The organism is Campylobacter sp. FU_520 (assembly GCF_025772385.1).
Classification (GTDB): Bacteria; Campylobacterota; Campylobacteria; order Campylobacterales; family Campylobacteraceae; genus Campylobacter_D; species Campylobacter_D lari_C.
The window spans coordinates 1-57,671 of sequence record NZ_JAKMRZ010000009.1 but is presented as its reverse complement, the minus strand read 5'-3'; the positions used below and the strand labels follow the sequence as shown (position 1 = coordinate 57,671).

Here is a 57,671-nt window from a genome sequence, read left to right as displayed (position 1 = left end):
CCGTATCTAAATTTTCAAGGAAAATTACCAAATTAGAAGAATCATAATCATTTATAACAAGATCATCAAAATTGTTTATTTGAGTTGTCATATTATCACTACTTACTTCATTATATGGAATTTCTAATTTAATTTTATCATCCAAAAATTTCAAAAACGGAGTAAGCCAGTGATGATGATTATTAGACATACCACTTCTTGCTACGCGTAGATAATTTTGCACCATAGCAAGATCAGACATTTCATTAGATTTTTCACTAATTGTATATGCTTTATCTTCCTTAGATAATCTTCTAATCTTATAAGAATTTTCCATATCATCTTGACTTTTAATAACAAAATAATCAAATAAAATTCTATATTTTAAAAGATTTTCTATGAATTTTTTAGCTTTTTCTCTACTTTCTTTTTCTTCTATTTTTATAATATCTAAAAGCTTATTTTTATCTATAGCGATATCTTGTTCATTACAAATTTTATAAACATGCAATAAAAAAGTAGGAAAATCTACTATGGATTTAAATTTACCTTGGTTTGTCTTGTCTTGATTTGGTTTGTCAAATGATTTTTTAGGTTGTATGATATTATTTATATAATTATCTCTACTACTTTCATTTGACTTAGAAATCACTCTATCGCTAGCTTTTTGAAAGATATAATTATCCATTTGTGAGCAAATATCCCATATATGAGCATAAAAAGCTCTTTCGTTTTCATTAATATTTGAAAGCAGTCTTGCTTTTAAAATTTCATGTTTTTCTAATTGTTTGCCGCGGTTATTCATACGGATAAAAAAGCGATTTAAGTCAGTATTTTGGGCTAATTCTACAAAAACAAATTTTACATTGCTATAAATAAAATTAGAAAATTCATCGGAAAATTCATTAGTATTTTCTTTGATATTCTCTTCAAACCAATTTACTATAATTTCTAAAGCTTGCGGTATGTTTTGGCATATATCCTGTGGAAATTTTTTAATTTCTTGTAAAAAAATATCATTTTTTCTCTCATTATCTTTATTATCTTTATTGCAAAATTTAGCAAATTCTTTTAGAACTTCTTCTTCTTTTTCTCTTATAGGCATAGAAATTCTAAGTTTATCACTTTGCATTATAAATTTTTTCCACTTTAGCTGATCGCTTGGTTTTTTATAAGTTGGATTTTTATAAGAAAGAAAAAATCCTATCAAAAACAAAGTTGTTAAGCGTTGTTGGCCGTCTATGAGTAGATATTTATCATCTTTTTTACTTACCACTACATTACCGATAAAGTATTCATTCTTATTTTCATCTTTCTTATCTTCATCAAATTTAGTTTTTATATCATTAAGTAAAGTTTGTATTTGCTCTTTATTCCACTCATATAGTCTTTGATAAGGTGGAATTTCAAAAAAGATATCTTTTACTTCACTAATATTTTTAATATTTGCTTTATTACTCATTGTTTATACCTTTATTTTTTATTTTTTTACATAATGTGATGGGATGTTTTTATATAGAGCATCTTCACCTTGATAGTATTTTTTAACAATTTCTATATAATCACCTCTTCCACCATCTAATTCTTGTGTTGATTTTCTTTCTTCTTCATTTTTTATAGCTATAAAATCAAGTAAATTTTGCTCTAATTCCTCTTCAAAAGATACAAAATACACTTTTTCTAAAAATTCCAAAGCATAATCTCTTTGAGTAGCCCTATAAATACTTGGTCTATAAACTCTTAAGCTAAAAGCAGCTCTTGCAAGCAAGGCTAAGAAATAATCACTATTACCATTTGGAAATTTAGAAAAATAAATCATCACAGCAATGGCATAAATGTATTTGTTATAAATAAATCCTGTGTAATATATCTTATCTAACTCTTGATATAAAGCATTATTTGATAATTTATCAAAAAACTCATTGTATTTAAACAAATACTCAAAAAAATCTACCCCATTAGCAAAACTACTTAAAATTCCTAAATCTTCCTTGCTATAAAGGAATTTATCGCTAAAAAATTCTTTACAAAACTCTTCGTATGCTTTAATATCATTAGCATTAATGCTTTTGTGCTTTAACCATGCTCTAGCAGGTGCTAAAAGCTCATCAAATAAAATAGTGATTTTCCTTTCATCTTTTGCAAGATTTTCAAATTTCCTTGCATAATAACCTAGCATACTACCTTGATTTTTCTCTAAAGAATGCAAATGAAAAGCCTTTATAAGATCGTATGATTTTAAGCCTTTACCTTTTGAATTTGCACTATCAAAAAACAAAAACGCATCATCTTCACTTGGAGCTAAAACGCAGACAAATTCTATATTTTTTAAAAGAAGATTTAAAAACTCGCATTTTTTATCATTTTTATAACTTTCAAAATAAGCTTTTATATACTCGTAATTTTCTTTGATATGGTATTTTGACTCATTATGAGAGTATTTAACTTTGCCTAAAAAATTACCTATTTTACATTCTTTGCATTTTTCTTGATTATTTTCGCATATTTTACATTCTTTGCATTTTTCTTGATTATTTTCGCATAAAACTCTTAAAATTAAAGCCAAGGTAGTAAGGCGTTGTTGGCCATCTACTATATTAAACTTTTTTTCTGTATTTTCTGTATGCAATATCAAACTTCCTAAAAGATATTTTTGTTTTTCAACATCTTGTTTATTTTGGTTTTTATCTATTTGTTCGCTTATATCTTTTAAAAGAGTTTTAACTTGCTCTATACCCCAAGAATAAGGGCGTTGATAATCAGGTATGTTTAAAGAAAAAGCTTTATCAAAAATATTACTACCATTAATTATATCTCCACGCACCAACTCTTTCAAACTCACAACACAAGATTTTACTTCTGTATTTTTACCACTCATTTATAGCCTTTCTAAATTTTAAGCTTATTATATCAAGCTATCTATCATTTCCAAAGCTTCCAAAGCTTTCATCTTAAGTCCTATGCCATTTCTAAAAAACTTTGGAAAATCACACTCATTTGGATTGATCCTTAAAAGTGTTCTAGCTTTGCTTTTTTTACAAAAATCCTCGCCAAACATACGCATACTAGGCACAGCTTTACCAGCTCCAAGCTCTACAAGCAAGATGTTTTTATCCTCTAAGGGTTTAAGCCAGTTTTTATAACTTTGCTTTTGTAAAAAATAACGACTATCATTAAAACTACCATCATTAAACATCAAGATATTTGGCCTTGCCAAGCCTTGACATCTAGGACATTTTGGCAAAGATAAAGCTTTGAAATTTTCCATATTTATATCTAATTCCTCTTGCATTTGCCAGATCAAATCACCGCATGCATAATTAAAACATTGTAAATAATTTATATTTCCATGAAATTCATAAATTTTATTCTCATCAAAACCAGCTTTTTTAAAATGCCCATCTACATTAGTCGTAACGACATAATAATCTTGTTTGCTTTTTGCAAGTTTTAAAAGTATTTCATAACCTTTATGTGGCATAGTATCTTTGTATAATTTAAATCTATGTCCATAAAAAGCCCAAGCAAGCTGTGCGTTTGTATAAAAATTTGTAGGATTAGCCATGCGTTCAAAGTCTATGTCTAGTTTTTGCAAATGCGGATAAGCTCTCCAAAAACCTTCTTTTCCTCTAAAATCAGGCAAACCACTATCTACTCCCATGCCAGCTCCAGCTGTGATGATGATTACCTCTGCTTTGTCTAAAGCTTCTTTTATATAAGTTTGTATTTGCATTTTTTACCTTTAAAAATTTTCATAATCAAATTTCCTAGCCTCATGTAGCTCTTTGGCTACTTCAAGGCTCATTTCCCAAAAAACTGCATTCATGGATTTTGGCATGCAATTTTCATCTTCGTATTTTTTATTTATAGCCTTATAAACTTCATCATTTTCATCACAATCAACAGCAAGACTACCCAAATAAGGATACGACAAATACCCCACCGGAGCCGTATCAAATACCATAGTTAGTTTTGTTTTTGGAAAATTTTCTTTCATAAAAGCTAAAAATTCATCTCTAGCTTTATAATCTGTCTTGTCTTTATCAAACAAATCACTATGTTTTGTTTTATTGACATGAAAATCATTGTTTGGAGTGTTAAAACACATCCAAAAAGATTTTTTACCTTTTTGGATGGTATAATCTTGAATAGTTTCAACCGCTAAAGCCATTTTTTATCCTTTTTATATTGTATTGATATAATTATACTATATAAAATGGACTTTTAATGTCTATATTTTAACCTTTACATTTTTGAGCTATCACATCCATAGCTTCTTGCGAGAGAACAAAATTTGTATGATAAAGCAAGCAACTACCCATATCAAGCACTTTTAGCACAAGCTTTTTGTTATTAGTATCTTTTGGATTGTGCCTTGTATTAGCTAGATCATAAATTTCATACACCATATCTTTGCTAAGCTTGTTAATATCAAGTTCTATGATATTTTCTTCAAATTTCATAGGCTCTTGGGTAAATTCTTCTTTGTTTTCTTTTTTTGCAAAGCTTTTTTTCTTACTAAAAGATTTTAACTCATTTTCCTTTGCTTCTTCTAGGGTGTAAATTTCATTTAGACTAAAGCTTAAGTCATTGTCATTGTTTTTATATCTTAGTAAAAAGGCAAAGGCTTCATCTTTACTTTCTTTAAAAAGTGCCTCAACTTTTTCTACTTGAGCTTCAAAAATAATCATATCAAAAGAAGAATAAAAGTCTAAAACCACAGCCTTAGCATATCTTTTACCGCTTTTACTCATCATTGATTTAAAATCTTCAATCTTCCCTACCACCAAAAGCTCACCCTCGCCTTTAAGTGTTTCAAAGTCCATACTTTTAAAATACTCTATGCCTTCTATTTGACTTGCAAATTTATCTAAAGGGTGGCCTGATACATAAATTCCTAAGATTTCTTTTTCATAGCCTAGTTTTTCCATTAGTTCAAATTCGATTTTACTATCATGAAGCCCTACTTTGATATCTGCGGCTATTTCTTCTTCTCCAAAAAGTGAAGCAGTAGAGTTTCTTTTAACTTCAGCGATTTTCCTACTTGTTTCTGAAATAAGCTCAAGATTATCCACTAAACATTTTCTAGTATAGCCAAACTCATCAAAAGCGCCTGATTTGGCTAAATTTTCTATGGTTTTTTTATTAATCTTAGTTGGATCAATCGAACTTATAAAATCATCAAAATCACTAAAGCCCTCTTCCTTACGAATTGCCATGATATTTTCTATCGCAGGAATTCCCACACTTTTAATCGCTCCAAGCCCATAAATAATAGCTTCAGAACCATCTTCAAGCTTAGTTGCACTAAATTCTCTTTGGGCTTTGTTAATACTTGGTGGCAAAAGCTTGATATTCATTCTTTTCATCTCTTCAATGTATTTTGCGACCTTGTCTACATTACTTTCTTCACTTGTTAAAAGTGCAGCCATAAACTCACTTGGATAATAAGTTTTTAAATACGCTGTTTGAAAGGTTATAAGTGCATAGGCAGCCGAGTGAGATTTGTTAAAACCATACTCAGCAAATTTCAAAATAAGTTCAAATAAATCATCAGCCTTTTTCTCATCATAACCTTGCTTTTTAGCTCCTTCTAAATACTCTGCTTTAAGATTATCCAAAATTTCTCTTTTTTTCTTACCCATAGCACGACGCACATTATCAGCCCCACCCAAAGAAAAACCACCGATTTTTTGCACTATTTGCATAACCTGCTCTTGATAAACTATAACCCCATAAGTATTTTCAAGTATAGGTTTTAAATCTTCAAATGCATAAGTAGCAGCCTTTCTACCATGCTTAATATCGATAAAATCATCCACCATCCCACTATCAAGTGGGCCTGGTCTATATAAAGCTAAAACCGCGATTAAATCTTCAAATCTTTCAGGCTTTAACCTAGCATTCAAACTTTGCATACCGCCTGATTCTATTTGGAAAATGCCCAAGGTATTACCACTTTGTATGGTTTTATAAACCTTAGGATCATTCATATCAATCTTTTCCCAAATTACATCTTTGCCATAGCGCTTTTTCACTAGCTTAATCGCATTATCAATTACTGTAAGAGTTTTTAAACCCAAAAAGTCAAATTTGATTAAATCTACATCTTCAAGATATTCTTTAGAATACTGCGTAACCAAATGACGCTCATCATTTTTGCTTTGTCTAAAAAGCGGAGCTTTATTCCACAAAGCTTCATTAGATATCACAACTCCGGCTGCGTGCATACCTGCATTTCTATTTAAACCCTCTAATGCCTTGGCAAAATCCCAAACTTGACGCCCTTTTGGATGAGAATTTACAAATTCAGCGATTTTTGGCTCTTGCTCATAAGCTTTTTCTAAAGTGATTTTAAGCTCTTCAGGAACTAATTTTGCCAAAGCATCCGCATCAGGTATACTCATATCACAAACCCTAGCCACATCACGGATTACTCCCTTTGCTAAAAGCTTACCAAAGGTAATAACTTGCGCAACCTTTTCAGCTCCGTATTTATCAATAACATAATCAATCACTTCCCCTCTTCTATCTTGACAAAAATCCACGTCAATATCGGGCATTGATACACGCTCAGGATTTAAAAATCTCTCAAAAAGAAGATTATAAGGTATAGGATCTAAATCTGTAATTTTCAAACAATACGAAACCAAACTCCCCGCTGCACTCCCACGCCCTGGGCCAACTGGTATATCTTTTTCCTTAGCTGCAGCGATAAAATCATGAACAATTAGCATATAACCTGAAAATTTCATATTTTTAATAATACTAATTTCTAAATCAAGTCTATCTTTATACTCTTGATGTTTACTTGCATCGATAAATTGAAGTCTTTCTTCTAAACCCTTTTTACAAAGATACTCAAAAACTATATCATCATTATCAAAGCTAAATTCTTGATCTTCTTGACTTAAGCTTAAGCCATATTTTTTTGCATATTCACGGGTAAATTTAAAATTTGGTGGTGTTGGATCGCCTAGTTTTAATTCTAGATTGCATTTATTAGCTATTTCTTGAGTATTTTCAATAGCTTCAGGAATATCAGCAAAAAGCTCACTCATTTGCTCTGATGTTTTTACATAAAACTCATGCACTTCATGTCTTAAACGCCCTGGATCATCAAGCTTAACCCCCATAGCTATACACATAAATACTTCATGTGCAGCTGCTCTTTCTTTAAAAGTATAATGCGTATCATTAGTTGCGATGATTTTTATATCAAGCTCTTTAGCAAGTTTGATGATAGAATCATCGATAAATTTTTGATCATCAATACCATGACGCATAATCTCAAGGTAAAAATCATCTCCAAAAACCTTTTTATACCAAAGCGCAGCTTCTTTTGCGCCTTCATAACCTTTTGCACCAAATTTTAAATTTCTTTCATTTTTGGTATTTAAATGCCAATTAACCTCACCTTGCAAACACGCAGAAGAGCAAATCAAACCCTCACTATGTGCTTCTAAAAGCTTTTTGTTAATCCTTGGGTAATAATATAAACCATGTATATAACTTTGCGAGCTTAAATACATCAAATTTTTATAGCCAATTTCATTTTTAGCAAACAAACAAATATGAAAGCGTTGTCTTGAGCTTTTATCGCTTAAATCATCATGATTATGCAAATACGCTTCAAGCCCTATGATAGGTTTAATCCCCTCAGCCCTCATCGTTTTATAAAAATCAATAGCCCCAAACATATTTCCATGATCAGTCATAGCAACACTTGTTGCACCTTGTGCTTTTAGCGTTTTGGCAAGCTCTTTGAGTTTATTTGCTCCATCAAGTAAAGAATATTCTGTGTGTAAATGTAAATGTGTAAATTGGCTCATCTTTTCCCTTAAGTTTTTTATTATTATAAAAAAAAACCTTAAATTTAAAACTTACAAGCATAAAAAATGTATAATAGCTTACTTTCAAAAAAGGAGTAAAAAATGGAAGTAAAAATTTATTATTGTAATCTTTGAAATTACAAACCACAAGCTGCAAGGGTTGCAGAAGAAATACAAAGCGAATTCAAAGATGCGCAAATTTCTACCATAGAAAAAGGTGGTGGTCATTTTATAGTAGAAGTAGATGGCAAAATCATTTACTCTAAAAAAGACTTGTTTAACTGCGAAGTAGATAGATTTCCTCATGAGGGTGAAATCACTAAGCTTATGAAACAAATATAAGCTAAACCCTCATTAGCGAGGGTTTATTTTGTCAAAGGAACAAGCATACCTTCATAAAGTTTTTGATAAATTTCTTCTGAGCATAAATGTTTAGCAAGCTCTAAACCAAACAAAATAGCCGTAGTAGGCCCAGCTGCTGTGATGACATTTTCATTTACCACAACCGCTTTATTTACTCTTACACCTTCAATACCTACTTCACAACCAGGATAGCAAGAAAACTCCCCATTTATCACCCCTGCTTTAGCTAACACCATAGGTGAAGCACAAATAGCTGCTACGATTTTTTTCTTAGCATGTAAATCTTGTATGATTTTTATGATAGCTTGATTGTTTTTTAAATTCATCATACCTTCAAATCCACCTGCTAAAGCAATTGCGTCTAAATTTTCTTGATCAACACTAGATAAACTCACATCAGCCCTTATGCAAATTCCATTAGCACCTTGTACCAAAAGCTCATCATCAAGCGAAGCAATAATTACTTCTAAATTCCCACTAGCCTCCCCTGCTCTTTTTAAAACATCAGCTATACCTATAAATTCAGCTTCTTCAAAACCTTTTGCCAAAGGCACTAAAACTTTTTTCATTTTTCCTCCTTTTAGTCAATAAATCTTTTATTTAATTCATGAAAATACTCTATGCGTCTATCGCGTAAAAACGGCCACCATCTACGCACATTTTCACATCTTTGCATATCAATTTCAACGATTTTACAAAGCTCTTGTTTATCATCAGCTCTAAAAAGCTCTTCACCTTGAGCCCCAAAAACAAAAGAATTTCCCCAAAATCTTATGCCATCTTCCACACCGCTTTCATCTTTTTCAAAACCCACTCTATTGATAGCTACTACAGGTAAGCCATTAGCTATAGCATGGCCTCTTTGCACACCTATCCAAGCTTCAAGTTGTCTTTGTTTTTCTTCTTTTGCATCCTTATCAAACCAACCTATAGCAGTAGGATAAATTAAAATTTGTGCTCCTTTTAAAGCCATTAATCTAGCAGCTTCAGGATACCATTGATCCCAACATATTAAAACTCCAAGTTTTCCAACGCTTGTTTGTATAGGTTCAAAGCCCAAATCACCTGGAGTAAAATAGAATTTTTCATAAAAACAAGGATCATCAGGAATATGCATTTTGCGGTATTTACCTGCTATGGAGCCATCTTTTTCAAATACCACACTAGTATTATGATAAAGTCCTGCACTTCTTTTTTCAAATAAAGAAGTTACCAAAACAACTTTATTTTCCCTAGCCACATTAGACCAAAATTTAACATCTTCTTCATAGTCATTTGCCAAATCAAAAAAGTTTGTATTTTCACTTTGACAAAAATACTGCGTTTGATGAAGCTCTTGCAAGCATACAAGCTCAGCCTTTTCTTTTGCTGCTTGTTTGATAAGTTCGCATGTTTTTTCTATAGTTTTTTCTTTATTTTGTTTAAATTCTTGCTGTATGAGTGCTAATTTCATTTTTACTCCTTTCTTCTTCTGAATCATCATAAGGGTCTAAGTGTATATGGATATTCCAAAAATCATCTTTAAAATGCTCCCTTACACTATCTTCAATCTCATCACCGATTTTATGAGCTTTTAAAAGTGATATTGTAGGTTCAAAAACTAAATGCACACTAACATAAAGTATATCAGGACTTTTTCTAGTTTTTAAATGATGAAAGCTTTTAACTTCTTTATTTGCACTTATAATTTGCTTAATCACTTCAACTTGTTCTTTATCAATTGCCACATCTAATAAAATTTTAGAACTTTCTTTGATGATTTTAAAAGCTGAAAAAATCGTATATAAACTTATAGCTATACCAAATAATCCATCAATAAAATGATAATTTGTAAAAGCTATAATCACAAGTGCTAAAAGCGTTAGAGCATTAGTTAAAAAGTCTATTTTATAGTGCAAGCTATCAGCTTTTATAATCAAGCTTTTTGTTTTTTTGGCAACATAATTTAAAAAAACCACCAAACACAAAGTTACAGCCATAGCAAAAGCCATGACAAAAATTCCAAGATCAAGTTTTTCTACACTTTCTTGATTGTGAATTTTTAAAACACTCTCATAAAAAATATAAACCCCAATCCCACTAATAACAAGACCTTCAAAAAGTCCCATTAATGCTTCAATTTTACTAAGGCCAAAATTATATTCTTTACTAGATCCTTGAGAGCTTTTTTTCAAAGCTAAAAAATTTAAACCCGAAATCACACAATCAAGTAAAGAATCGATCGCACTAGAAAGCACCGCAACAGAACCCGAAGCTAAACCTACTATAAATTTAACAATAGCTAAAAAAACAGCACATACACTTGCGATGATGGTTGCGCTTTTTTGCAAATTCATCTTTGACCTTCATAGCGGTTTTGACAAGAACAATGCAAAGAACCATTTTGTCTTAAAAACACTCTTGCATCAACCCCTACTACTTTTCTATCTTTACATGCTTTTTGTAAATTTTCTAATACCAAAGCATCATTTTCATCATTATAAGTTGGCACTATCAAGCCACCATTAACAAAAACAAAATTTGCATAAGTAGCACCAAGTCTTTTACCTTCAAAATACAAAGGCTTAGGTAAAGGAAGCTCTAATAAATCAAATCCTGTTTTTTTAAGCTCCTCCTCCATAGCCTTTAAAGGTGCATAATGCTCATCATTTTCATCTTTACATACACAATAAGCAATGGTTTTTTCATTGATAAATCTTGCTAGAGTATCTATATGATGATCAGTATCATCGCCTTTTATATAACCATGATTTAACCATATAATTTGTTTTAAGCCAAAAATTTCTTTTAACTTAGCTTCAATTTGCTCTTTATTTAAATGTGAATTTCTATTTTCATTTAACAAACAAGCACTCGTTGTAAGCATTACTCCTTGCCCATTAAAATCAATACTCCCACCTTCTAAGATAAGATCAATTTTTTCTAATTTTCCAGATAATTTTTGTGCAAAAAGTTTTGAATTTACCGCATTATCTAAAGTGCTTTGAAATTTATCACCCCAAGCATTAAAAATAAAATCAAGCCCTATGAATTTATCATCTTCACACACATCAATTGCACCAAAATCTCTAATCCAAGTATCATTAGTATCGCACTTAAAAAAATCAACGTTTTTTATATGCTTAAATCTTTGAAAGTCTTTTTCACTTGGTGCTATAAGTAAAACTTTTTGAAAATTTGCCACAGCTTTAACAAATTCTTCATAGCTTTGCAAAATCTCTTCTAAATAAGGCTTCCAATCGCTATTTTCATGAGGCAAGGAAAGTAAAAGTAGCTCTTGTTTTTGCCATTCTGCTATGCTTTTTCTCATTTTGATACCCTTTTTGATAATTAAAAAAGTATTTTAACATTTTTAATGATAGTTTTTTACTCTTTTTTTAAAACCCAAGCAAAATACCATATCGCAAAAGATAAAAGCAATATGATAAAAAGTTTTTTATCATACACTCCAAATCCTATATAAAGCACAGAATACATAAAACCAAAACTTCCCGCATAAATACAAATTCTACTCATTAAACCATTTTCCACCGCTCTAAAACATGGGCATTTGTGAAAAAATTTCTTTTTTGCTTCTTTGGGTTTAAAAAAACTCAAAATCGCACTTAAAATCAGCAAAAAACTTAAAAAATATAAAACCTTATCCATTAGTGAAAATACCTTAACCAAGCAGGAATTGCACTTTGCTCTTCTTTTAAAGTGCTTTCTTCTCCATGCCCTGGAAGCAATCTAAAATCTTTTTCATAAGCTAAAACTTTTAATAAACTCTCTTTCATCTTAGCTGCATCTGAGTAAGGAAAGTCCCATCTACCAATACTACGGTAAAATAAAAAATCTCCACTAAAAAGCACATCTTCACCCACAAGTTCTATCATACAACACCCTGGAGTATGCCCTGGGAAATGATGAAATTTAAACTTAAACTCATCTATACTAAATTCATTTTCATTTTCTATTAACATATCAGCATTTGAATACTCAAAACCATAATTAAAAGGATCTTTTAACATAAAAGCATCATCTTTATGGATAAAAAGTGGAATTTCATAAACCTTTTTAACTTTAGCATTATCATAAACATGATCATAATGACCATGAGTATTTAAAATAGCCAAAGGTTTGCTTGCGTTTTCTTTGATAAACTCATAAGCATTTTCACCTGGATCAATGATGATTTGCTTATTATTATGATCTATAATATAACAATTTGTTTCATACATTCCGCATGGTTGTTTTAAAATACGCATATAAACTTCCTTTTAACTAAATCAAATATAATTTTAAAAAATTAATATTTAAAGATTTTTTATGAATTATACAAAATTACAAGAATTATTGATCAATTTTATAAAAGAACAAGCAAGAGATAAAAATCTCATCTTAGGTTTAAGCGGTGGGATAGATTCAGCTTTAGTAGCTCATCTTTGCAAAAAAGCAGTAGGTGAAAAACTTTTTGTGCTTTTAATGCCTACAAAACATTCTAAAAAAGAAAATTTAGATGATGCATTAATGCTTTGTAAAGATTTGCAAATTCATCACAAGATTGTTTATATTGATGAAGTACTTTGTGCTTATGAAAAAATTTGTCAAGACTTGAACCCTTTACGCTTTGGGAATTTAGCTGCAAGAGTGCGCATGAGCTTGCTTTATGATTATTCGGCTTTACATAATGCTTTAGTGGTAGGTACTTCTAATAAAAGCGAGCTTATGCTTGGTTATGGGACTATTTATGGGGATTTAGCTTGTGCTTTTAATCCTTTGGCTACACTTTATAAAAGTCAAGTTTTTGAGCTTGCTAATTTTATGGGTGTGCATGAAAATTTCATACAAAAAGCCCCTAGTGCTGATCTTTGGCCAAATCAAAGCGATGAAAAAGATCTTGGCTATAAATATGAAGTTTTAGATGAAGTTTTAAAAGCTTTAGAAAATAATCAAAGTTTGGAAAAATTTGATGAGAATTTAAAAAATTTAGTCTTAGAGCGTGTGCAAAATAATGCCTTTAAAAGAAAACTTCCAACAATATTAAAGAATACATATGACTTGGCTTGATCGCTATTTTTTTAAACCTAATTTTTTGCAAAAAACTCTAGCCTTTTTACTTTTACCTTTTAGCTTTTTATATATGATCATAGCGATTTTAAATACTAAATTTAAAAAAGAACTTGATTTTAATTTACCCATTATAAGCATAGGTAATCTAACCCTAGGAGGCAATGGAAAAACTCCCATTTGCAAAGCCATAGCAGCTGAGTTTGAAAATTGTTTTATTATCTTAAGAGGCTATAAAAGACAAAGTAAAGGCTTAATCATCGTTAAGCATAAAGATGAAATTTTATGCGATATTAAAGAAAGTGGCGATGAAGCTATGGAATATGCACTTACAAAACACATTAATGGAGTGATAGTAAGCGAAGATAGGGTTAAAGGTATACAAAAAGCTATCGAACTTGGAGCAAAAATCATACTTTTAGATGATGCTTTTTCTAAATTTCATATTAAAAAACTTAATATTTTATTGCAAAGTAAAGATGAGCCATTTTTTGATTTTACTCTACCTAGCGGGGCTTATCGTTTGCCAAAATCTTTTGCTAAAAGGGCTGATTTTATAGCTAAAGAAAATGAAGACTTTGTGCGTTATTCTCATGTAAAAGAAAATCAAAAAGCAGTTTTAATAAGCTCTATTGCAAAACCTTTTAGATTATATGAGCATTTTATCAAAGCTAGGGCTTGTTATTTTTTTGCCGATCATTATACTTTCAAAAAAGAAGAATTAGAAAAACTTTTAAAAAAACACAATTGTGATACCTTGATGCTAACCTTTAAAGACTATGTGAAAATAAAAGATTTTGGCTTTAAAACTGAACTTATTCATCTTGATATTGTTTTAAAAGATAACTTTAAGCAAGTTTTGCAAGATTATATTGATAAATTTAACAAAAAGGAAGAAAATGTTGCTACACTCAACCCAAGATAAAAACCATCAAGTAAGCTTTTCAAAAGCCTTACTTAGCCCTAGTGCACCTAATAATGCTTTATATGCGCCACTTAATCTACCAAAGCTTGATAATGAAGCTTTAAAAAATTTAAGCTACAAAGAATTAGCTTTAAAAATCATCGCGGCTTTTAATTTTGATTTAGAGCTTGAAGTTTTTGAAAAAGCTTTGAAAACTTATGAGAGTTTTGATGATAAAACTTGCCCTATTAATTTGAAAAAAATCAATGATAAACTTTATATTAATGAATTATTCCATGGACCAACAAGAGCTTTTAAAGATATGGCTTTACAACCTTTTGGCGTACTTTTAGAACACTTAAAAAAAGATGATGATTTTTTAATCATGTGCGCTACAAGTGGTGATACAGGGCCTGCAACATTAAAAAGCTTTGAAAATAAAAAAGGCATAAAAGTAGTTTGTATTTACCCAAATGAAGGCACAAGTAAAACTCAAGCTTTACAAATGACACATTCAAATGCAAGCAATTTAAAATCCATAGCCATTGAAGGTAATTTTGATGATGCACAAAATGCTCTAAAAGCGCTTTTAAATGATGAGGATTTTAAAAATACTTTAAAAGAAGAAAAGTTAAGTCTAAGTGCTGCAAATTCAGTTAATTTTGGAAGAATACTTTTTCAAATCATCTATCATTACTATGCTAGTTTAAAAATCGATAAAACAATAGACATTATTGTTCCAAGTGGAAATTTTGGCGATGCTTTGGGAGCTTATTATGCTAAAAAAATGGGAGCAAATATAGGTAAAATTAAAATTGCTTCCAATTCAAACAATATCTTAAGTGAGTTTTTTAATACAGGCAAATATGATTTAAGAAATAAAAGCTTGCAAAAGACTATTTCTCCTGCTATGGATATACTTATATCATCAAATATAGAACGCTTACTTTTTGATAAATTTAAAGATAAACGCACCAAAGAGTTAATGCAGGCTTTAAAGAATGAAAAATATTATGAGCTTAGCCAAAAAGAACTAGAGCTTTTACAAGAAGACTTTGAAGCTGATTTTTGCAATGATGATGAGTGTATGCAATATATCAAACAATACAGCCACTTAGGACTTTTAGATCCTCACACTTGCACTTGCTTTAAAATGCTTGATTCTAACACTACTACGCTTATCACTTCCACAGCACAATGGAGTAAATTTACCCCAAGTATGTATCAAGCAATTTATAACAAAGAATGCCAAGATGAACAAGCTTGTATGCAAGAACTTGCAAAAGAATTTAAGCAAGAAATTCATCCAAATATTGCAAGCTTATTTACAAGCACTCAAAAACAAAATCAAGTTTGCAAACTCAAAAATCTAAAACAAACTATTATAGAATGGATAAAACAATGATAATCATACCAGCAAGATTAAAATCAAGTCGTTTTGAAAATAAAATTTTATGCAAGATTGATAATTTACCTATGTTTATTTATACGGCTAAAAAAATGCAAGAAGTTGATGAAGTGTGTGTGGCGCTTGATGATGAAGAGGTTTTAAAAATAGCACAAAAACACAATATAAAAGCAGTTTTAACAAGTAAAAATCACGAAAGTGGCACTGATAGGATCAATGAAGCTTGTCAAATTTTAAAACTAAATGAAAATGAGCTAATCATTAATGTCCAAGCTGATGAGCCTTTTATAGAAACACAAAATATTAAAGATTTTAAGGAATTTAGCCAAAAAACTTTTGAAAATGAGCTTTGTTTTATGAGTAGTTGTTATAAAGAAATAGATGCAAAAGCTTGTGATGATCCAAATTTGGTTAAAGTAGTTACTGATAGTAATGATTATGCTTTGTATTTTTCAAGATCTAAAATTCCTTATGAAAGGGCAAATTATAAACAAAGTTTTAAAGCTCATCTTGGAATTTATGCATATAGGGTTAAAAATTTACAAGAATTTTGCACTTTGAAAAACTCAGCTTTAGAAGAATGCGAAAAATTAGAACAATTAAGAGTCTTAGAAAATGGCAAAAAAATCAAAATGTTAAAAATACAAAGCCAAAGCATAGGTATAGACACAAAAGAAGATTATGAAAGGGCTTTAGCTAAATTTGGATCATTTTAAAATTTACCAAGCAAACATTAATGATTTAGAAGATGTATTAATATTAGCAAGTTTATTGTTTAATAAACCCATTGTAAAATTAAAGCATGAATTTGAAAATATATTAAAAGATCAAAAATATGCTGTATTTTTACTTAAAACACAGCAATTGTGCATAGGCTTAGCATATGTTAGTATAAGGTATGATTATGTAGAAGGTAGCTCTAGCACTCCAGTAGGATATCTAGAAGGAATTTACATTAGAGAAAATTTCAGAAAAAAATATTATGCAAAAAAAACTACTAACATATTGCGAACAATGGATTTTAAATCAAAAAATTAGTGAATTTGCTAGTGATTGCGAATTACAAAATATTGATAGTTTTAATTTCCATATGCAATGTGGCTTCAAAGAAGTTAATAAAATTATTTGTTTTATAAAAAAACTAAATTAAGGAAAAAACATGAAAAAAATTATTTTACTACTTGCATTGTTTTTTACACTCAATGCAAAAGAATTAATTGTAGGTATGGAATTAGCTTATCCTCCTTTTGAAATGAGTGATACTAAAGGTAATCCAAGTGGTATTAGTGTAGAGTTTTTACAAGCCTTTGCCAAAGAAAAAAACTATGATTTAAAAATCCAAAACATAGCTTGGGATGGACTTATACCTGCTTTAAGAACTCAAAAAATAGATCTCATCATGTCTTCTATGAGTATAAGTGAACAAAGAAAAAAAGTAATAGATTTTACCTTGCCTTATGCTAAGGCAAATTTAGCGATACTAAGCGCTAAAAAATCAAATATTAATTCCATAGAAGATTTAAATCAAAAAGGGAAAATACTTGCTTTAAAAAGAGGTTCAAGTGCACATTTATATGCTCAAAAAAATCTTAAAAATGCAAAAATCTTAGTATTTGATAAAGAAAATGCGGCTATTTTAGAAGTCATTCAAGCAAAAGCTGATGCTTTTATTTATGATCAAATGAGCATTTATAAAGCATGGAAAAAACATCCTGAACAAACAAAAGCTATTTTTACTCCTTTTGAAAAAACACCTGAGCAATGGGCCATAGCTTTAAATAAAAACAATACCAAATTAAAAGAAGAACTCAATGAGTTTATTTTAAAATCTAAAGAAAATGGTCTTTTTGATAAGCTAAGTCAAAAATACCTCAAAGATATGCAAGAAGTTTTCAAAGAACAAAAGCTTGAGTTTTTCTTTTAAGAAAAACTCTTTTCAAGCTTTCTTGAAAACATAGAAATAGGCAAAGTTAAAACCAAATAGCAAAGTGCTAAAGGAATGTAAATTTCTAAAGTTGAAAAAGTAAAAGCATTGATTTCTTGAGCATTTTGTGTTAATTCTGAAATAGCTATAACACTTAAAAGAGAGCTATCTTTGATCAAATTACTAAGTTGTCCACTTAGTGGTGCTAAGATATTTTTTAAAGCTTGGGGAAAAATAACACTTTTATAAATTTCAAACTCACTCAAACCCAGAGCCTTAGCACTTTCATATTGCATTTTATCAACACTTAAAATCCCTGCTCTAAATATCTCACAAATATAAGCACTAGCAAATAAAGCTAAAATCAAAACTCCACAAACATAGCGATTATCAAGCCCCAAATTATCTGCAAAAATGTAATAAATTAATAAAATTTGCACTAGCAAAGGCGTACCCCTGATAAGTTCTATAAAAACCCTTGCGAACATATTAAAAAGCACGATTTTACAAAGACTCATATAGCATAAAATCAAAGCAAAAATCACACCTACAATCAAAGATAAAACACTAATAAAAAAACTTGTGAAAAAACCTTGTATCATTTTATCTTTATATTCATAAATTGCCCCAAAATCAAAATTATAACTATCGCTTAAAAAAGACAAATAAAAAAATAAAAACAATAAAAAAACCAACAAAAAAGCATTGAATAAAAATACTTTTAGATTAATTTTTTTATGTTCATTAAATTTACTACGTACTATAAAAAGATAACTCAATTCTATCCCTTATTTTTTATCAAATTTTTTAAGTTTTTCATCATTTAAACTAAGCTCCATTTTGCGAATTTCCTCCTCACCACTACGCACTAATTTTTTATCGTATTTAAAATACTTATCTTTAATTTTATTTGGATATTCTAAAACACTAAGTAAATACTTAAACAAATTGATTCTTGCTTTCTTTTTACTATCTGAATTAATAATCACCCAAGGACATTTTGGTGTATTAGAAGCTAAAAGCATAGAATATTTTGCTAGGGTATATTTGTCCCACAATTCTTGGGATTTTTCATCGACTGGAGATAGTTTGTATTGTTTTAGCGGATCTGTTCTTCTTTGTTCAAAACGTCTTTTTTGCTCTTGCTTAGAAACTGAAAAATAAAATTTAAAAAATAAAATTCCACTATCAAGCAACATCTCTTCAAAAGAAGACACCTCGCGCAAAAATTTTTTATGCTCATTTGGAGTACAAAAGCCCATCACAGGTTCAACACCTGCTCTATTATACCATGATCGATCAAAAATCACTATTTCTCCTGCTGCAGGTAAATGTGTTACATAACGTTGAAAATACCACTGAGTTTTCTCTACATCACTTGGTTTTTCAAGCGCTACCACACGACAACCTCTAGGGTTTAAATGCTCAATTAATCTTTTAATAGCACCACCCTTTCCTGCCGCATCGCGTCCTTCGATTAAAATCAAAACCTTTAAACCCTTATCTTTAACATGATTTTGAAATTTCAAAAGCTCAATTTGCAATCTTTTAAGCTCGCTTTCATACTCAAGCGTTGATTTTTTTACCTTAATGAGAGTAAATTTGTCCTTGTCCATAACAGGCTCCTTAATTTAGGATAATTATTAACTTAAATTTACCACAAATAAGTAAAATAAAACAAATTTAATTTTCAATTTCAAGGAGAAAAATGCGTTTTTTAGCGGTATTTTTTATTTTTTTCAATTTAGCTTTTGCTAATAATGGAGTATTATCACTCAATGAAGCTTTTAAACTCAATACCCATAGCAACAATCAAGGAATTTTTTTAAAAATCAATCTCGCAGATAGAATTTATCTTTACAAAGATCAAATCAAAGTAGAATTAGACTCTAATGATATTACTTCTTTATTAAATTTCCCACAAACTCAAACGAGAGAAAACAAAGAAGTAATCTTCAACCAACTTGAACTTTTTATACCTCAATTATTATTAGATGATTTTATTAAAAATAACAAAGCAAAACTTTCCCTAGCTTATCAGGGTTGCTCAGATGAAGGTTTATGCTATCGTCCTGTATATGTAAATTATGAACTCGATAGACAAAATGGAATTTATACTATAAAATCAACCAAAGATCAATTTAAAAAGCAAAATGAAGATGAGCAAATTGCCAATGATTTAAGCACACAAAATATATTTATCACACTTTTAACTTTTTTTGGTTATGGCTTATTATTAGCACTTACTCCTTGTATTTTACCAATGATACCTATTCTTTCTTCATTAATTGCAATGAAACTCAAAGACAAACCATCTAAAAAACATAGCTTTTATTTATCTTTTATCTATGTCTTTTTTATGTCTTTAGCTTATGCTATAGCAGGTGCTTTAGTAGGCCTTGCAGGTGCTAATGTACAAGGTTTATTACAACAACCTTGGATTATCATTACTTTTGCGGGTATTTTTGTATTGCTCTCACTTTCTATGTTTGGCCTTTATGAATTACAACTGCCACTTAAATTTCAAAATTTTATCAATAAAAAAATAGAAGGCAAAAACGGAGTTTTTGGTATAGCTATTATGGGCTTTTTATCAGCTCTTATTGTAGGACCTTGCGTAGCTGCACCTTTAGCAGGGGCTTTGCTTTATATTACTAATAGTGGCGATGTATTTTTAGGAGGGCTTTCTTTATTTGTGATGAGTTTTGGTATGGGTATGCCTTTACTTTTAATAGGACTTGGAGGAAGTTTTTTAAAAAGCGGAGCTTGGATGCTTAAGATAAAGATTTTCTTTGGCTTTATCATGCTCATCATGGCAGTTTGGATGCTAGAAAGAATACTTAGTGCAAACATCATTTTAATGCTTTATGGGGTTATAGGGGTATTTTTTACTAGCTTTATGGGGTTATTTGATGAAGCAAAAACTAATTTTGATAAATTTAAAAAAGCAAGTATGATTTTAATTTTAGCTTATAGTTTAAGTCTGATTTTAGGCGGCTCAATGGGCTCAAAAAGCTTGCTAAAACCTCTTGAGTTTAACCTTGCTTCAAAAGAAAATAGCTCTAGTTTAAGTTTTAAAACCATCAAAAATTTAAAAGAGCTTGAGCAAGAATTACAAAATTCTACCAAACCAGTCATGCTTGAATTTACAGCTACTTGGTGTGAAAACTGCAAACTCTTAGAAGAATATACTTTTACAGATACAAAAGTACAAAATTTGCTTGCTAATTACACGCTTTTAAAAGCAGATGTAACACATAATAGCCAAGAAGATTTAGCTCTTATGAAAGAATTTGGAGTTTTTGGGCCTCCTGTAATGATATTTTTCAACAAAGGCGAGGAAAAAGGACGCATTATAGGCTATGTAGATGCAAATGAGTTTTTAAGTAAAGTTCCTTGATGAGTTCTATTAAATCTTTGCAAATTGGCAAAATCAAAAACTATAATAAATTTCACTCAGCATTTATCAAGGATATTTATTTAAATTCTTTGCAAATTTATACAGATTATATTCTTGATAATGAAATAGCTGATAAAATTCATCATGGAAATTTAGAAAAAGTTGTTTTTGCAAATAGTGTGCAAAACTATACTTTATGGAATAATTATTTAAATAAATACTTAAATTTTGGAGAAATGGGAGAGAATTTAAGTATTGATGGTTTAAACGAATATAATGTTTGTTGTGGAGATATACATGAGATAGGTACTTGTATTTTGCAAGTAAGTCAACCGCGCAAGCCTTGTTTTAAAATTTCTAGCATACACAATCACTTAAATTTCACTCAAGAAATTTTCAAAAGTGGAAGAACTGGATGGTATTATAGAGTCTTAAAAGAAGGTGTAATGAACAAAAATGACAAAATCAAAATCTTACAAAAAGATGAAACTAATTTAAGCATTATGGAGTTAAATCAATTATTTTTTAATCCTTTTAAAAATTCAAATTCTTTAGAAAAATTAGAAAAAATTTCCACCCTAGCAAAAGGATGGAAAGAGAGTATTCAGGCTAGATTAAATCATACTTATGATGATTCTTATATGTTTATTTAAAAAATCCTTTTATCCCTATAAGCTGATACTGCCATAGTTTTTCTATAAAAATTTTAAGTTTTATTGCCAAAAAACCACTAATTGGCTTATGTAAAACCGTTCCAACTGCATAATCCTTTCCGATAGAACAAACGGTATTTCCACTCACAAAAGAAAATTCTTGTTTAAAATCTTTCTCATCAATCATAGCCATTAAAGCTTTGGCTACATAAGCTCCTTCTCTTAATGCAAGCTGGGCTGTTGGAGGATAAGGGGTATTGGTTTTAGGATTTTTAAATAAACTATTGTCACCTATAAAAAAGTATCTTGATGCATTTTCAACATTTAAAGGATGCATAAAAGCATCTACTTCTATACGCGATCTTGCACTTGGAAAATCTGAGCTATTTTCTATAACACTATTACCCCTAACCCCTGCAGTCCAAATGATAGTATTAGCTTTAACAAATTCTCCCCCATCAAGTCTTATACCATTTTTTTCACATTCTATGATTTTAGATTTTTCATAGACTTTCACACCAAGTGTCTCTAACCTTTGTCTTGCTTTTAAAGCCAAACTTTTATCAAACATAGGTAAAATTTGATCCATAGCTTCAATAATAGAAAGTTCTAATTTCTCATAAGCAATTTGCTCTTTTTGGCAAAAGATTTTAAGCTCTTTAGCTAAAGAAGCTACAAACTCAACCCCGCTTAAACCCCCACCACAAACTGTGATTTTTAAATCATCTTCATTTTGGGCGGTTTTATAATTTTTTATTTTCTCATATATAATTTCATTAATTTTTAAAGCATTTTCATAATTATCTATACTCAAAGCATATTCTTGCATACCTTTAATGCCAAAAGTTTCTTTAGCAAAACCAAGCCCACATACTAAAATATCAAAGTCAAATTCATTATTTTTAGTAAAAACTTTATCTTTAGAAATTTTTAAAACTTCATCTTGGATAAAGTTGATTTTTGGATTTAATAAAGGCAAAAGATCATATTTTGAACTATAAATATCTTCATTTGAAGCTACTTTGTGTAGTAAAATAGTATGATAATGATAAGAATTGTTATTAATCAAACTCACTTGTGCTTTTTCAAAAAACTCATCAGGTAAGGCTTTTATAGCCGATAAAGTAGCATATCCTGCACCTAAAAATAAAATTTTCTTTTTTTGCATGGATTTTCCTTTAATTTGATAAAAAAATAAATAAAAATTTGGCATAATGGTATTATTTTTTATCTTAAAATATTTTTTATTTAAATTTAGCAAGGAAAAAGCATGCAAAGACAAACTTGGAGCAATACGCTAACTTATATCCTTACAGTAGCAGGAGCGACTATTGGTTTTGGAGCCACTTGGCGTTTTCCATACTTAGTAGGTGAAAATGGGGGCGGTGCTTATGTTTTAGCCTTTTGTATAGCTATGATTTTTATAGGAATTCCTGTGATTTTGGTTGAAAATGTTATAGGAAGACGCAGAATGCTAAATTCAGTTGATGCTTTTGGCGGAAAAACAAGTGATGGAATTAAAATATCTAATTCTTGGCAAGGTGTTGGCTACATGGGACTTTTAGGTAGTTTTGGAATCATGGCTTATTATATGGTAATAGGCGGATGGGTTTTAGCTTATATTTTTAAAATCATCATAGGCGATTTTAATCTTTCAAGTCCCATTAATGCTCAATATACAAGCGAATTTTATAGCTCTACTATAGAAAACAATCCTTTATTAATAGGAATTTTTACTACTATATTTGTGATAATTAATTGGATTATCTTAAAAAAAGGTGTAATTGATGGCATAGAAAAATCAGTAAAATACCTTATGCCATTTTTATTTATCTGTCTTTTGGTCGTTGTTGCACGCAATTTAACTCTTGAAGGAGCAAGCGAGGGTGTGAAATTTTACCTTACTCCTGATCTTTCTAAAATCACTCCTAAATTGTTTATAGATGTTTTAGGACAAGTATTTTTTGCCTTATCTTTGGGTTTTGGCGTAATGATAACCTTATCATCTCACCTTAAGAAAAATGAGAATTTAATCAAAACTTCTGTTTATACAGGAATTTTAAATACCCTCATAGCAGTACTTGCTGGATTTATGATTTTCCCTGCTTTATTTAGTGTAGGTTTAACCCCTGATAGTGGGCCATCTTTGGTTTTTAAAACCTTACCTGTTGCGTTTTCACATATACCTTTTGGAAGTATAATTTGCGTGTTTTTCTTTTTACTTTTAATCATCGCTGCACTTACCACAAGCTTGCCAATTTATCAAGTAATCATCAGTGTTTTGGAAGAAAAATTTAAACTAGCTAAAAATACTGCTATCAATCTAACACTTGGAAGCATTTTTGTGCTAGGAAATTTACCATGCATACTTACTTATGGTCCTTTAAGAGATATTACCGTCATCAAAGGAAAAAATATTTTTGATAGCTTTGATTTTATTAGTGGAAATATATTCTTTGTTTTAACCGCATTTTTTTGTTGTATTTATGTAGGTTGGGTGCTTAAAAAAGATGCTATTTATGAACTTTCCAATCAAAATACCCTAAAAGGAAGTATTTTTAAATTATGGTATTATTATGTTAAATTTATTATACCTTTGATTATCTTAGTGATTTTTTATTTTGGAATTTTTTAATTTATACTCATAACGCTTTAACATGCTTATATTTCCTTCAAGGCCTCCTTGATGGATATATAAGATTTTTCCACCAAATTGCTCTTTATGAGCTAATAAAGTTTTAAAACCCACCATATCATAAAGCAAATCAAATTCCACTCCACATTCTTTTTTTAAATCTTGATAAAGATCATAAAATTTCAAATAAGGCTTAGCAAAATGATATTTTTTAGGTGGATTTAGTATGGTTAAATTATTAAAATCATAATTTGGCTCTAAGCTTAAAATTTGCTCTTTTAAATATGCACTATCGCCCACACAAGCACATGTAAAAACTTTAAATTTACTATGTTTAGCCAAAAAAGCTGCAGAAGTTCCTGTGCCTGAAGGTAAAAAAATACTTACTTTTTCATTTAACTGCTCACTAAGCTCTAAGGCTAGTTGTTGGTATCCAAATTCAGCTTCTTTTATAGCCACACCCTCTTCTATAAAAATATCATCATCTTTTTTCAAGGCTAAAGCTTGCAGTCTTCTTGTGGGATAATTTATATTTTCTATCAACTCCACATTGTGTTTTAATGCAAATTCTAAATTTCCATGGGGATTTTCTTTTAAAAAAGAACTCATTTTTTCACAAACAAAAATAAGCAAAAAATCATTTTCGTAACAAAACTTAGCTAAAGCAACTAAAGCATTACTTTGAGAGGAGCCAAAAGAAATAAATCTTTGTCCTTTTTTAAATAAATGTTTATTTTTTTCAAAAAAGGCTAGTTTTCTAGCCTTATTTCCATTAATATAACCTAGTAAATCATCTCTTTTGAGTAAAAATTCAAAATCATTGTATTTTAAAACATCAATTCTACTTGCTATCAAGGTATTTTTCAACCTTTTCCAAAGCATTATTTGTATTGATATTAAACTTAATCTCTATTCTACGGCTTGCTTCTTTATCTTCTTTACCATCTTTCATAATTACATCAGAATAAGACCTACCACTTGCCATTAAAAGCTTTTGCAATCTTGGATCTTTGTAAAATGAGTGTATAAAACTCATCACAGCATAAGCTCTTTTTTGCGATAAATCAAGATTATATATATAAGAACCTGCACTATCTGTATGACCTTCTATGACTATATTTTCTATGCTATTTAAGATATTTTCATCTTTTAAAATATTGTCAAAATACTGCGTTAAAATCGCTTTCAAATTTTCTTTTGCATGTGCTTTTAGTGTAAAAGAATTTGTATCAAAAAGCACTTCAGAAGGTAAAACTATCGCCCCTGTATTAGAATCTAGGGTAATATTAGTATCAAATTTTGCTTGAAGATTTTTAATGGTATTTTCTTTGATTAAACCTAATTCTTTGATTTTACTTTTTGCCTCATCAAAATTACGCTCTAATTCTTTGATTTCTTCATCTTTTTTGTTTAATCTCTCAAGCAAAGCAAAAATTTGTTGATCTTTTTCATCCAAACTTGAATTTAAATCTTGATTGAGTTTAGTAATATTAGCCTCTAAAGCTTGTTTTTGTTTATTAACATCATCAAGTGTACTTGAAGTATTATTTAGTTTTTGGCTAAGATTTTTTAAAATATCTTCTTTTTGATTTAATTCTTCTTTGTTCTCTCTTAAGCGCTCTTCTTGTTTTTGTAGATTTTCTTTTATGATTTGCAAATCACTTTGAGTTAAAACATACTTAACAACTATAGCTCCAATAAGCAAAATAAATATAAAAAGCAAGCCCGCCATTAAATCTGCATAAGCTATCCAAAAATTATTTTCTTCATTGTTAGAATTATTTTTTATCATCTATTTTTTCATCTTCTTTTTGATTTTCAAGCTTTGCAATAACTTGTGTGGTTTGCTCGTCTAATTCTTTACTTTCTTCTTTAAATTCTTGCATTAGTGAAATTTTTTCATCGATATTTTTTTCATCTTCATAAGCTTCTTTAAAAGTGTGCATACCTTCTATAATACTTGCTCTAAAGCCCTCGAAAAGTTTAGTTTGATTATCAAGCATAAGATTTTGATATTTTTCAATATTATTTGAAAAATTATTCACCTTTTCATCTAAAGCACTCACACTTTTATCTAGATGGACAATCTTATCAGAACTCACATCTAAAAGTCTATTGTATTGCTCTGAAATTCTTAAAGTTAAATCTTTTATGTTTGAATTTAGCATATTTACCGCATTTGCGATTTCGCTGTAAGTTTTAACTATATCTTTTTGCTCTCTTTGGGTTTTAGATAAATCACTCATAGTTTGCTTTACATGCTCACTGCTTAATCTTACAGCTTTTTCCTCAGCACTTACAAGCTCTTGAAAAACTTTGAATTTTCTATCTATTGTATTATCTAATTCTTTAAAAAATTCCTCATTGCTCACATGCTCAAAAATCGTGCCTATTTTTTCAAAATGTTGCAAACTTTCTTGAAGATATTTTCTATCAATTTCTTCTTTAGACCAGAAAAAATCGCTTGTTGCGTTTTTTTGACGATTTAAAAGCTTTTGGAATTTACTACTACCGTATTTTTCAAAAAATATCCACCAAAGTGCTAAGAAAATTCCATAAATTGATACATAAAAGGCTGTTCCTACTCCATTTAATAAAACTGAAATTTCTTGTTCTAAACCTGCTGTGTCGCTTGAATTAAAATTTGGCATAGACATGGCTATACTTATAAAAGTTCCTAAAATACCAAGCATAGGAAAAATAGCTGCACCCACAGAAGCAAAATTTTCATTTCTTAAATCTTTTACATAAGCATAAGCAAAATCATCAAAACTAGCGTTTGACTTTGTTTCTTTACCTATAACTAAAAAATGCTTCATAATATAGCGTTTTAATATAAGCTTAAACTCATCTTTTTGTTGCTCAAAAATACTTGAAGCATAATCAGCACTATGTCTAGCAAAGATCAAAGCCACCAAAAAGATAATCCCTATCATTACAACACTATGTAATTCTACTTTAAAATCAATCTTTCCAAAATATCCTAAAAGCACTAAAATATACAATATAGCAGGGATAAAAATAATCTTTAAATAAGCAACAATTCCTGTACTACCTTTTCCCTCAGGCAATACAAGATCAGAAAAATCATCAGTTGTTTTAACTTCCATTTTATAAACCTTTGTTAATTTTGCTCTAAAAATTTAAAATCTTCACAGGAAAATCAACTAAGAGTTATAAAACTCTTAGTTTCTATCGATACAATTTAAATCACTAAAAGCACACTCTAAGCGTTTGATCATACTCTCTTCGCCCGCTCTAAGCCATACTCTTGGATCATAGTATTTTTTATTTGGCTTATCATCGCCTTCAGGATTACCAATTTGTCCTTGCAAATAAGCTTTATTTTTAAGTTCATACTCTCTAACACCATCCCAAAAAGCCCATTGAGTATCTGTGTCAATATTCATCTTAATCACACCATAACTAAGTGCTGATTTGATATCTTCTATATCACTACCACTGCCACCATGGAAAACAAAATTGATTGGTTTTTCTTCGCCAAGATTGAATTTTTCTTTTACATAATTTTGAGAGTTTTTAAGAATTTCAGGTCTTAAAATCACATTTCCTGGTTTATATACTCCATGTACATTACCAAAGCTAGCTGCGATTGAAAATCTATCACTAATTTTAGAAAGTCTCTCATAAGCTAGCGCTACATCTTCAGGCTGAGTGTATAATTTTGCATTATCGATATTAGTATTATCCACTCCATCTTCTTCACCGCCAGTACATCCTAGCTCAAGCTCTAAAGAAATTCCAAGTTCAGACATTTGTTTTAGATAATTTTCACAAGTACTTAGATTGCTTTCTAAATCCTCTTCACTTAAATCAATCATATGGGAACTAAACAAAGGTTTGCCTGTTTCTTTTTTAAACTCAATATTTGCTTCAATCAAAGCATCAATCCAAGGAAGTAATTTTCTAGCAGCATGATCTGTGTGTAAAATCACCGGAATTCCATAAGCTTTTGCCATTAAATGCACATGTCTTGCACCACTTATAGCACCAAGTACATCAGCTTTTGGGCAAGCTTTTCCTGCTACAAATTTAGCTCCTCCATTTGAAAACTGAATAATCACAGGTGAATTAACTTTTTTAGCACTTTCTAAAACCGCATTGATAGAATTTGTCCCCACGACATTTACCGCAGGGATAGCAAATCCTTCTTTTTTTGCATGATTATATACGATATTTAAATCATCACCACTTAAAACACCTGGTTTAACAAGATCTAATACACCCATTATTTGTATTCCACTTTTGCTTTTTGAAGAAGTTCTTGAGCTTTTTTATTCATAAGTTCTTTAAATTCTTCCATTTTGATATTGCTTTCAATACCTGCTTTTACTTCATTATAGCTCATAGTACTTTTTGCTCTAGCATCTTCTTTTAAGATAACATGATATCCAAAATCACTCTTTATAGGTGTTTTAGAAATAGTACCTTTTTTCATAGAAAAAGCTGCATCAGCAAATGGTTTTACCATAGTTGATTCAGCAAACCAACCAAGATCACCACCTTGAGCTGAAGAACCTTTGTCGATTGATTTTTCTTTTGCAAGTTGAGCAAATTTATCATTTAAAGCTTTTCCACTTAGCTTACTAAGCTCGGCAATAATATCTTTAGCTTCTTTTTCGCTAGTTACCAAAATATGCTTAGCTTTTACCTGAGCTGGTTTGGTGAATTTATCTTTATTTGCTTCATAGAATTTTTTAGCTTTAGCATCGTTATTTTTAATTGAATCAAAAATTTTCTTTTGATAGATATTTACTAAAATAGCTTCTTTAGCACGCTCTAATTCTTCTTTATATGAAGGATCGTTTTCTATTTTTTGAGCTTTAGCATCTTTTAATACAAGTTGTTGAACGATATATTGATCAATAATTGCTTTTTTTTGCTCAGCTGGTAAGTCAGTGATTTTAGCACCTCTTAACATAGGAGCAAAAAACTCATTCACTTCTGTATCGCTGATATTGTTTCCATCAAGAGTTGCAACCACCGCAGCATTTAAACTCAAACCTGTTAATAAAGCCGCAGCAACTAAAGAAATTTTTTTCATTGTTTTTCCTTTGAAATAGTTTTGTTGATTTTATTATATCTAAACTTTATTTAAAGCCGATTAACATACAATAAGTTTATGAAAAGAAATTTAGAAATTAAAAAATTATTTTTAGAGCATTTTGGAGAGGCAAAAACAGAATTAGTTTTTAGTAATGCTTATGAACTTATAGTTTGTGTTATGCTTTCAGCTCAATGTACTGATAAAAGGGTTAATCTCATCACGCCGGCTTTATTTAAAGCTTATCCTAGTGTGCAAGATTTAGCTAAGGCAAATTTATCATCTTTAAAGCTTTTGATTAATTCTTGCTCATTTTATAATAATAAAGCACAAAATTTAATCAAAATGGCTCAAGCAGTTTGTGAGCAATTTAATGGCGAAATTCCTATGAATGAGCAAGATTTAAAAACTCTAGCAGGTGTAGGACAAAAAACCGCACATGTAGTGATGATAGAATGGTGTGGGGCTAATTGCATGGCTGTAGATACTCATGTATTTAGAGTTTCGCATAGACTTAATCTTAGCAAAGCCAAAACCCCTGAAGAAACTGAAAAAGATTTAACTAAAATTTTTAAAGATAATCTAAACTATCTTCATCAAGCCATGGTGCTTTTTGGACGCTATACATGTAAGGCTAAAAATCCTTTATGTAAAGAGTGTTTTTTAAATCATTTATGTAAGAGCAAAGATAAAAAATTAATCTAGCACCAAATTAGTGCTAGATGATTTTAATGAAAGAATGGTAGATACAAGAAAGCATTAATCACTAAAGCATTTACTATATCTATGAAAAATGCACCTACTAAAGGCACAATAATAAATGCCATATGGCTCATACCATAGTGATTTGTTACAGTTTGCATATTTACCATAGCTGTTGGAGTAGCACCTAAACCAAAACCACAATGTCCTGCTGCTAAAACCGCTGCATCATAGTCTTTTCCACATACTCTAAAGGTTACAAATATAGCAAAAGCAGCCATCATAGCAACTTGTACTACTAAAATTACTAGCATCGGTAGTGCAAGGGTTACTAGATCCCAAAGATTAATAGTCATTAGTGCTAAAGCTAAGAATAAAGACAAGCTTACATTACCTAAAACTGATACTTCTCTATCAAACACATGATGAATTTTTGTAGCTGATAAAACATTTCTTAAAACAACACCCACAAAAAGACAATACACAAAAGTTGGTAAAGTAAAACCTGTATTTGTTTTAATATAAGTAGATAAAGCATTACCTATTAATAAACATAAAGCAATCAATGCTAAAGACTCTATAAAAGAAGATGGGGTGATTAATCTTTCTTTTTCTGGAGATTGGAAATTTAAAATCGCATCTTTATCATCATTTTGTTTTGGAACTACTAATTTGTATTTATTAACCAAATATCTTGCAACAGGCCCACCTATGATACCGCCTGAGATAAGCCCAAAAGTCGCACAAGCAATAGCAACAGTAGTTGCACTAGAATACAAATAAGGTTCTTTAATAAATTCAGCCGCCCAAGCTGCACCTGTTCCATGGCCACCACTCATTGTAACAGAACCTGCTATAAGCCCCATTAATGGATTTTGCCCCATAGCACTTGCCACACCTATACCAACTATATTTTGAGCAAAAAGCAAGCCTACAACTACTACTAAAAAAATTGCTAACTTTTTGCCACCCTTTTTTAATGAAGCAAAATCAGCCAACAAACCAATACTTGAAAAAAATGCAAGCATTAACGGATCTTTCATAGATTCATCAAATTTAATATTTAATGAAAAAGAACTATGCAAGATTAAAAGAATAATCGCAGCTATTCCACCACCAACAACTGGCTCAGGGATATTATAATCACGAAGAAATTTTACCCTTTTAATGACAAAAACGCCCAAAAGCAATACTATAACCATAGTAACTAGTGTTGCATAAAAATCAAATTTCATACCTCTCCTTTGTTTGATTTATTCATCAATTGTATTCTAAATGACTTTAAAACAACGCAAATAAATATTATTCTTTACTTAAAATATTACAAAATGAAACATTTTTAAGTCTTTTCTACTCTGAAATTAATATTATATTATGATACAAATTAATATTTTTAAGCAAAGATAGTTTTGCTCTACTAAGCTCTTGAAGTGAATTAATAAGTAAAGCATCTGCATCAAGATAATCTTTTAGCTCATTACGCCCTAGTTCGTATTTTTCAAAATATAACTGTGTAATTTTTGCTTGGTTAGCATTAATATCTTTTACTAAATTTAACAAATCATTATAGTATTTATCATTTTCATAACAAAGTTTAAACTCATGAATAGCTCTTTGCAATGCATCCTTATACTCATATAAGCGTGCTTGGTATGCAAATTCAGAAATTTTTACATTTTGTCTTACTCTATAAAAATCCAAAAATGGTAAGTCAATAACAATATTGCCTCCTAAGATTAAAAATTTAAAACTCTCATCAAAATTTTTATCACTCCCATCTAAATTTCCTAATATTTTTATACTAGGCAGAATACTTTTTTGCATACTTGCATAATCTTTATAAGAAGCCATAAGTTGATTTAGTTTTGCTTGAACTTGTGGTCTATAAGCAAGCATTTTTAACTCTATATCAAAATTAATTTTTTGCAATGAAAAATCTTCAAGAGCATAATTTAGCATTTTACTAATCAAAAACTCATCATCTTTACCTAGTAAATCTTTTATATTTTTAAGTGTTAAATCTTTATTTTGCAAATTTGCGATGATATTTTGTTTAGTGTTTAATAAAGACTTTTTGATATTTAAAAGATCAATATATTCAACTTTGCCATAATCAAATTTAGTAGTATAAATTTCTAGCATTTGCTCAAGATTTTTTAAATGATTGTTTAGTAAGCGATCTACATCATTAAAATAAATCAATTCAAAAATACTATTAATCGCCAAATTAATCGTATCAAGCTCCAAAGAGCGTAATTCATACTCACTTGCTTTTGCTAAAAATTCAGAACTAGCAACTTGATCTGAGATTTTGCCATATATATCAAGCTCATAATTTAACATAATACCATTTGAAAAGCTATGCATTTCTGTACCATTGTTTAAATTTTTTCTTATATTTGCACCTAAATTTCCACTCAAAGTAGGATAAAGATCTAAATTTAAAAGCTTATATCTAGCCAAAGTGCTTAAAAAATTAACTCTTGCTACATTTAAATCTTTGTTATTATCAATAATAGCTTTTAAGATATTATTTAAATCTTGATTATTATATTTTTCCCACCAAGCCTTGCTTGCATTAAAATCTTCAAAATATTCTTTTTTTATTTGCTCTTGAGATACTTGCTCTAATTTTACACCTACACAAGCATTTAAAAAAAAGGCTATAAAAAATAATAAAAATATTCTCATCTCATTCCTTTGATAAAGCACTAATAGGATTTAAATTTGCTGCTTTTTTTGCTGGGAAAAATCCAAAAACCACTCCGATTAAAACCGAACTTAAAAGCCCTAAAAATACTGAATTTAACGAAAGTATCATCGTAAAACCAAAATTTAAAGAATTAAATACCTCAATGATGATAAAAGAAAGCATTACTCCAAAAATAGCTCCTAAAGAACAAATCAATACAGCTTCGATTAAAAACTGCATTAAAATATCTTCTTTTCTAGCTCCAATAGCCATTCTAACTCCAATTTCCCTTGTACGCTCACTTACTGAAACAAGCATGATATTCATCACACCAATACCACCTACTATCAAAGATACCACTGCAATAGAGGAAATAAGTAAAGTTAAAGTAGCAGTATTTTCTTCAATAGCATTTTTAATTGCGTCAGAATTTATAGTGAAAAAATCTTTTTTTCCGCGTTTAATCTCTAAAATTTTTACCATAGCCTCTTCAGCTAAAGCAGGATTTACCTCATCTTTTACCTTAGTTACTATAGCTCTTATTTGCTTATCCCCTGTGATTTTATTCATCAAAGTAGAATAAGGAGTGTAAATTTTAATAGTATTTTCATCAGCTCTAAAGCCTTTATTGTCTCTTTCTTTTTTTAAAACACCAACTATAGTTAAAGGTTGCTTGTTAAAAATCACGCTTTTGCCTAAAACATCTTTAGCGCTGATATTATCAAATAAAATTCTCAAAGCATTTTCATCTATAATGCAAATATTAGTATTATCTTTTATATCTTCATTATTAATAAATCTACCATCTACCATCACAAAACCTCTAAGTCTTAGATGATTTGGCCCTACTCCATAAATTCTAGCTTGCAAAGAATTATTCTTATAAGTTACCACCCCTATTTTGCCTACATCTGCTTCTACTGCTTCTAAATAAGGCAAAGAACTTAAGGTTTTTAAATCACTTAAATTTAGCCTTGTTCTACCTGATCGAATATCCCCCAAACCACGCCCTGAAACAACTTCTATGGTATTAGTCCCAATAGAGCTAATAGAAGCAAGTATGTTTTGTTGGGCTCCAAGTCCTAAAGCAACCACGCAAACTACTGAAGCTATGCCTATGATAATACCAAGCATGGTAAGCAAAGAACGTAGCTTGTGTGCTACAATGGAAGCTATGGACATTTTTAAACTTTCAAAAAGCTGATTTTTAAGCAAATTAAAGCTTTTTTTCTCTTTTGGCATTAACTTAGCTTTTATTTCGTCTGCTTTTTTTGCACCATTATCGCTTATAATCTTACCATCTTTAATTTCTATAACTCTTTTTGCTCTAGCAGCTATTTCCCTATCATGAGTGACTAAAACTACAGTGTGTCCTTGCTCATTTAGTTTATTTAAAATTTCTAAAACTATCTTACCGCTTTTAGAATCAAGCGCACCCGTTGGCTCATCTGCTAAAATAAGCTCACCACCATTCATCAATGCTCTTGCTATGGAAACTCTTTGCTGTTGCCCACCACTTAGCTCATTTGGCTTTGATAATTCTTTATGATCAAGCTCTAAAAAAGAAAGTAATTCTTTAGCCTTTTGTGATCTTTCATGTTTGTTTTTACCTGCATAAACAGCAGGTAAAGCGACATTATCTTTAGCATTTAAAAGACTAAGTAAATTATATCTTTGAAAAATAAAACCTATTTTTTCGCGTCTAATCCTTGCTTTTTCATCTTTGCTTAAATTAGTTACTTCATATGCATCTAAAAAATATTTTCCACTACTTGGTTCATCAAGTGTTCCTATAATATTTAAAAGAGAGGTTTTTCCACTACCTGATTGCCCTATAATGGCTACAAATTCTCCCTTTTGAATATAAAGATTAATATTTTCTAAAATAGTTGTATTATTAATCTTTTTTTGTATATTTTCTAAGCGTATCATTTTTTATTTTTACCTATGATAACTAAATCACCCTCATTAATACCATCTAAAATTTGAGTATTTAAACTATCTTTAATACCTAATTTAACAGGTGTTTTTACACTTATATTATTTGCTTTTAAAATTTCTACATAATAACCTTTTGCATCACTTTTTATAGCCAAAGTTGGTATAACTAAGGTATTATTTTCTGTTTTAATAGCAATTTCATTTTCTGTACTCATACCTATGCGTAAAAAATTATTATCATTTTTTACAAAAACCCTTGCATAATAATACACAGCACTAGCGCTAGTACTTGAGTTTGAGTTTAAATTTGTATTACTTGTTGCATCACTTATGGTAGTATTTGCTGGATCTATACTTGAAATAATTGCTTCGTATTTTTTATCAGGCTCATTTAAAATGCTAAATTTAACCTTTTTTCCAACACTGATTTTATTAATATCAGCTTCAGCTATTTGCATACGAATTTCCATTTCACTTAAATCAGCCAAGCGCACTATACTTGGTGTATTTTGGTTTGCATTTACAGTTTGACCTTCTTCAACTGCTACATTAATAATCTCACCCTTACTAGGTGCGGTTATAGTAGTATAAGCTAAATCTTTTTGAGCATTTTTTAAAGAAATTTCAAGTTGAGTAGTTTGAGCTTTTAAATCGGCCACATTTGCCCTTAGAGCATAAAAAGTATTTTTAAGATTTTCAAGATTTTCTAAGGAAGTAGCCTTTTTAGTATAAAGTTTTTGCTCTCTTTGGTATTGTTTAGTAGCTATATCAAGAGCAATTTTTTTACTTTCTAAATTTGCCTTTGCACTTTCAAGCTGAGCTTTGGTAATATCTAAATCATTTTGTTGCTTATCTTTATCAATTTGTGCGATTAAATCACCCTCATTAACATGATCACCTAATTTTACATAAAGTTTAGTAATTTGCCCACTAACTTGAGCACCAACATCAACTTGTGTTTTTGCATAAACTTCGCCTATTGCTTCTATGCTTTGAGTGATGTCTTGTTTTTTAACTTCATAAGTTAGATAATTATATTCTTCCTTATTTGCAAAAAAGAAAAAATACACCCCTATAATGAGTATAATCAAAAATATGCTTAAATAAATTATTTTTTTCATTTTAATCCTTTAAAAATCATATAATAAAACATTTGTATGAAGTAAAAATAAAATTGTAACAATAAAATATAATTTTAACAATTTTAAAGATTATAAGATATAAGATAAATCAAAAAAAGGAAAAATAATGCAAGATTATTTAAATTTAATGCAAAATCGCTCTTCTATTAGAGCTTACACCCAAGAAAAAATTTCTAAAGAGAATTTAGAATATATCTTAGAATGTGCTAGATTATCTCCTAGCTCCTTAGGACTTGAACCTTGGAAATTCTTAGTTTTTCAAAAAGATGAACATAAAAAAGAAATTGCTAAAATAGCTAATAATCAAAGCCATGTAGCAAATTGCGCTGCTATTATAGTTGTAATCTCAAGGGCTGATTTTAAAGATTATTTTGAAGAAAAACTAAAAAAGAGAGGTTTAAGCCAAGAAGAATTAAACAAACGATTGCAAACTTATAAGCCATTTTTAGATGCAATGGATTTAGAACAAAGTTTTATTTATGCCAAAGAACAAAGTTATCTTGCTATTGCAAATATTATCAATGCTGCTTATAGTTTAAATTTGGGCTCATGTATTATCGGTGGTTTTGATAAAGATAAAATCAATCAATATTTAAATTTAGACACTACTAAACAAAGAGTATCTATGCTCATTACTTTAGGACATACCCAAGAAAATACTAGCGTAGAAAAAGCTCGTTTTGCATTTGATGAAGTGGTAGAATTTAAAGATTAATCAAATATCAAAACTCCATTTAAATTTTATATAATAAAATAATATTTTTAAAATAAAATGGAGTTTTTAATGCAAGGAAATTTTTTAAAGATTTTTGGCGTATTGCCATTTTTAGCAGTAGCTTTTATTAACGCTTTTGTGGATTTAGGACACAAAATCATTATACAAAACACTATCTATAAATTTTATGAAGATAGCACTCAGCTTTTTCTAACTGCTATTATCAATGCCTTAATGCTTTTACCTTTCATCCTTATGCTTTCACCATCTGGATTTTTAGCAGATAAATTTCCTAAAAATAAAATCATGAAAATATCTGCATTATTTTCAGTAATATTAACTTGTATTATTTGTTTGTGTTATTATCTTGGAGCATTTTGGCTTGCATTTGTAATGACTTTTATCATGGGAGTGCAATCTGCCTTATACTCTCCTGCAAAATATGGCTTTATAAAAGAATTAGTAGGAAAAGAGCTTTTAGCTATGGGAAATGGAGCTGTCAATGCAGTAAGTATTGTGGCTATTTTAGCGGGTATGGCGGTATTTTCTCTAAGCTTTGAAATGCTTTTTGAGCCAAATTTTAACACTCCTTCAGATATTTTAACGCAAATTGCACCTTTGGGTTTTGTATTAATAGCTTTTGCTTTATTAGAACTTTTTTTAGCTTATAAGCTTCCTAGCTTAAAAGAAGAAGATAAAAATTTAAGCTTTGATAAAAAACAATATTTCCAAGGAAAGCTTTTAGCCTCTAATTTAAAAACAATATTTTCTCATAAAATCATTTGGCTTTGTATTGTAGGAATTTCACTTTTTTGGGCCATATCACAACTTTATTTAGTGAGTTTTCCTGTATATGCAAAAAACGATCTTTTCATAGAAAATACCTTTTATGTACAATGCTCTTTAGCTTTTTCTGGTATAGGAGTGATTATAGGATCGCTTATTAGTGGTAAGTTTTCTAAAAATTACATCGAATTAGGTCTTATACCACTAGGTGCTTTAGGGGTTTTTCTAATGAGCATTTTAATGCCATTTTTAGAAAACCTACTAAACTATAGTGTGGTGTTTTTTATTTTTGGTTTAAGCGGAGCATTTTTTATCATACCTTTAAACTCTCTAATACAATTTCATGCAAAAGAAAATGAACTAGGAAAAGTCTTAGCAGGAAATAATTTTATACAAAATATTTTTATGTTAGGCTTTTTGGCACTAGCTACTTTTGCTGCATATGCTAAAATTGAAGTGATAAATTTGTTTTATTTTATCATCGCTGTGGCATTTTTTGGAAGCGTTTATGTGCTAAGTAAACTGCCTTTTTCTTTAGTGCGTTTATTAATGAGTATAGCGTTTTTTCAACGCTACCGTTTATTAGTAGAAGGTTTTGAAAATATTCCTGAAAAAGGTGGAGCATTATTGCTTGGCAATCATATATCTTTTATAGATTGGGCTATTGTACAAATGGCTATACCAAGAAAAATTTATTTTGTTATGGAAAAAAGCATTTATTCTAAGTGGTATATTAGAATTTTTCTTGATAAATTTGGAGTTATTCCTGTTTCAAGTGCTTCTAGTAAATCAAGCTTAGAGCTTATTGCTATGCATATTAAAAACGGAAATTTAGTTTGCCTTTTCCCAGAAGGAGTGCTTTCACGCCATGGACAGCTTAATGAATTTAAAGGCGGATTTGAGTTAGTTTGCTCAAAATTAGAAGAACAAGATGGAGTGATTTTGCCTTTTTATATTAGAGGACTTTGGGGAAGTGCTTTTTCAAGAAGTGATGAAGAATTTTCAGCAAGAAACCGCAAAATAAGCAAAAGAAAAATCGCTATTGCTTTTGGAAAAAGCTTACCAATACACACTAAAAAAGAAGTGGTTAAAGCAAAAGTTTTTGAACTTTCTTTTATTGCTTGGAAATCTCAATGTGAAAGTATGCATACTATAGCTAGAGCTTGGATAGATAGTGCTAAAAGAAATTTAAGTCAAATAGCTATTGTTGATCCTTTAATAGGTGGCATTACCTATAGAAAAATGCTTGCTTTAAGTTTAGTTTTTAGCTCTTTCATAAAAAATAAATCGCATGAGTTAAATATACAACCTACCCAAGGAAGCTATGCTCCAAAAGAAGAATGCGTGGGAATTTTACTCCCTGCTTCTATGGCTAGCTCTCTTTGTAATCTAGCTGTATTACTTGCCAATAAAATCGTGGTAAATTTAAACTTCACAGCAGGTGTAAATGCGATTAATCAAGCCATTCAAAGTTCTCAAATTCAACAAATTTATACTTCTAGAAAATTTATGGAAAAATTAGAAAATAAAGGTATAAAACTAGAATTTGAAGAGCATGTTAGAATTATTTTTATGGAAGATGTTATCACAAGCTTTAAAAGACAAAAACTCAAAATCTTTTCTATGCTTGCTTTAGTAAGCATTTTACCTACTTGTTTAATAAAAGCATTATTTGCGCCTAATAAACAAAACCTTGCCATAGCTGCTATATTATTTAGTAGTGGTAGCGAGGGAACACCAAAAGGAGTAATGCTAAATAATCGTAATATTTTAAGCAATATAGCTCAAATTTCAGATGTATTATGTGCAAAAAATGAAGATGTTGTCTTATCTTCTTTACCACCTTTTCATGCTTTTGGATTAACTGTAACTACTTTTATGCCTTTATTAGAAGGGATTAAAAGCATAACACATGCTGATCCAACAGATGCACTAGGTGTAGCAAAAGCTATAGTAAAAAATAATGTTAGTATTATGTGTGCTACTTCAACTTTTCTAGGTATTTATGCAAGAAATAAAAAACTTGATGCGATTATGTTTGAAAGCTTAAGGATTATCGTTTCAGGTGCTGAAAAACTCAAAAGCGAAGTAAGAACTGCCTTTGAAATGAAATTTAAAAAACCTATTTTTGAAGGCTATGGGGCTACTGAAACCACTCCGGTTGCAAGTGTGAATTTACCAAATAAATTTGATCCTGATTATTGGATTTTACATCGTGCAAATAAAGAAGGTAGTGTAGGTATGCCTTTACCAGGAAGTGCTATACGCATAGTAGATCCATCTACTTATGAAAGTTTAAATCATGGAGAAGATGGATTAATACTCATTGGTGGTCATCAGGTTATGGTGGGTTATTTAAACAATAAAGAAAAAACCGATGAAGTTATCAAAGAAATCGATGGTATACGCTGGTATAATACCGGCGATAAAGGCCATGTAGATGAGGATGGCTTTTTATATATAGTAGATCGTTATTCTCGTTTTGCAAAAATTGGTGGTGAGATGATATCTTTAGGAGCTTTAGAAGAAGAAATTGCTAAATTTATCAATACAGATGTAGTAAAATTTTGCGCAGTTGCACTAGATGATGATAAAAAAGGTGAAATGGTATGCTTATTAGTAGAATGTCAAGATCAAGACTTTGAAGGAATTTGTGAAGCGATTAAAAACTCTACTATGCCTGCTATTTTTAAACCAAGTAAATATTTTAAAGTAGAACAAATTCCACTTTTAGGTTCTGGTAAAGTGGATTTAAAAGGCGCTAAAGATTTAGCTAAAATATTACAAGAAAATTAATTCCCAAAGTAATTTTACTTTGGGAAATTTTACAAACTATTTCTTTTAGTTTTATAATCATATTTTTTATCAAAAACAAGCTTATCATTTTCTTTAACTGCTATTTTTCCTTTAATATAAAAATACTCCAAATCACTAGTTTGTGTTAAGATTATATCTGCCTCCATCATACAACCCTCGCGTCCTATTTGCATTGTTTGAGTAATGGTATATTGCGCGCTTAATGGGTTTTCATTTTGAAGTTTTAATTCTCTTTTTAAATTATGCTTTACTAAAACATCAACCTCATCAAATCTATAAACACCTTCTCCAAAAACCCCGCCAATACCATCTGTAATACAAGTCCAAGTATCATTTAAAATATCATAAGAAATGCTTCTATCTACCCTACCTTCTTCTAAAAGTGTTATTGGAGTTAAAGGAGCGCTTTGTGCTTGCATATTGATTTTATCGCTATCTTGACCACTAAAACATGGCAAATTAAATTCACACTCATTTAAATCTAAAGTCAAGGTTGAAATTTTTGGCATAGGCCAAAACATAGGCCAAAAAGAATTTGCTAATGATAATCTTATCTTAGAACCCTTGGCAAATCTATATCCACAAGCATCAAGTTTGATTTGCTTTTGGATAAATTCATCTTTTTTTAAAGGTATAAATTGCTCTTTATTATCACTTAATGCAAGATTGATTACTCCATAACTTACTCTTTTTACAAAACCATCAGCTCTAACTTCACTAAGCTGAGCAAAAAACATAGCTTTTTCTTGATCGCTTGCAATTTTTACATTTAACATAGGAAAGCCTAAGACATCTAAATCTTGTTCTAAAAAATCACTTTCAAAAACAACTGCCATCCCATCATCCAACCTTTGATCACTAGGACTTTCTCCTAAAACACCAGCTCCCATCCATTCTCCGGATAAAAGCCCATGATTTAACGGAGTGTTGATTTTGATAAATTCACTTGATTTTTTACATGTTAGTTTATACGGATTTAAATAGTATTTTTTATAGCTAATATCATTTTTAAAATCATTTAAAGCAACAAAACGACCTTCTACTTTCCCTGTTTTTGAATTTGGCTTAGAACTATTTTCAATATATGCTTGTATCATAGGAGCTTCAAGCACATTATTTTCTTCATTTTTAAGCCATTTGTCCCACCATTTAAGTGCTTCTTGTAAAAAGCCTATTGCAGGTAAAGGAGAGCCATCATGAGGATAAACATGAGCCCAAGGACCAACGATAGCTTTTTTTGGAACTTTTAAACCATTCATTAGAGTAAAAACAGGATTAGTATAAGAATCAGTCCACCCATCTAATGCAAAAACAGGAACTTGTATATCATCATAATTTTCTCCAACAGATCCATGCTTCCAATAGTCATCTTTTAAAGTATGCTCAAGCCACAATGTAGGCCATAAAGGCATATTCTCAAGCCTATTGAGCCATTTATTTCTACCATTTGGATCAATTTTTGGATCAACAAAGCGTGATTGATATGCAAGCATGATATTACCCCACCAAAAATTATCATTAAGCAAACATCCACCTTTATAATGAATATCTTCATTAAACCTATCATCAGTAAAACCCACCACTATAATAGCTTTTAAATTTTTGGGTCTTCTTGCTGCAACTTGTAAAGAATTAAATCCACCCCAAGATTTACCCATCATACCAATATTCCCATCACACCATTCTTGCTTTACTATCCATTCAATAACTTCCAATGCATCATCTTGCTCTTGTTTTAAATATTCATCTTCTAATAAACCATCAGATTCCCCACTTCCTCTAATATCAACTCTAACAACCGCATAGCCATTACCGCTAAAATATCCATGCATAGGCTCATCTCTACCTCTTGTTCCATCATTTTTTCTATAAGGAATGTATTCTAATATAGCAGGAACTTTTTCTTTTACTTGAGGAAGCCAAATTCGTGATGAAAGCTTAGTGCCATCTTTTAAAACTATCCATTCATTTTCTATTACTCTAACCTTGTTTTTAAAATCAAAAATAATTTCTTTCATTTTATCTCCTTTTTATTGTATTTTTTAATCCAAATCAAACAAAACATTACACCCAAAATAGCCATAGCTATCATAATAGTAAAATATATATGAAAACCTTTTACACCTGGGTATCTATCTAATAAATCTCCAGCAAGTAATGGTGCAAAAACTTCAGGCAAATACCCAAAAGTAGATACAATACCTATAGCCATACCCGCTAAATGTATAGGAATTTTTCCCTCACTAAGTAAAGAATAATAAATTCCAAAATTAGAATACATAGCTATATAAATTATGACACAAGCAGAAGTTAAAACACTCATTTGTAAAAATCCATTTAATTTTGAACTAAGCATTAAAAAAATAACACCAATTCCCATTAAAATAAAGCCTATCATCATTATTTTAGCCTTTCCATATCCATCTGCTATAAATCCACCCACTACAGAAGAAACCGGACGAATATATTGAGCCAATACCGTTAAAATAGCTGCAAAAACAGCAGAAGTTCCTATAACATTGCTTGCATAAGGAGTAAAATAATAAAAACTCATGTTAAAAAAATAGGTACAAAAAGTAATAGCAACCACAAGCCAAAGAGCAGAATTTTTCAAAAGAAAAACCAAGTCTTTGATTTTAATCTTCTCACTTTGCTCATTAATATCATCTTTCAAAAGAAAAAACAATAAAATAGCACTTGCAATAGGAGCTATAGAATAAAACACAATAACCATTTCTATACCTTGTGCAGCTAAAGCTTTTGTTTGAAAATATCCAAAAATACTCGTAGCTATAGCCAAATGTGCAGCACCAACAACTCCTCTACCGCCTTCAAAAATTCCATAAGCCCTTGCTTGTTCTTTAGAATTTGCTAAGCTCCTTACTATTTTCATCAAAGAAGGCCAAAAAGTTAATAATGAGGTAATCCCCCAAATTCCATAAATAATCAAAAGTGCATTTAAAGAAGTAAAATATAAATGCAACAAACCACCAAGTCCTGTAGCAATTAAAGAAAAAATCAATAATTTTTTTGGCGCAAAACGATCTGCTAAATATCCTCCTAAGGCATAAGAAAACAAACCAAGTAAGCCATAAGCACTACCCAAAAGGCCCATTTCAAAATTATTTAAATGATAAAGACTCATATAATCATCATAATAATATTTTCTAAAATAAGGCAAACCATAAATAATAGATCCGCAAAAGGATAATAACAATAATGTTAAAAAATTATTTTTTAAACTTTGTCCTGTATTTTGTCCCATCAAAAACTCCTTTTGCATACTATATATAATTTTTATGTTTTTTTTGCTTTTATACAAGTGATTTTATGCAAGAAATATTATAATAATATATTTTTTACACATTTTAATCTACTTTATTATAAAATTTTATTAATTTAATAATTTATAAGCATAAAAAATTTATTTACAAAATAAAAATAATTTCTGTTTTTTATTTTTTATTATTGTTTTTTTGATACATTTACATAAACTAAAAATTAAAAAAGGGAAATAATGAAAATTTTTGATATGGTAGTTATTGGTGCTGGCCCTGCAGGTATTGCAGCGGGAGTAGAAGCTAAAATAAAAAATAAAGAAGTTATTGTTTTAGAAAAAGCTGATGCGATTTGTCAAACCTTAATAAAATTTTACAAAGAAGGCAAAAGAGTAGACAAAGCTTATAAAGGTTGTGATAGCACAAATCACGGGCATATAAATTTTGAAGATGGAACTAGAGAAAGCACAATAGAAACTTTCCAAAATGCTATCAAAGAGCATAATCTTGAAGTAAAGCTTTCTAGTGAAGTTGAAAGTGTTAAAAAAGATGGAGAAAATTTCATCGTTAGCACTGCAAATGAAAATTATATTTGTAAAAATGCAGTTATTGCCATAGGTAGAATGGGTAAACCGAATAAACCAAGCTATACTTTACCTATAACTTTAACAAAAATCATCAATTTTAATGCAAATTCAGCAAGCCAAGGTGAAAAAATCTTAGTTGTAGGTGGTGGAAATTCAGCAGCAGAATACGCTATAGATTTAGCTAAAAATAATGATGTGACGCTTTGCTACAGAAGAGAAACTTTCTCAAGATTAAACGATATTAATCTAGAAGATATTCAAAAAGCTTTTGAACAAGGTAGTGTAAAAGCAAAACTTGGCATAGATATAACTAGCATTGAAGATGAAAGCGGTAAAGCTAAAGTAAATTTTACTAATGACACAAATGAAATTTATGATCGTATCATTTATGCTATTGGTGGTTCAACTCCACTTGATTTCTTACAAAAATGCTCTATAGAAGTTGATGAAAAAGGTGTGCCAAGCTTTGATGAAAACAAAGAAAGTAATGTAAAAGGATTATTTGTAGCAGGTGATATAGCGAGTAAAAACGGAGCTTCTATTGTAGTGGGTTTAAATGATTCATTTAAAATCTGCGATCATCTTTATAAATGCTAAAACTCTTTCAATATTCAAAAGGCTATCGTTATAATAATGATAGTCTTTTACTTTTTGACTTTTTATCTAAAAATAACTTAAAAGGAAATATCCTTGATATAGGATGTGGATGTGGAATTTTAGGACTTTTGATAAAGCAAAAATTTCCAAATTCAAAAGTTTATCTACTAGATATTCAAGAGCAAAATATCAAACTAAGTTATAAAAATGCTAAAGAAAATAAACTTGAAATTCAAAGCATTTGTGAAGATTTTTTAAACTATAAAAGTGATATAAAATTTGATTTTTTAATCTCTAATCCTCCATTTTATAAAAAAAATACACAAAAAAGCCAAGATTTACATTTATGTATATCAAGATATCAAGAATTTATGCCACTTGAGAAGATGCTTACTAAAATAAATACTTTAATCAAGCCAAATGGTAGTTTTTTTATGTGTTATGAGGCAAGTTTTTTAGATGAAATTTGCGCTTATTTAAAACAATTTAAATTAAAACTAGTTTCACTTCAATGTGTTCATACTAATACACAAACTAACGCAAGACTTGTTTTAATGCATATTAAAAAAAATAGCAAAAGTCCTTGCGCGATAATGCCTACACTTTTTATGTATGAAAATGATGTTTTAAATCCAAAAATTAGTGAAATTTATGAAAATACAGGAACTATAAGCTATGATGTGTGAAAAAGGTTTTGATTATTCTTTTGATGAAAGTGCTTGTGAAAAATGCGGCGGGAAGTGTTGCACTGGAGAAAGTGGGTATATCTATGCTAGCAAAGAAGAACTAGAAGCTATTGCTAGTTTTTTAAATTTAAGCTTTGAAGCCTTTAAAGAGCAATACCTCATCAAAGTTGGGTTTAAATATAGCTTTAAAGAAGCAAAGTATGAAAATGGCTATCGTTGTATTTTTTTTGATACAATGTATAAAAAATGTTTAATTTACAAGCATAGACCAAAACAATGTAGAACTTTTCCATTTTGGGAGTATTTTAAAACACACAAAGAGGAGTTAAAAAAAGAATGTATAGGGGTTTGCTTTCACTAATTATAGTTTTTATCCTAACAAGCCTTGCTTTAGCCAAAGGTGAAGATAAAATCCTAAAAGCACTTATTTATGAAGAGCATGGGCAATTTCAAAAAGCATGTGATATTTATACAAATTTATTTCATGAAAACAATGAAAGTATTTATTTGCAAAAGGCTTTACTTTTAGCTTTAAGTGCTAATTTAAAACAAAAAAATGAGCTTTTAAAAGCTTCTAAAGACTTTTTAGAACACACAGCTATTGCAAGATTAAATGCTTTATATTTTTTTAAAATAGGAGATTATAAACAAGCTGAAGCTATACTTTATAAACTCATTAAAGAAGAACAAGATTATAGAAATTATGAAATATTAGGCGATATTTTTGCTAAAAAAGCTTTATATACTAAAGCTTTAGAGCAATACAATCTTGCTTATAAGCTTTTTGAACATGAAAATTTATTGCTTAAAATAGTTGAAATTAATATCAAAAATAAAAATATCAACCAAGCTAAAAAGGCCTTAGAAGAATTTGTAAAAAGTTCACAATGCACCCTTAAAACATGCACCCTACTTTTAAAAATTTATCAAGAACAAAAAGATCATAAAGCAAGTATTCAAACCCTTGAAAAGCTATATAAACTCAAAAATGACATTAAATACATCTACGCTATGATAGAATTACTAGTGCAAGAAAAAAATTATACTCAGGCTCTAAATTTAACCCAAAAATATAACATAGATCCTGATACCAAAATTTTCTTATACACACAAACAAAAGATTATAAAAAAGCTTATGAAATAGCTTTAAAACATTATGAACTTAGTAAAGATAAAAAATATCTTTCTATGGCAGGTGTTTTAGAATTTGAAATTCATATGGATCCAAAAAGTAAAAAAGTCATGGATCCAAAAATTCTAGCCTCTATCATGAAAAAATTTGAACAAAGTGTAGATGTGCGCAGTGATGCTTTATATCAAAACTACTATGGCTATGCTTTAATTGAATATGATATTGATATAGCCAAAGGTATGGAGCTAGTAGGCTGGGCGCTTGAACAAGAACCACAAAATCTTTACTATCTTGATTCTTTAGCTTGGGGGTATTATAAACTTAAAGATTGCAAAAAGGCTTATGAAATTTTGCAAAAAACACTGCATGATAAAGAATTTTCAAGCTCAGATGAAAGCAAAGAGCATTTAAAGGCCATCAAAAAATGTTTAAAACAATAGATTTAAAAAATCATTTTTCAAAAACACAAAAAATTCTTGAAAGTAAAAAAGAAATTTTTCCTTATGATATGTTAGGTAGAAGTCTAGCTTCTAATGCCTTTTATCCTAAAGATATTTATACACTTTTACTTGAAGGAAACCTTTCACATTTTTTATATTCTAAAGATTTAAATTTTAATCATGAAAATTTCGATGCCATCATCTTACCAACAAGTCCTTTGCTTAATCAAAACATACAAAATTTAAGTCTTTTTAGACGCTATCATGAAAAACCTATTGTGCAATTTGATTTTATTTTTGATGAATATCAAATTTTAGAAAGCTTAGTATATGGAGCTGATACGTTTATTGTATTTCCTAAAATGCTAAAAACTATGCAACTAAAAAAACTTTATAATTTTGCAATACATCTTGGTTTGGAAGCCATTTTTTACCTTGAAAGCAAAAATGACCTTAATAATGCTATTTTAGCTGGAGCTAGAATTTTTTTACTAGAAGATGAAAAGCTATTACCTTTGATACCAAAAAATAAAGCTCTTATAAGTAAAAATATTAAAAATCTACATGCTTGCATAAAGGAGAATTGATGGAGTATTTATACGCACCTTGGAGGGATGTTTATTTTAACAATAAAGATAAAAATTTTTGCCCTTTTTGTCATTGCAAGTATGAACTTAATGAAGATGAAAAACTTGGGGTAATTTTTAGAGCTAAAGAATGCTTTGGCATTATGAATAAATACCCTTATAGTCCGGGTCATTTTATGATTATCCCTTATGAGCATTTAGAAAATATAGAAGATTTAAGTGATGATACATGGCTAGAAATTAGCCATTTTGTGCGTATTGGAGTTAAAATTTTAAAAGAAAACTTTCACGCTAAGGGTGTTAATATAGGTATGAATTTAGGCAGTGCAGCAGGAGCTGGCATAGCACCACATTGTCATTATCATTTAATCCCAAGATGGCAAGGGGATACAAATTTTATCACTACCATAGGACAAACTAGAGTTTGCGGGAGCGATTTGGAAAAAGTTTATATTACCTTATGTAAAGCTTTTAAAGACTATGTATAAAGAAGTTGATTTTGAAAATTTTTTAAAATTTAATTTTGATCTTTTAATTGACACAAGAAGCCCTAAAGAATACAAACTTGCTCATATAAAATCTGCACAAAATTACTACGCACTCAATGATAATGAATTTGAAGAAATAGGCACACTTTATAAGAAAAACAAAGGCTTAGCTAAAGCAAAAGGCGCAAGTTATATTTGTAAAAATATGAGCGAGCATATTAATAAAATTTATCAAAATTATAAAATAGGCTCTTTGGTGGGAATTTATTGCGCAAGAGGTGGTAAAAGATCAAAAGCTATTGCTTTAATTTTAGCTGAACTTGGCTATAGGGTTGTAAGATTAGAAGGTGGATATAAAGCTTATAGAAGTTATGTGAGTGAGTTTTTTAGAAAAGATTTAAATATTGAGTTTTTATGTCTTTGTGGTAATACAGCAAGTGGCAAAAGTGATTTAATCCAAACTTTAGATAATGCTTTAAATTTAGAAAAACTAGCCAACCATCAAGGATCAAGTTTTGGTAAAATTTATGGAGAACAACCAAGCCAAAAAGCTTTTGAAGATGAATTGTTTTATTTTTTAAAAGATTATACTTATAAAACTTGTTTTATAGAAGCTGAAAGCAGACAAATTGGAAATTTAACTATCCCGCTAAATTTATACAATAGCATGCAAAAAGCTAAGAAAATTTGGTGTGAATGTGACACGAATTTACGCATTCAAAGAGTTTTAAAAAACTATACTCCAATGGATAAAAAAGTATTTTATCAATGTGTTGAAAAAATATCACCTTATATCAGCAAGGATTTTAAATTAAGACTTTGTCAAAATTATGAAGAAAACAATTTAGAACTTTGTGTAAAAATGCTTTTTGAATATTATGATAAAGTATATAAAAAACCTTCAAAAATTGATTATTTTATCAATAGTTCTAATTTAGATGAAGCTAAAAAACATCTTATGAGTTTAAACTCATAAGATTGTGTTTACAAAGATAATAAAAATAATACTTGAAAGAATTCCAGCAACTGGTAAAGTAATCACCCATGCTAAACCAATAGGTTTCATCATAGCCCATTTAGCATCTTTATTAAATACCCCTATACCTAAAATAGCACCGATTAAAATATGGGTTGAGCTAACTGGAATTCCAAGTTGGGTAGCTAAAAGTATAACAATACTTGCGCCAAGTTCAGCACTAAAGCCTGTTGTTGGTTTAATTTCAGCAAGTTTTGAACCCACAGTTTGAATAACTTCTTTACCCAAAAACCAAAGTCCAATAACTAAAGCTATACCAAACATAAGCATTACAGCAAAAGGAACTGGTGAGCTAGGATTAATGGTGTTGTTTTTAAGTACATCTAAAATAGCAGCAAATGGTCCAAGAGCATTAGCTATATCATTAGCTCCATGTGAAAAAGCAAAACTTGAAGCAGTAAAAATTTGAAACCATGAAAAAATCTTTTCTATAGTCTTATTAACCTGAGTTTTTTTCATCAACCTCACAACTGCTAAAGTAACAATATAAGCAAAAATAGAAATGATCGAAACTATCCATAAATTTTGCATTACATCTAAAGTAGAAACATTATTTAAACCCTTAAATAAAAACATAGAAGCAATAGTCAATGCACCTACACCTGCTATTAAAGGAACATGAAATTTCATTCTTGAGAAAACATCTATGTTTTTTTCTTTTTCTTTTAACTCTTTGATTTTTAACTTATATTCACTTCTTTTTTCATCATCATCTAAAACAATAGCACTAAGTTCTTTGATTTGCTCTTCTTGGCTTTTGTTTTTTAAATTTTTAAAATATTCTTCTTTAAATGCTTTTTTTTCTTTTTTAATTTCTTTTACCACAAGAGTTATTTCTTCTGATGGCTTTAGGATTTTTTTATAAATATAAGCATAAATTAAATACGCCACAAGCCCACCAAGCAAAGGCGAAATAATCCAACTCATAGCTATTTTATAAATACCATTCCAATTTACCATAGATAATGCTTGATCTTGATCAAAAAATACAAAGCCCATAGCAATACTTGAACCTACAATACCTCCTATAATACTATGAGTGGTAGAAACTGGAAGTCCTTTTTTGGTCGCCACAAAAAGCCAAATTCCTGAACTTAATAAAGCTGAGAGCATTACGCATACAAATACCATAGGATTAATTCCATCAGGTAAAACTACTATACCACTTCTTATAGTATTTGTTACTTCCCCGCCTGCAAACACAGCCCCGCTTAATTCAAATACCGCTGCAATAATCAAAGCTTGTTTTATAGTAACTGTTTTAGCACCCACACTAGTACCAAATGAATTTGCTACATCATTACCACCAACATTAAAGGCCATAAAAATACCAAATACACTAGCAAGGATAAATAATATCATGGAATTATTAGGAATATAATTATACCCCCAAACAAAAAAGCATAAAACACTCACAATAAAAATAAAAAATGCAATAGCATTATCTTTACTCAAGCATTCTCCTTAAGAATTTATTTTAATGAATTAATTTTAGTAACTTTTACTTAGTTTTTTCTTTGATCTTTAAAAATTGCAAAGCAGATTTCACTGCTTGCATATAACTTTGTAAATTAATTTTTTCATTTTTATAAGCCCTATCATAAGCTGTACCATGATCAACGCTAGTGCGAATTATAGGTAAATTTAAACTTACATTGATACTTTTTTCAAAATACAAAGCCTTTAAAGGAGCTAAGCCTACATCATGGTACATACTCACTAAATACTTGCATTTACTTAGTGCAAAAGGGGTAAAAGCGCTATCAGCCACCAAAGGCTCACTTAAATAAGTATTTTCCTTACAAGAAAGTTCTTTTTCTTTTTGACTTAAAAAATCTTCATTTTCTAAATTTTGCAAATTCAACGCGTAATCTTTTAAAAATACATTTGCCATTCTTATAGCTTTTTTTATTTCCCTCTCTTCTTCTCCACCTATTACACCATTATCACTTGCATGAGGGTTAAAACTTAAAACACCAATTTTCTCAAATAAAGTGCATTGATAAAAATTAATTAAAAATTGCGCAAGTTTAAAAGCCTTAATCTCTTTATAAACATCTCTTAAAGCCATATGCTCAGTATATAAAGCCACAAAAAGCTCATCACACCCTAACATCATAATAGCATCTTGTTTGAAAAAATCTCTTAGTGCCTCAGTATGACCTTTATAACTCACTCCCCCCATTTGCCAAGTCTTTTTATTAATCGGTAAAGTTGCCAAAGCATCTAAAAACAAATGCGTGCAATAACTAGCTCCTTCAAAACTTAAAAAAGAATAAACCCCACTTTTAGCGTCTAAATTCGCAGGATTTAACTCAAAATCAAAATCAATAATTTTACTAGCTTGATATGAAAACTCATAAATTAAAAAATTTTCTTTTTCTTCTTTAAAAGCAAAATGTGGTTTTAAAGCATTAGAAATTTCTACTAAATTGATTTTAGATTTAGGATTTATTTTCAAAAGCTTACTTGCTTTTTGAAATAATTCATAATGTACAAAATAATATGGCTCACAAATTTTTACTAGTTCATCATGACAAGATAATAAAATTTGCATACCTATACCATTTAAATCTCCTATGCTAATAGCAATTTTTTTCATCTTTTAATCAAAGCTTTCATTTGCAATATAGCTTTTTCTAAGCCCACAAAAACCGATCTTGCTACTATACTTTGGCCTATATTTAACTCTTCTATTTCTAAAATATCTACGATATTTTTTACATTTTTATAATTAAGCCCATGACCAGCTGCTACTCTTAAATTTAAACTCTTAGCCAAACTTGCACTTTGTCTTAATCTTTGGAGTTCATTTTCTAAAAGCTTTTTGAGTTCATTTTTACTTAAAATTAATTCAGGCAATGCATAAGAAGTTTGATTGATATTGGTATATAGTGCATTATGAATATTAGCATACAAGCCTGTATGAAGCTCTATAAAATCAGCATTTAAAGAAGATGATTTTTTGATATCTTCTAAATTTGGATCAATAAATAAAGAAACTTCGATTTGCTCTTGTTTTAAAGCATTAATGGTTTCTTGTAATTTTTCATTATCTAAATTTAAACCGCCTTCTGTTGTGAGTTCTTGTCTTTTTTCAGGTACTAAAGTAACGCGCGAGGGTTTGTATTTTAAAGCATATTCTATCATATTAATAGAACATTCTAAATTCACTACACATTTGCAATATTTTAAGATACTTTCTAAATCAAACTCATTAGCATGGCGACGATCTTCTCTTACATGGATAGTGATTTGATCAGCTAAATTTGCACTCAAAAACGCAGCTTCAAGTAAATCAGGATCATTTACTTTTCTAGCTTCTCTTAAAACTGCTATATGATCGATATTAACCCCTAAAAGCATAAGTTTTCCTTATAAGTTTTTTGCTATTATACTTTAAATTTTTTAAGGAGAGCTAGTGCTAGGTATTGATATGGGTTCAAATACATTAAGAGCTGTTTTAATGGATGAGAATTTTAATAAATTAAAAAGCGAAGAATTTATCATAGGCGCAGCTAAAAATATGCAAAATGACACCATTAGCGATGAAGCCATAGAAAGAATTTTTAGCGCTTTAAAAATCTTAAAAGAAAAAAATTATGATTTAAGTCAAGCCAAAGCAGTCGCCACAGCTGCTTTTAGAAAAGCAAAAAATACTGAGTTTATTTTTGAAAAAATTCAAAAAGAATTTAAACTTGATATAAAATTAATCGATGCAAAAACCGAAGCAAAACTAAGTATTTTAGGTATGCAAGAGCGTCTTAAAGCTCTTAAGCTTTTTAGAAAAGACCTAAACTATTGTGATTTAGGCGGTGCTTCTTGTGAAATTTCAAATGATAAGTTTAGTAAAAGTTATGATTTTGGAATCATTAGTTTTTATGAAAGAATGCATTTTAAAGCCATAAAATCAAGTGCTTATGTAAGATTTTTAAAAAAATATCCTCAAAATCTTGCACGTATTAAAGATGAAAAATTAAAAATTCATCTAAGCCCCTATCCTACACATCTAAAACAACTTGTCTTAAAAGCTTTTAATCTTAGTAAAGATATAAAATTAAAAGGAAATTTTTTCATATTAAATTCAGGAGTACCTACCACACTTTGTGCTTATAAACAAAACATAAAATACAAAGATTACCTAGAAGAAAATGTAAATGGCAAAATACTCAAACGCAAAGATTTTTTTGATTTTGCTTTAAAAATTTGGAATTTAGAACAAGAAAAAGCTAAAATTTATCTTGGGGAAAATAGAAAAAAATACCTCATAGCAGGCTCAATGATACTTTTTGCTTTATTTAATAAGCAAAAGCTCATTGTAATTGATGATGGTGTTAGAGAAGGTGTGTGTATAGCACATTTTAAAAATATCAAATTTTAAAGGAGAAAAAATGGGTTTAAAAGATCAAATTTTAGAAGATATTAAAGAAGCTATGCGTAATAAAGATGATTTTAAAAGAAACACTTTAAGAACGCTTAATGCTAGCTTTAAACAAATAGAAGTTGATGAGAGAATTACGCTTAGTGATGAAAGAATATATAAAATCATTGCAAGCGAGATTAAAAAACGAAATGAAGCAGCTTTGGCTTTTTCTAAAGGCTCTAGAGAAGATTTAGCACAAAAAGAACTCCAAGAAGTAGCTATTTTAAGTGCTTATTTACCAAAACAACTTAGCGATGAGGAATTAGAAAATGAGCTAAAAAAACTTATAGATAAATTACAAATTAGCTCTTTAAAAGAACAAGGTATTTTGATGAAAGAAGCTAAAGCAGCTTTTGGCGCAAGCGTTGATGGTAAAAGACTTAATGAAATGGTAAGAAAGCTTTTAGCATGAAAAAAGTTTTAACACTTTGCGCCTTAGCTTTAAGCTCTTTTGCTTATACTCAATATGAATTGCATCCTAGTTTTAAGTCATATTTTAAAGAATGCTCTTTATTGATGGATAAATATTATTATATTAATTGTTATGATTATAATTATAAAGGCACTAAAGCTATTGCTTATAAACTAGAAGCTAAAATTTTAAATCAAGGACACATCAAAAAACGCCCAAGATTTCAAGAAGATACAAATATACCTAAAAAATACAGAACTTATTGGGAGGATTATCTAAGAAGTGGTTATACAAGAGGGCATGTCGTGCCAAATCAATCCATGAATGCGACCCCACAAGCCCAACTTAGCACTTTTTTAATGAGCAATATCACCCCGCAAAAAAAAGATATTAATGCAGAAATTTGGAATGAAATCGAACAAAGAGAAAGATATTTAGCAAAGAAAAATAAAGAATTAGAAGTCTTAAATTTAGTACTTTATGATGATAAGCCAAAACGCATTAAAAACAACATAGCCATTCCTAGTTTTTATGTCAAAATTCTTAAGGCTAAAAATTTCAGCGAATGTTATAAAGTGCCAAATAATGATAATTTTGCAAGATTTGATAGAAATTATTTTAAGGAAGATTGTAAAAAATATATTGATTAAACTAGAAGCCTTGTTGCTTCTAGTTTAGTTTTTACTCAACTTCAGCATCGATTACATCATCGTCTTTTTTCTTTTGAGCGTTTGGTTCTTCTTTTTTATACATATTTTCTGCTAATTTATGAGAAACTTCACTTAAAGCTTTCATTTTGCCTTCGATTTCTTCTTTAGAAGCATTAGCATTTTTCAATATCTCTTTTAACTCATCTAAAGCTTTTTGAATATTTGCTTTATCATCATCGCCTACTTTATCTCCAAGCTCACTTAAAGATTTTTCTACTTGATGTACTAAACTATCAGCAGCATTTCTAGCTTCTACTGCTTCTTTGCGTTTTCTATCTTCTTCTTTGTGTAGCTCTGCATCTTTTACCATGTTATTGATCTCTTCTTCACTTAGTCCACTTGAACCTGTGATTTTAATCTCTTGAGCTTTACCTGTAGCTTTATCTTTTGCACTAACTGTTAAAATACCATTTGCATCAATATCAAAAGTTACTTCAATTTGTGGCATACCGCGAGGCGCTGGTGGAATTCCTTCAAGATTGAAATTTCCTAAAGATTTATTATCACGGCTAAATTCTCTCTCACCTTGTAAAACATTGATAGTAACTGCGCTTTGATTATCTTCAGCAGTTGAGAAAACCTGTTCTTTTTTAGTTGGTATAGTTGTACCTTTTTCAATGATTTTAGTCATCACACCACCTAAAGTTTCAATACCCAAAGAAAGTGGAGTAACATCAAGCAATAATACATCTTTAACATCACCTTTAATAACCGCACCTTGAATTGCCGCACCTATTGCAACAACTTCATCAGGATTTACTGATTTATTAAGCTCTTTTCCAAAAGCTTTTTTAACTTCTTCTTGTACCAGTGGAACACGGGTAGAACCACCCACCATAACGATTTCTTTTACTTCGCTTTTATCAAGCCCTGCATCTTTTACTACTTCGTTAATCTTACTAATAGTTTCAGCAACTAAGCCATCAATCATACTTTCAAATTTAGCTCTTGTTAGAGTTTTAGTTAAGTGTTTTGGACCACTTGCATCAGCTGTGATAAATGGTAAATTAATATTAGTTTCATTAGCTGAACTTAATTCTTTTTTAGCATTTTCAGCTGCTTCTTTTAATCTTTGTAAAGCCATTACATCGTTTTTAAGATCAATACCTGTTTCATCTTTAAACTCATTTGCTAAAAAGTCGATTAACTTATTATCAAAATCATCGCCACCTAAAAATGCATTACCACCGGTTGCTAAAACTTCTACAACATTATCACCTGTTTCAAGCACAGTAACATCAAATGTACCACCACCTAAATCATAAACTACAATTTTTTCACTTTCTTTTTTATCAAGTCCATACGCCAAAGCTGCTGCAGTTGGTTCATTGATAATTCTTAATACATTTAATCCTGCAATTTGTCCTGCTTCTTTTGTAGCTTTTCTTTGTGCATCATTAAAATACGCTGGAACAGTAATAACCGCATCTTCTACTTTCTCGCCCAAGAAAGCTTCTGCATCTTCTTTTAATTTCATTAAAACTTTTGCTGAAATTTCTTGTGGAGTATAAATTTTACCTGCTATTTCAATCGCACAAGCCCCATTTCTTTCTGTGATATGATAAGGTAAGCGATTTTTAGCTTCTTTTGCTGCTTCTTCATTGATCATTAAACCCATAATTCTTTTTATAGAATAAATAGTTTTTTCAGGATTAGTAACCGCTTGACGCTTAGCGCTATCTCCAACTAAAACTTCACCTTTATCTGTAAAAGCAACTACTGAAGGAGTAGTGTTTTTACCTTCTTTGTTTGGGATAACTTTACTCTCACCTCTTTCATACACGCTCACACAAGAATTTGTTGTACCTAAATCTATACCTATAACTTTTGCCATTTTTTATCCTTTTTATTAAATTTTATTTTGCAACACTAACTTTTGCTGATCTAATCACTCTATCATTCATCATATAGCCCTTTTGTAAAAGCTGGACAATATGATTGCTTTCATAATCAGCACTTTCAACATGAAACATCGCTTCATGTAAATTTGGATCAAACTCACCATCTGCTTCTATTACTTTAACCATATGTTTTTCAAGTTTTTTCAAAAGCAAGTCTAAAGTGTTTTGAACCCCTTCTTTGATTTTCAAACTTATTTCATCATTAGCTTCTACATTAATAGCCGCCTCTAATGCATCAACTACATCAAGCAAATCTTTTGCAAAACTTTCATTTGCATAAATTGTTGCTGAAATTTTTTCTTTTTCCATTCTTTTTTTGATATTTTCAAATTCAGCATTTGCTCTTAAATAAGTATCTTTTAACTCATTATACTCTGCTTGAAGTTTTTCTAATTCATTGTTTTGACTTTCTGAATTTTCCACTGCTTCTTCTTGCATTTGCTCATTTTGCTTTTCTTCGCTCACGCAGCCTCCTTTATAATATTTAACATTGTTTTAAAATCAGAATACACACTACCGGCAAAAACCACATTAGATTCTTTACCTAAAAATGTACTCTTAAGCTTTAACCCCATAAAACCCTCTTCAAACAAAGGATCAAATTGCAATTTATCATTAAAATAAAATCCAATTTGAGGAGATAAAAGCTTAGCAAATTCATCATTTTGATAAATTTGATAAGCCTTACTCTCATTATATCTATAATAAACCATAGCTTCTTTTAGCACGACAATTTTTTCCAATAACTCTTTAAACTCAACTCTAAAAGCTAAATTTTCAATACTTTTTAGATCAAGCCCTATAAGTCTTTGCAAGAAAATCAAACTATCTTGGCTAAATCTTAAAACCAACTCATTTTGTCCAAAATCAAGTATGATAAATTTATCATTAACCTTAGTAATATCTTGCAAAATAAGCTCATCACCACCATAAACTAAGGTATAAATTTCAAACTTATCAAGCAAAAACTCTAGCAAAGCAAGATCATTAATTACAATCTCATTTTCGCAAAGTTGCTCATACCAATAAGCCTTCATAGCACTAAAAGTTGGTATGCGACCACTGCTAATATGAAGTTGTGTTAATACACCCTCATCGCTTAATTTTTTAAAATAAACTCTTATAGTAGAAGCAGGTATGCTAACTTTATGATTTAACTCATTAGAACCCACAGGATTATTACCCTCTAGATAGGTCTCAATGATGGTTTTTAAAATTAAATCTTTTTTACTATAAGACTTCACTACAAAACCTTAGTTTTTTATTTTAGCACTCAATGTTTTTAAGTGACAAAATAATTATACAACTTTAGTATAATAATGTCAAGTTATTTTTAAATAAAAATATTTAAAATTATTTAGTCTATATAACTAAAGTTTATTTAGCC

The 57,671-nt window shown here is 29.7% G+C and carries 54 protein-coding genes (1 of these 54 running past the window's edge); 23 read left to right on the top strand and 31 right to left on the bottom strand.

Features of this window, described 5'->3' with window-relative positions:
- The 5 genes from L8W55_RS04815 to dnaE all read right to left on the bottom strand — a co-directional run.
- A protein-coding gene (locus tag L8W55_RS04815; RefSeq protein ID WP_263677592.1) for a DUF262 domain-containing protein crosses the window boundary here: on the bottom strand, positions 1–1,441 show its 5' portion. 614 nt of this gene lie to the left of the window's left edge; 1,441 of the gene's 2,055 nt are visible here — the first part of the coding sequence; its start codon is at positions 1,439–1,441; its stop codon lies beyond the left edge, outside the window.
- Positions 1,442–1,459: 18 nt separating this feature from the next.
- Entirely contained in the window at positions 1,460–2,857 is a 1,398-nt protein-coding gene (locus L8W55_RS04810; RefSeq protein ID WP_263677591.1) for a DUF262 domain-containing protein, read from the bottom strand.
- Positions 2,858–2,884: 27 nt separating this feature from the next.
- The gene (locus tag L8W55_RS04805; protein WP_263677590.1) at positions 2,885–3,712 is read right to left on the bottom strand and encodes an SIR2 family NAD-dependent protein deacylase; all 828 of its coding nucleotides are present in this window, start codon (positions 3,710–3,712) and stop codon (positions 2,885–2,887) included.
- A 9-nt stretch (positions 3,713–3,721) separates the two neighbouring features.
- Positions 3,722–4,150 carry a hypothetical protein gene (locus L8W55_RS04800; RefSeq protein WP_263677589.1) on the bottom strand — a complete coding sequence of 143 codons (429 nt, stop codon included), beginning with the start codon at positions 4,148–4,150 and terminating at the stop codon, positions 3,722–3,724.
- A gap of 67 nt (positions 4,151–4,217) precedes the next feature.
- Positions 4,218–7,811, bottom strand: coding sequence for a DNA polymerase III subunit alpha (gene dnaE / locus L8W55_RS04795; RefSeq protein WP_263677588.1), 3,594 nt, complete (start codon positions 7,809–7,811; stop codon positions 4,218–4,220).
- A 102-nt stretch (positions 7,812–7,913) separates the two neighbouring features.
- Here dnaE and L8W55_RS04790 point away from each other — a divergent pair, with 102 nt between their 5' ends.
- Positions 7,914–8,153, top strand: a complete 240-nt coding sequence (locus L8W55_RS04790) for a SelT/SelW/SelH family (seleno)protein (RefSeq protein WP_263677587.1) — start codon at positions 7,914–7,916, stop codon at positions 8,151–8,153.
- Positions 8,154–8,176: 23 nt separating this feature from the next.
- Here the strand turns inward: L8W55_RS04790 and L8W55_RS04785 are convergent, their stop codons facing one another.
- From L8W55_RS04785 to L8W55_RS04760, 6 genes are read right to left on the bottom strand one after another with little or no spacing between them, the layout of a single operon-like run.
- Positions 8,177–8,743 (bottom strand): DJ-1 family glyoxalase III, encoded by a 567-nt coding sequence (locus L8W55_RS04785; RefSeq protein ID WP_263677586.1) that lies wholly within the window; start codon positions 8,741–8,743, stop codon positions 8,177–8,179.
- Between the two features lie 11 nt (positions 8,744–8,754).
- Positions 8,755–9,627, bottom strand: a complete 873-nt coding sequence (locus L8W55_RS04780) for an N-carbamoylputrescine amidohydrolase (protein WP_263677585.1) — start codon at positions 9,625–9,627, stop codon at positions 8,755–8,757.
- Positions 9,596–10,510, bottom strand: a complete 915-nt coding sequence (locus L8W55_RS04775; RefSeq protein WP_263677584.1) for a cation diffusion facilitator family transporter — start codon at positions 10,508–10,510, stop codon at positions 9,596–9,598. The genes L8W55_RS04780 and L8W55_RS04775 overlap by 32 nt, the downstream gene beginning before the upstream one ends.
- On the bottom strand, positions 10,507–11,484 hold the full coding sequence (locus L8W55_RS04770; RefSeq protein ID WP_263677583.1) for an agmatine deiminase family protein: 978 nt from the start codon (positions 11,482–11,484) through the stop codon (positions 10,507–10,509). Before L8W55_RS04770 ends, L8W55_RS04775 begins: the two co-directional genes overlap by 4 nt.
- 56 nt (positions 11,485–11,540) lie before the next feature.
- Positions 11,541–11,822, bottom strand: coding sequence for a hypothetical protein (locus tag L8W55_RS04765; protein ID WP_263677582.1), 282 nt, complete (start codon positions 11,820–11,822; stop codon positions 11,541–11,543).
- Entirely contained in the window at positions 11,822–12,421 is a 600-nt protein-coding gene (locus L8W55_RS04760) for an MBL fold metallo-hydrolase (RefSeq protein WP_263677581.1), read from the bottom strand. Before L8W55_RS04760 ends, L8W55_RS04765 begins: the two co-directional genes overlap by 1 nt.
- A gap of 61 nt (positions 12,422–12,482) precedes the next feature.
- Between L8W55_RS04760 and L8W55_RS04755 the strand changes: the two genes are divergently transcribed.
- From L8W55_RS04755 to L8W55_RS04730, 6 genes are all read left to right on the top strand, one after another.
- Positions 12,483–13,223, top strand: a complete 741-nt coding sequence (locus L8W55_RS04755; protein WP_263677580.1) for an NAD+ synthase — start codon at positions 12,483–12,485, stop codon at positions 13,221–13,223.
- Entirely contained in the window at positions 13,210–14,148 is a 939-nt protein-coding gene (locus L8W55_RS04750) for a tetraacyldisaccharide 4'-kinase (RefSeq protein ID WP_087690575.1), read from the top strand. Before L8W55_RS04755 ends, L8W55_RS04750 begins: the two co-directional genes overlap by 14 nt.
- Positions 14,123–15,532, top strand: a complete 1,410-nt coding sequence (gene thrC / locus L8W55_RS04745; RefSeq protein ID WP_263677579.1) for a threonine synthase — start codon at positions 14,123–14,125, stop codon at positions 15,530–15,532. The genes L8W55_RS04750 and thrC overlap by 26 nt, the downstream gene beginning before the upstream one ends.
- Positions 15,529–16,251: a 3-deoxy-manno-octulosonate cytidylyltransferase gene (kdsB, locus tag L8W55_RS04740; protein ID WP_263677578.1), complete on the top strand. Its 723-nt coding sequence runs from the start codon at positions 15,529–15,531 to the stop codon at positions 16,249–16,251. Before thrC ends, kdsB begins: the two co-directional genes overlap by 4 nt.
- A complete protein-coding gene (locus L8W55_RS04735; RefSeq protein WP_263677577.1) occupies positions 16,238–16,573 on the top strand; it encodes a hypothetical protein in 336 nt (111 codons plus the stop codon). Before kdsB ends, L8W55_RS04735 begins: the two co-directional genes overlap by 14 nt.
- A gap of 121 nt (positions 16,574–16,694) precedes the next feature.
- Complete coding sequence (locus L8W55_RS04730; protein WP_039618435.1) at positions 16,695–17,459, top strand: transporter substrate-binding domain-containing protein; 765 nt, start codon at positions 16,695–16,697, stop codon at positions 17,457–17,459.
- Here the strand turns inward: L8W55_RS04730 and L8W55_RS04725 are convergent.
- Together L8W55_RS04725 and ppk2 are read right to left on the bottom strand one after the other, a co-directional pair.
- Positions 17,456–18,238, bottom strand: coding sequence for an amino acid ABC transporter permease (locus L8W55_RS04725; protein ID WP_263677576.1), 783 nt, complete (start codon positions 18,236–18,238; stop codon positions 17,456–17,458). The two genes, L8W55_RS04730 and L8W55_RS04725, sit on opposite strands and share 4 nt — an antisense overlap.
- Before the next feature lie 9 nt (positions 18,239–18,247).
- Complete coding sequence (ppk2, locus tag L8W55_RS04720; RefSeq protein WP_047208343.1) at positions 18,248–19,075, bottom strand: polyphosphate kinase 2; 828 nt, start codon at positions 19,073–19,075, stop codon at positions 18,248–18,250.
- A gap of 92 nt (positions 19,076–19,167) precedes the next feature.
- Here ppk2 and dsbD point away from each other — a divergent pair, with 92 nt between their 5' ends.
- Both dsbD and L8W55_RS04710 read left to right on the top strand, forming a co-directional pair.
- Positions 19,168–20,859, top strand: a complete 1,692-nt coding sequence (gene dsbD, locus L8W55_RS04715) for a protein-disulfide reductase DsbD (RefSeq protein ID WP_263677575.1) — start codon at positions 19,168–19,170, stop codon at positions 20,857–20,859.
- Positions 20,859–21,512 carry an MOSC domain-containing protein gene (locus tag L8W55_RS04710; RefSeq protein WP_214124815.1) on the top strand — a complete coding sequence of 218 codons (654 nt, stop codon included), beginning with the start codon at positions 20,859–20,861 and terminating at the stop codon, positions 21,510–21,512. Before dsbD ends, L8W55_RS04710 begins: the two co-directional genes overlap by 1 nt.
- Here the strand turns inward: L8W55_RS04710 and L8W55_RS04705 are convergent.
- Positions 21,505–22,680, bottom strand: coding sequence for an NAD(P)/FAD-dependent oxidoreductase (locus tag L8W55_RS04705; RefSeq protein ID WP_263677572.1), 1,176 nt, complete (start codon positions 22,678–22,680; stop codon positions 21,505–21,507). The genes L8W55_RS04710 and L8W55_RS04705 overlap by 8 nt on opposite strands.
- A gap of 102 nt (positions 22,681–22,782) precedes the next feature.
- On the opposite strand from L8W55_RS04705, the gene L8W55_RS04700 reads away from it, so the two are divergent.
- The gene (locus L8W55_RS04700; protein WP_263677571.1) at positions 22,783–24,147 is read left to right on the top strand and encodes a sodium-dependent transporter; all 1,365 of its coding nucleotides are present in this window, start codon (positions 22,783–22,785) and stop codon (positions 24,145–24,147) included.
- On the opposite strand, the gene L8W55_RS04695 is transcribed toward L8W55_RS04700, so the two are convergent.
- From L8W55_RS04695 to L8W55_RS04675, 5 genes are all read right to left on the bottom strand, one after another.
- Positions 24,118–25,002, bottom strand: a complete 885-nt coding sequence (locus tag L8W55_RS04695; RefSeq protein ID WP_263677570.1) for a 1-aminocyclopropane-1-carboxylate deaminase/D-cysteine desulfhydrase — start codon at positions 25,000–25,002, stop codon at positions 24,118–24,120. The genes L8W55_RS04700 and L8W55_RS04695 overlap by 30 nt on opposite strands.
- On the bottom strand, positions 24,989–25,939 hold the full coding sequence (locus tag L8W55_RS04690) for an OmpA family protein (protein WP_263672026.1): 951 nt from the start codon (positions 25,937–25,939) through the stop codon (positions 24,989–24,991). The genes L8W55_RS04695 and L8W55_RS04690 overlap by 14 nt, the downstream gene beginning before the upstream one ends.
- Positions 25,926–27,257: a MotA/TolQ/ExbB proton channel family protein gene (locus L8W55_RS04685; protein ID WP_263677569.1), complete on the bottom strand. Its 1,332-nt coding sequence runs from the start codon at positions 27,255–27,257 to the stop codon at positions 25,926–25,928. Before L8W55_RS04685 ends, L8W55_RS04690 begins: the two co-directional genes overlap by 14 nt.
- A gap of 75 nt (positions 27,258–27,332) precedes the next feature.
- Positions 27,333–28,397, bottom strand: a complete 1,065-nt coding sequence (fbaA, locus tag L8W55_RS04680; protein WP_263677568.1) for a class II fructose-bisphosphate aldolase — start codon at positions 28,395–28,397, stop codon at positions 27,333–27,335.
- Positions 28,397–29,212, bottom strand: coding sequence for a peptidylprolyl isomerase (locus L8W55_RS04675; protein ID WP_047208348.1), 816 nt, complete (start codon positions 29,210–29,212; stop codon positions 28,397–28,399). The genes fbaA and L8W55_RS04675 overlap by 1 nt, the downstream gene beginning before the upstream one ends.
- Positions 29,213–29,290: 78 nt before the next feature.
- Between L8W55_RS04675 and nth the strand changes: the two genes are divergently transcribed.
- On the top strand, positions 29,291–29,917 hold the full coding sequence (nth, locus tag L8W55_RS04670; protein WP_263674538.1) for an endonuclease III: 627 nt from the start codon (positions 29,291–29,293) through the stop codon (positions 29,915–29,917).
- A 23-nt stretch (positions 29,918–29,940) separates the two neighbouring features.
- On the opposite strand, the gene gltS is transcribed toward nth, so the two are convergent.
- From gltS to L8W55_RS04650, 4 genes are all read right to left on the bottom strand, one after another.
- Positions 29,941–31,149 carry a sodium/glutamate symporter gene (gene gltS, locus L8W55_RS04665; protein WP_263677566.1) on the bottom strand — a complete coding sequence of 403 codons (1,209 nt, stop codon included), beginning with the start codon at positions 31,147–31,149 and terminating at the stop codon, positions 29,941–29,943.
- Positions 31,150–31,264: 115 nt separating this feature from the next.
- Positions 31,265–32,605 carry a TolC family protein gene (locus tag L8W55_RS04660; protein WP_263677565.1) on the bottom strand — a complete coding sequence of 447 codons (1,341 nt, stop codon included), beginning with the start codon at positions 32,603–32,605 and terminating at the stop codon, positions 31,265–31,267.
- Between the two features lies 1 nt (position 32,606).
- Positions 32,607–34,538, bottom strand: a complete 1,932-nt coding sequence (locus L8W55_RS04655) for an ABC transporter permease (RefSeq protein ID WP_263677564.1) — start codon at positions 34,536–34,538, stop codon at positions 32,607–32,609.
- Positions 34,535–35,668, bottom strand: coding sequence for an efflux RND transporter periplasmic adaptor subunit (locus tag L8W55_RS04650; protein ID WP_263677562.1), 1,134 nt, complete (start codon positions 35,666–35,668; stop codon positions 34,535–34,537). Before L8W55_RS04650 ends, L8W55_RS04655 begins: the two co-directional genes overlap by 4 nt.
- A gap of 127 nt (positions 35,669–35,795) precedes the next feature.
- Here L8W55_RS04650 and L8W55_RS04645 point away from each other — a divergent pair, with 127 nt between their 5' ends.
- Both L8W55_RS04645 and L8W55_RS04640 read left to right on the top strand, forming a co-directional pair.
- Positions 35,796–36,404: an NAD(P)H-dependent oxidoreductase gene (locus tag L8W55_RS04645; protein WP_263677560.1), complete on the top strand. Its 609-nt coding sequence runs from the start codon at positions 35,796–35,798 to the stop codon at positions 36,402–36,404.
- A gap of 69 nt (positions 36,405–36,473) precedes the next feature.
- Complete coding sequence (locus tag L8W55_RS04640) at positions 36,474–39,986, top strand: acyl-[ACP]--phospholipid O-acyltransferase (protein WP_412175270.1); 3,513 nt, start codon at positions 36,474–36,476, stop codon at positions 39,984–39,986.
- A 29-nt stretch (positions 39,987–40,015) separates the two neighbouring features.
- Here the strand turns inward: L8W55_RS04640 and L8W55_RS04635 are convergent, their stop codons facing one another.
- On the bottom strand, positions 40,016–42,025 hold the full coding sequence (locus L8W55_RS04635; protein WP_263677556.1) for a CocE/NonD family hydrolase: 2,010 nt from the start codon (positions 42,023–42,025) through the stop codon (positions 40,016–40,018).
- Entirely contained in the window at positions 42,022–43,272 is a 1,251-nt protein-coding gene (locus L8W55_RS04630; protein WP_263677555.1) for an MFS transporter, read from the bottom strand. The genes L8W55_RS04635 and L8W55_RS04630 overlap by 4 nt, the downstream gene beginning before the upstream one ends.
- A 252-nt stretch (positions 43,273–43,524) precedes the next feature.
- Here L8W55_RS04630 and L8W55_RS04625 point away from each other — a divergent pair, with 252 nt between their 5' ends.
- Genes L8W55_RS04625 through mnmH form a run of 7 tightly spaced genes read left to right on the top strand, consistent with a single transcriptional unit; the run spans position 43,525 to position 48,778 of the window.
- Positions 43,525–44,469: an NAD(P)-binding domain-containing protein gene (locus L8W55_RS04625; RefSeq protein WP_263677554.1), complete on the top strand. Its 945-nt coding sequence runs from the start codon at positions 43,525–43,527 to the stop codon at positions 44,467–44,469.
- Positions 44,463–45,155: a tRNA1(Val) (adenine(37)-N6)-methyltransferase gene (locus L8W55_RS04620; RefSeq protein ID WP_263677553.1), complete on the top strand. Its 693-nt coding sequence runs from the start codon at positions 44,463–44,465 to the stop codon at positions 45,153–45,155. Before L8W55_RS04625 ends, L8W55_RS04620 begins: the two co-directional genes overlap by 7 nt.
- Entirely contained in the window at positions 45,145–45,516 is a 372-nt protein-coding gene (locus L8W55_RS04615) for a YkgJ family cysteine cluster protein (protein ID WP_039626360.1), read from the top strand. The genes L8W55_RS04620 and L8W55_RS04615 overlap by 11 nt, the downstream gene beginning before the upstream one ends.
- On the top strand, positions 45,492–46,727 hold the full coding sequence (locus L8W55_RS04610; protein ID WP_263677551.1) for a tetratricopeptide repeat protein: 1,236 nt from the start codon (positions 45,492–45,494) through the stop codon (positions 46,725–46,727). Before L8W55_RS04615 ends, L8W55_RS04610 begins: the two co-directional genes overlap by 25 nt.
- The gene (locus tag L8W55_RS04605) at positions 46,712–47,314 is read left to right on the top strand and encodes an indole-3-glycerol-phosphate synthase TrpC (protein ID WP_263677550.1); all 603 of its coding nucleotides are present in this window, start codon (positions 46,712–46,714) and stop codon (positions 47,312–47,314) included. The genes L8W55_RS04610 and L8W55_RS04605 overlap by 16 nt, the downstream gene beginning before the upstream one ends.
- Positions 47,314–47,802, top strand: coding sequence for an HIT family protein (locus tag L8W55_RS04600; RefSeq protein ID WP_263677548.1), 489 nt, complete (start codon positions 47,314–47,316; stop codon positions 47,800–47,802). Before L8W55_RS04605 ends, L8W55_RS04600 begins: the two co-directional genes overlap by 1 nt.
- Complete coding sequence (gene mnmH, locus L8W55_RS04595; RefSeq protein ID WP_263677547.1) at positions 47,795–48,778, top strand: tRNA 2-selenouridine(34) synthase MnmH; 984 nt, start codon at positions 47,795–47,797, stop codon at positions 48,776–48,778. The genes L8W55_RS04600 and mnmH overlap by 8 nt, the downstream gene beginning before the upstream one ends.
- On the opposite strand, the gene L8W55_RS04590 is transcribed toward mnmH, so the two are convergent.
- The 3 genes from L8W55_RS04590 to L8W55_RS04580 are packed head-to-tail and all read right to left on the bottom strand — an operon-like array spanning position 48,773 to position 52,204.
- Positions 48,773–50,293, bottom strand: coding sequence for an inorganic phosphate transporter (locus L8W55_RS04590; protein WP_257938453.1), 1,521 nt, complete (start codon positions 50,291–50,293; stop codon positions 48,773–48,775). The genes mnmH and L8W55_RS04590 overlap by 6 nt on opposite strands.
- 46 nt (positions 50,294–50,339) lie before the next feature.
- Entirely contained in the window at positions 50,340–51,440 is a 1,101-nt protein-coding gene (gene pdxA, locus L8W55_RS04585) for a 4-hydroxythreonine-4-phosphate dehydrogenase (RefSeq protein WP_263677546.1), read from the bottom strand.
- Entirely contained in the window at positions 51,437–52,204 is a 768-nt protein-coding gene (locus L8W55_RS04580) for a pyridoxine 5'-phosphate synthase (protein WP_263677545.1), read from the bottom strand. The genes pdxA and L8W55_RS04580 overlap by 4 nt, the downstream gene beginning before the upstream one ends.
- A gap of 55 nt (positions 52,205–52,259) precedes the next feature.
- On the opposite strand from L8W55_RS04580, the gene L8W55_RS04575 reads away from it, so the two are divergent.
- Genes L8W55_RS04575 through L8W55_RS04565 form a run of 3 tightly spaced genes read left to right on the top strand, consistent with a single transcriptional unit; the run spans position 52,260 to position 54,323 of the window.
- A complete protein-coding gene (locus L8W55_RS04575) occupies positions 52,260–53,219 on the top strand; it encodes a Ppx/GppA family phosphatase (RefSeq protein WP_263677544.1) in 960 nt (319 codons plus the stop codon).
- Between the two features lie 10 nt (positions 53,220–53,229).
- Positions 53,230–53,673, top strand: coding sequence for a GatB/YqeY domain-containing protein (locus L8W55_RS04570; protein WP_263677542.1), 444 nt, complete (start codon positions 53,230–53,232; stop codon positions 53,671–53,673).
- Complete coding sequence (locus tag L8W55_RS04565; RefSeq protein ID WP_263677541.1) at positions 53,670–54,323, top strand: DNA/RNA non-specific endonuclease; 654 nt, start codon at positions 53,670–53,672, stop codon at positions 54,321–54,323. Before L8W55_RS04570 ends, L8W55_RS04565 begins: the two co-directional genes overlap by 4 nt.
- 31 nt (positions 54,324–54,354) lie before the next feature.
- Here the strand turns inward: L8W55_RS04565 and dnaK are convergent, their stop codons facing one another.
- From dnaK to L8W55_RS04550, 3 genes are read right to left on the bottom strand one after another with little or no spacing between them, the layout of a single operon-like run.
- Positions 54,355–56,217 carry a molecular chaperone DnaK gene (gene dnaK / locus L8W55_RS04560; RefSeq protein ID WP_263677540.1) on the bottom strand — a complete coding sequence of 621 codons (1,863 nt, stop codon included), beginning with the start codon at positions 56,215–56,217 and terminating at the stop codon, positions 54,355–54,357.
- 22 nt (positions 56,218–56,239) lie between these two features.
- Positions 56,240–56,749, bottom strand: a complete 510-nt coding sequence (gene grpE, locus L8W55_RS04555; protein WP_263677538.1) for a nucleotide exchange factor GrpE — start codon at positions 56,747–56,749, stop codon at positions 56,240–56,242.
- Positions 56,746–57,528 carry an HrcA family transcriptional regulator gene (locus L8W55_RS04550; protein WP_263677536.1) on the bottom strand — a complete coding sequence of 261 codons (783 nt, stop codon included), beginning with the start codon at positions 57,526–57,528 and terminating at the stop codon, positions 56,746–56,748. The genes grpE and L8W55_RS04550 overlap by 4 nt, the downstream gene beginning before the upstream one ends.
- Positions 57,529–57,671 lie beyond the last annotated feature (143 nt).

What these genes read in the sequence shown, in the direction of transcription:
- L8W55_RS04635 (WP_263677556.1), bottom strand. Translation starts at nt 42,025, where the DNA reads ATGAAAGAAATTATTTTTGATTTTAAAAACAAGGTTAGAGTAATAGAA.
- L8W55_RS04805 (WP_263677590.1), bottom strand. Translation starts at nt 3,712, where the DNA reads ATGCAAATACAAACTTATATAAAAGAAGCTTTAGACAAAGCAGAGGTA.
- L8W55_RS04760 (WP_263677581.1), bottom strand. Translation starts at nt 12,421, where the DNA reads ATGCGTATTTTAAAACAACCATGCGGAATGTATGAAACAAATTGTTAT.
- L8W55_RS04755 (WP_263677580.1), top strand. Translation starts at nt 12,483, where the DNA reads ATGAATTATACAAAATTACAAGAATTATTGATCAATTTTATAAAAGAA.
- ppk2 (WP_047208343.1), bottom strand. Translation starts at nt 19,075, where the DNA reads ATGGACAAGGACAAATTTACTCTCATTAAGGTAAAAAAATCAACGCTT.
- L8W55_RS04640 (WP_412175270.1), top strand. Translation starts at nt 36,474, where the DNA reads ATGCAAGGAAATTTTTTAAAGATTTTTGGCGTATTGCCATTTTTAGCA.
- kdsB (WP_263677578.1), top strand. Translation starts at nt 15,529, where the DNA reads ATGATAATCATACCAGCAAGATTAAAATCAAGTCGTTTTGAAAATAAA.
- L8W55_RS04660 (WP_263677565.1), bottom strand. Translation starts at nt 32,605, where the DNA reads ATGAGAATATTTTTATTATTTTTTATAGCCTTTTTTTTAAATGCTTGT.
- L8W55_RS04625 (WP_263677554.1), top strand. Translation starts at nt 43,525, where the DNA reads ATGAAAATTTTTGATATGGTAGTTATTGGTGCTGGCCCTGCAGGTATT.
- L8W55_RS04630 (WP_263677555.1), bottom strand. Translation starts at nt 43,272, where the DNA reads ATGGGACAAAATACAGGACAAAGTTTAAAAAATAATTTTTTAACATTA.
- dnaE (WP_263677588.1), bottom strand. Translation starts at nt 7,811, where the DNA reads ATGAGCCAATTTACACATTTACATTTACACACAGAATATTCTTTACTT.
- L8W55_RS04570 (WP_263677542.1), top strand. Translation starts at nt 53,230, where the DNA reads ATGGGTTTAAAAGATCAAATTTTAGAAGATATTAAAGAAGCTATGCGT.
- dsbD (WP_263677575.1), top strand. Translation starts at nt 19,168, where the DNA reads ATGCGTTTTTTAGCGGTATTTTTTATTTTTTTCAATTTAGCTTTTGCT.
- L8W55_RS04785 (WP_263677586.1), bottom strand. Translation starts at nt 8,743, where the DNA reads ATGAAAAAAGTTTTAGTGCCTTTGGCAAAAGGTTTTGAAGAAGCTGAA.
- L8W55_RS04655 (WP_263677564.1), bottom strand. Translation starts at nt 34,538, where the DNA reads ATGATACGCTTAGAAAATATACAAAAAAAGATTAATAATACAACTATT.
- L8W55_RS04750 (WP_087690575.1), top strand. Translation starts at nt 13,210, where the DNA reads ATGACTTGGCTTGATCGCTATTTTTTTAAACCTAATTTTTTGCAAAAA.
- L8W55_RS04775 (WP_263677584.1), bottom strand. Translation starts at nt 10,510, where the DNA reads ATGAATTTGCAAAAAAGCGCAACCATCATCGCAAGTGTATGTGCTGTT.
- L8W55_RS04770 (WP_263677583.1), bottom strand. Translation starts at nt 11,484, where the DNA reads ATGAGAAAAAGCATAGCAGAATGGCAAAAACAAGAGCTACTTTTACTT.
- fbaA (WP_263677568.1), bottom strand. Translation starts at nt 28,397, where the DNA reads ATGGGTGTATTAGATCTTGTTAAACCAGGTGTTTTAAGTGGTGATGAT.
- L8W55_RS04685 (WP_263677569.1), bottom strand. Translation starts at nt 27,257, where the DNA reads ATGGAAGTTAAAACAACTGATGATTTTTCTGATCTTGTATTGCCTGAG.
- L8W55_RS04780 (WP_263677585.1), bottom strand. Translation starts at nt 9,627, where the DNA reads ATGAAATTAGCACTCATACAGCAAGAATTTAAACAAAATAAAGAAAAA.
- L8W55_RS04675 (WP_047208348.1), bottom strand. Translation starts at nt 29,212, where the DNA reads ATGAAAAAAATTTCTTTAGTTGCTGCGGCTTTATTAACAGGTTTGAGT.
- L8W55_RS04605 (WP_263677550.1), top strand. Translation starts at nt 46,712, where the DNA reads ATGTTTAAAACAATAGATTTAAAAAATCATTTTTCAAAAACACAAAAA.
- L8W55_RS04610 (WP_263677551.1), top strand. Translation starts at nt 45,492, where the DNA reads ATGTATAGGGGTTTGCTTTCACTAATTATAGTTTTTATCCTAACAAGC.
- L8W55_RS04600 (WP_263677548.1), top strand. Translation starts at nt 47,314, where the DNA reads ATGGAGTATTTATACGCACCTTGGAGGGATGTTTATTTTAACAATAAA.
- L8W55_RS04580 (WP_263677545.1), bottom strand. Translation starts at nt 52,204, where the DNA reads ATGCTTTTAGGGGTTAATATCGATCATATAGCAGTTTTAAGAGAAGCT.
- L8W55_RS04700 (WP_263677571.1), top strand. Translation starts at nt 22,783, where the DNA reads ATGCAAAGACAAACTTGGAGCAATACGCTAACTTATATCCTTACAGTA.
- gltS (WP_263677566.1), bottom strand. Translation starts at nt 31,149, where the DNA reads ATGAAATTTGATTTTTATGCAACACTAGTTACTATGGTTATAGTATTG.
- pdxA (WP_263677546.1), bottom strand. Translation starts at nt 51,440, where the DNA reads ATGAAAAAAATTGCTATTAGCATAGGAGATTTAAATGGTATAGGTATG.
- L8W55_RS04710 (WP_214124815.1), top strand. Translation starts at nt 20,859, where the DNA reads ATGAGTTCTATTAAATCTTTGCAAATTGGCAAAATCAAAAACTATAAT.
- L8W55_RS04650 (WP_263677562.1), bottom strand. Translation starts at nt 35,668, where the DNA reads ATGAAAAAAATAATTTATTTAAGCATATTTTTGATTATACTCATTATA.
- L8W55_RS04645 (WP_263677560.1), top strand. Translation starts at nt 35,796, where the DNA reads ATGCAAGATTATTTAAATTTAATGCAAAATCGCTCTTCTATTAGAGCT.
- L8W55_RS04730 (WP_039618435.1), top strand. Translation starts at nt 16,695, where the DNA reads ATGAAAAAAATTATTTTACTACTTGCATTGTTTTTTACACTCAATGCA.
- thrC (WP_263677579.1), top strand. Translation starts at nt 14,123, where the DNA reads ATGTTGCTACACTCAACCCAAGATAAAAACCATCAAGTAAGCTTTTCA.
- L8W55_RS04800 (WP_263677589.1), bottom strand. Translation starts at nt 4,150, where the DNA reads ATGGCTTTAGCGGTTGAAACTATTCAAGATTATACCATCCAAAAAGGT.
- L8W55_RS04565 (WP_263677541.1), top strand. Translation starts at nt 53,670, where the DNA reads ATGAAAAAAGTTTTAACACTTTGCGCCTTAGCTTTAAGCTCTTTTGCT.
- L8W55_RS04765 (WP_263677582.1), bottom strand. Translation starts at nt 11,822, where the DNA reads ATGGATAAGGTTTTATATTTTTTAAGTTTTTTGCTGATTTTAAGTGCG.
- nth (WP_263674538.1), top strand. Translation starts at nt 29,291, where the DNA reads ATGAAAAGAAATTTAGAAATTAAAAAATTATTTTTAGAGCATTTTGGA.
- dnaK (WP_263677540.1), bottom strand. Translation starts at nt 56,217, where the DNA reads ATGGCAAAAGTTATAGGTATAGATTTAGGTACAACAAATTCTTGTGTG.
- L8W55_RS04620 (WP_263677553.1), top strand. Translation starts at nt 44,463, where the DNA reads ATGCTAAAACTCTTTCAATATTCAAAAGGCTATCGTTATAATAATGAT.
- L8W55_RS04705 (WP_263677572.1), bottom strand. Translation starts at nt 22,680, where the DNA reads ATGCAAAAAAAGAAAATTTTATTTTTAGGTGCAGGATATGCTACTTTA.
- L8W55_RS04690 (WP_263672026.1), bottom strand. Translation starts at nt 25,939, where the DNA reads ATGATAAAAAATAATTCTAACAATGAAGAAAATAATTTTTGGATAGCT.
- L8W55_RS04810 (WP_263677591.1), bottom strand. Translation starts at nt 2,857, where the DNA reads ATGAGTGGTAAAAATACAGAAGTAAAATCTTGTGTTGTGAGTTTGAAA.
- L8W55_RS04615 (WP_039626360.1), top strand. Translation starts at nt 45,145, where the DNA reads ATGATGTGTGAAAAAGGTTTTGATTATTCTTTTGATGAAAGTGCTTGT.
- mnmH (WP_263677547.1), top strand. Translation starts at nt 47,795, where the DNA reads ATGTATAAAGAAGTTGATTTTGAAAATTTTTTAAAATTTAATTTTGAT.